At 71.3% G+C, this 54,052-nt stretch carries 44 protein-coding genes and 6 pseudogenes; 21 read left to right on the plus strand and 29 right to left on the minus strand.

All coding sequences use genetic code 11. The features are described 5' to 3' along the window. Nucleotides 1-47: 47 nt before the first annotated feature. The gene (locus tag ACFWBD_RS33485) at nucleotides 48-239 is read right to left on the minus strand and encodes a hypothetical protein (RefSeq protein ID WP_385675226.1); all 192 of its coding nucleotides are present in this window, start codon (nucleotides 237-239) and stop codon (nucleotides 48-50) included. Nucleotides 240-1,437: 1,198 nt separating this feature from the next. Between ACFWBD_RS33485 and ACFWBD_RS33490 the strand changes: the two genes are divergently transcribed. Beyond that, nucleotides 1,438-1,596, plus strand: coding sequence for a hypothetical protein (locus ACFWBD_RS33490; RefSeq protein ID WP_385675228.1), 159 nt, complete (start codon nucleotides 1,438-1,440; stop codon nucleotides 1,594-1,596). 62 nt (nucleotides 1,597-1,658) lie between these two features. On the opposite strand, the gene ACFWBD_RS33495 is transcribed toward ACFWBD_RS33490, so the two are convergent. Further along, nucleotides 1,659-2,396: a spermidine synthase gene (locus ACFWBD_RS33495; protein ID WP_385675231.1), complete on the minus strand. Its 738-nt coding sequence runs from the start codon at nucleotides 2,394-2,396 to the stop codon at nucleotides 1,659-1,661. Nucleotides 2,397-2,474: 78 nt separating this feature from the next. Beyond that, entirely contained in the window at nucleotides 2,475-4,160 is a 1,686-nt protein-coding gene (locus ACFWBD_RS33500; RefSeq protein ID WP_385675233.1) for a ribonuclease J, read from the minus strand. Nucleotides 4,161-4,678: 518 nt separating this feature from the next. Between ACFWBD_RS33500 and ACFWBD_RS33505 the strand changes: the two genes are divergently transcribed. The 3 genes from ACFWBD_RS33505 (at nucleotide 4,679) to ACFWBD_RS33515 (ending at nucleotide 9,941) form a co-directional block, all read left to right on the plus strand. Next, entirely contained in the window at nucleotides 4,679-5,047 is a 369-nt protein-coding gene (locus ACFWBD_RS33505) for a hypothetical protein (RefSeq protein WP_351765466.1), read from the plus strand. Between the two features lie 124 nt (nucleotides 5,048-5,171). Continuing rightward, the gene (locus ACFWBD_RS33510) at nucleotides 5,172-9,167 is read left to right on the plus strand and encodes a helix-turn-helix domain-containing protein (protein WP_385675236.1); all 3,996 of its coding nucleotides are present in this window, start codon (nucleotides 5,172-5,174) and stop codon (nucleotides 9,165-9,167) included. Between the two features lie 129 nt (nucleotides 9,168-9,296). Continuing rightward, the gene (locus ACFWBD_RS33515; protein ID WP_385675239.1) at nucleotides 9,297-9,941 is read left to right on the plus strand and encodes a dihydrofolate reductase family protein; all 645 of its coding nucleotides are present in this window, start codon (nucleotides 9,297-9,299) and stop codon (nucleotides 9,939-9,941) included. Nucleotides 9,942-10,377: 436 nt separating this feature from the next. Here ACFWBD_RS33515 and ACFWBD_RS33520 read toward each other — a convergent pair. Continuing rightward, a pseudogene (locus tag ACFWBD_RS33520) lies at nucleotides 10,378-10,569 on the minus strand (LacI family DNA-binding transcriptional regulator); the annotation flags it as partial. A gap of 503 nt (nucleotides 10,570-11,072) precedes the next feature. Here ACFWBD_RS33520 and ACFWBD_RS33525 point away from each other — a divergent pair. From ACFWBD_RS33525 to ACFWBD_RS33535, 3 genes are all read left to right on the plus strand, one after another. Beyond that, nucleotides 11,073-11,294, plus strand: coding sequence for a glycosyl hydrolase-related protein (locus ACFWBD_RS33525; protein ID WP_385675242.1), 222 nt, complete (start codon nucleotides 11,073-11,075; stop codon nucleotides 11,292-11,294). A gap of 100 nt (nucleotides 11,295-11,394) precedes the next feature. Beyond that, a complete protein-coding gene (locus ACFWBD_RS33530; protein ID WP_385675245.1) occupies nucleotides 11,395-14,364 on the plus strand; it encodes a glycoside hydrolase family 2 TIM barrel-domain containing protein in 2,970 nt (989 codons plus the stop codon). Nucleotides 14,365-14,574: 210 nt separating this feature from the next. After that, nucleotides 14,575-14,910 carry a hypothetical protein gene (locus ACFWBD_RS33535; protein WP_385675247.1) on the plus strand — a complete coding sequence of 112 codons (336 nt, stop codon included), beginning with the start codon at nucleotides 14,575-14,577 and terminating at the stop codon, nucleotides 14,908-14,910. 27 nt (nucleotides 14,911-14,937) lie between these two features. Here the strand turns inward: ACFWBD_RS33535 and ACFWBD_RS33540 are convergent, their stop codons facing one another. After that, nucleotides 14,938-15,675 (minus strand): SDR family oxidoreductase, encoded by a 738-nt coding sequence (locus ACFWBD_RS33540; RefSeq protein WP_385675250.1) that lies wholly within the window; start codon nucleotides 15,673-15,675, stop codon nucleotides 14,938-14,940. A 93-nt stretch (nucleotides 15,676-15,768) separates the two neighbouring features. Between ACFWBD_RS33540 and ACFWBD_RS33545 the strand changes: the two genes are divergently transcribed. After that, complete coding sequence (locus ACFWBD_RS33545) at nucleotides 15,769-16,638, plus strand: LysR family transcriptional regulator (protein ID WP_385675253.1); 870 nt, start codon at nucleotides 15,769-15,771, stop codon at nucleotides 16,636-16,638. 116 nt (nucleotides 16,639-16,754) lie between these two features. Here the strand turns inward: ACFWBD_RS33545 and ACFWBD_RS33550 are convergent, their stop codons facing one another. Then, complete coding sequence (locus tag ACFWBD_RS33550; RefSeq protein WP_385675256.1) at nucleotides 16,755-18,011, minus strand: family 1 glycosylhydrolase; 1,257 nt, start codon at nucleotides 18,009-18,011, stop codon at nucleotides 16,755-16,757. A gap of 399 nt (nucleotides 18,012-18,410) precedes the next feature. On the opposite strand from ACFWBD_RS33550, the gene ACFWBD_RS33555 reads away from it, so the two are divergent. From ACFWBD_RS33555 to ACFWBD_RS33565, 3 genes and pseudogenes are all read left to right on the plus strand, one after another. Then, on the plus strand, nucleotides 18,411-19,121 hold the full coding sequence (locus tag ACFWBD_RS33555; RefSeq protein WP_385675259.1) for a hypothetical protein: 711 nt from the start codon (nucleotides 18,411-18,413) through the stop codon (nucleotides 19,119-19,121). Nucleotides 19,122-19,147: 26 nt separating this feature from the next. After that, nucleotides 19,148-20,017, plus strand: a complete 870-nt coding sequence (locus tag ACFWBD_RS33560) for an endonuclease/exonuclease/phosphatase family protein (protein WP_385675262.1) — start codon at nucleotides 19,148-19,150, stop codon at nucleotides 20,015-20,017. Nucleotides 20,018-20,049: 32 nt separating this feature from the next. After that, nucleotides 20,050-20,331, plus strand: a pseudogene (locus ACFWBD_RS33565) (hypothetical protein); the annotation flags it as partial. Nucleotides 20,332-20,593: 262 nt separating this feature from the next. Here ACFWBD_RS33565 and ACFWBD_RS33570 read toward each other — a convergent pair. The 4 genes from ACFWBD_RS33570 to ACFWBD_RS33585 all read right to left on the minus strand — a co-directional run bounded on the left by ACFWBD_RS33570 (nucleotide 20,594) and on the right by ACFWBD_RS33585 (nucleotide 24,430). Continuing rightward, nucleotides 20,594-20,794, minus strand: coding sequence for a hypothetical protein (locus ACFWBD_RS33570; RefSeq protein WP_385675265.1), 201 nt, complete (start codon nucleotides 20,792-20,794; stop codon nucleotides 20,594-20,596). A 143-nt stretch (nucleotides 20,795-20,937) separates the two neighbouring features. Further along, nucleotides 20,938-21,708, minus strand: coding sequence for a phosphatase PAP2 family protein (locus ACFWBD_RS33575; protein ID WP_385675268.1), 771 nt, complete (start codon nucleotides 21,706-21,708; stop codon nucleotides 20,938-20,940). Continuing rightward, nucleotides 21,709-22,662, minus strand: a complete 954-nt coding sequence (locus tag ACFWBD_RS33580; protein WP_385675271.1) for a YihY/virulence factor BrkB family protein — start codon at nucleotides 22,660-22,662, stop codon at nucleotides 21,709-21,711. It abuts the gene before it with no gap. 1 nt (nucleotide 22,663) lies between these two features. Continuing rightward, nucleotides 22,664-24,430: a diacylglycerol kinase family protein gene (locus ACFWBD_RS33585; RefSeq protein WP_385675274.1), complete on the minus strand. Its 1,767-nt coding sequence runs from the start codon at nucleotides 24,428-24,430 to the stop codon at nucleotides 22,664-22,666. A 535-nt stretch (nucleotides 24,431-24,965) separates the two neighbouring features. Here ACFWBD_RS33585 and ACFWBD_RS33590 point away from each other — a divergent pair. Continuing rightward, on the plus strand, nucleotides 24,966-27,518 hold the full coding sequence (locus tag ACFWBD_RS33590) for a discoidin domain-containing protein (protein ID WP_385675277.1): 2,553 nt from the start codon (nucleotides 24,966-24,968) through the stop codon (nucleotides 27,516-27,518). A gap of 351 nt (nucleotides 27,519-27,869) precedes the next feature. On the opposite strand, the gene ACFWBD_RS33595 is transcribed toward ACFWBD_RS33590, so the two are convergent. Next, complete coding sequence (locus tag ACFWBD_RS33595; RefSeq protein WP_046260526.1) at nucleotides 27,870-28,040, minus strand: hypothetical protein; 171 nt, start codon at nucleotides 28,038-28,040, stop codon at nucleotides 27,870-27,872. 277 nt (nucleotides 28,041-28,317) lie between these two features. Between ACFWBD_RS33595 and ACFWBD_RS33600 the strand changes: the two genes are divergently transcribed. Next, nucleotides 28,318-28,650 (plus strand): putative quinol monooxygenase, encoded by a 333-nt coding sequence (locus ACFWBD_RS33600; protein WP_385675279.1) that lies wholly within the window; start codon nucleotides 28,318-28,320, stop codon nucleotides 28,648-28,650. A 192-nt stretch (nucleotides 28,651-28,842) separates the two neighbouring features. On the opposite strand, the gene ACFWBD_RS33605 is transcribed toward ACFWBD_RS33600, so the two are convergent. The 3 genes from ACFWBD_RS33605 to ACFWBD_RS33615 all read right to left on the minus strand — a co-directional run bounded on the left by ACFWBD_RS33605 (nucleotide 28,843) and on the right by ACFWBD_RS33615 (nucleotide 31,795). Continuing rightward, nucleotides 28,843-29,769: an endonuclease/exonuclease/phosphatase family protein gene (locus tag ACFWBD_RS33605; protein WP_385675345.1), complete on the minus strand. Its 927-nt coding sequence runs from the start codon at nucleotides 29,767-29,769 to the stop codon at nucleotides 28,843-28,845. Between the two features lie 222 nt (nucleotides 29,770-29,991). Next, nucleotides 29,992-31,107, minus strand: a complete 1,116-nt coding sequence (locus ACFWBD_RS33610) for a sensor histidine kinase (protein WP_385675282.1) — start codon at nucleotides 31,105-31,107, stop codon at nucleotides 29,992-29,994. Next, the gene (locus ACFWBD_RS33615; protein ID WP_385675285.1) at nucleotides 31,100-31,795 is read right to left on the minus strand and encodes a response regulator transcription factor; all 696 of its coding nucleotides are present in this window, start codon (nucleotides 31,793-31,795) and stop codon (nucleotides 31,100-31,102) included. Before ACFWBD_RS33615 ends, ACFWBD_RS33610 begins: the two co-directional genes overlap by 8 nt. 55 nt (nucleotides 31,796-31,850) lie before the next feature. Between ACFWBD_RS33615 and ACFWBD_RS33620 the strand changes: the two genes are divergently transcribed. Next, nucleotides 31,851-32,654, plus strand: a complete 804-nt coding sequence (locus tag ACFWBD_RS33620; protein ID WP_385675288.1) for a DUF4097 family beta strand repeat-containing protein — start codon at nucleotides 31,851-31,853, stop codon at nucleotides 32,652-32,654. 150 nt (nucleotides 32,655-32,804) lie between these two features. Here ACFWBD_RS33620 and ACFWBD_RS33625 read toward each other — a convergent pair. Then, a pseudogene (locus ACFWBD_RS33625) lies at nucleotides 32,805-33,671 on the minus strand (MFS transporter); the annotation flags it as partial. Further along, nucleotides 33,631-33,825 (minus strand): annotated as a pseudogene (locus ACFWBD_RS33630) (amidohydrolase family protein); the annotation flags it as partial. The pseudogenes ACFWBD_RS33625 and ACFWBD_RS33630, both read right to left, overlap by 41 nt. Here ACFWBD_RS33630 and ACFWBD_RS33635 point away from each other — a divergent pair. Continuing rightward, complete coding sequence (locus ACFWBD_RS33635; protein WP_385675291.1) at nucleotides 33,825-34,793, plus strand: Clp protease N-terminal domain-containing protein; 969 nt, start codon at nucleotides 33,825-33,827, stop codon at nucleotides 34,791-34,793. The pseudogene ACFWBD_RS33630 and the gene ACFWBD_RS33635 overlap by 1 nt on opposite strands. 287 nt (nucleotides 34,794-35,080) lie before the next feature. On the opposite strand, the gene ACFWBD_RS33640 is transcribed toward ACFWBD_RS33635, so the two are convergent. After that, on the minus strand, nucleotides 35,081-35,944 hold the full coding sequence (locus tag ACFWBD_RS33640) for a helix-turn-helix domain-containing protein (protein ID WP_385675294.1): 864 nt from the start codon (nucleotides 35,942-35,944) through the stop codon (nucleotides 35,081-35,083). Nucleotides 35,945-36,075: 131 nt separating this feature from the next. Here ACFWBD_RS33640 and ACFWBD_RS33645 point away from each other — a divergent pair, with 131 nt between their 5' ends. Further along, a complete protein-coding gene (locus ACFWBD_RS33645; protein WP_385675297.1) occupies nucleotides 36,076-37,026 on the plus strand; it encodes an NADP-dependent oxidoreductase in 951 nt (316 codons plus the stop codon). Between the two features lie 316 nt (nucleotides 37,027-37,342). Beyond that, the gene (locus ACFWBD_RS33650) at nucleotides 37,343-38,269 is read left to right on the plus strand and encodes a hypothetical protein (protein ID WP_385675300.1); all 927 of its coding nucleotides are present in this window, start codon (nucleotides 37,343-37,345) and stop codon (nucleotides 38,267-38,269) included. Nucleotides 38,270-38,490: 221 nt separating this feature from the next. On the opposite strand, the gene ACFWBD_RS33655 is transcribed toward ACFWBD_RS33650, so the two are convergent. From ACFWBD_RS33655 to ACFWBD_RS33670, 4 genes are read right to left on the minus strand one after another with little or no spacing between them, the layout of a single operon-like run. After that, complete coding sequence (locus ACFWBD_RS33655) at nucleotides 38,491-39,612, minus strand: XdhC family protein (protein ID WP_385675303.1); 1,122 nt, start codon at nucleotides 39,610-39,612, stop codon at nucleotides 38,491-38,493. Next, nucleotides 39,605-41,731: a xanthine dehydrogenase family protein molybdopterin-binding subunit gene (locus ACFWBD_RS33660; RefSeq protein ID WP_385675306.1), complete on the minus strand. Its 2,127-nt coding sequence runs from the start codon at nucleotides 41,729-41,731 to the stop codon at nucleotides 39,605-39,607. Before ACFWBD_RS33660 ends, ACFWBD_RS33655 begins: the two co-directional genes overlap by 8 nt. Beyond that, entirely contained in the window at nucleotides 41,728-42,720 is a 993-nt protein-coding gene (locus ACFWBD_RS33665) for an FAD binding domain-containing protein (RefSeq protein ID WP_385675309.1), read from the minus strand. Before ACFWBD_RS33665 ends, ACFWBD_RS33660 begins: the two co-directional genes overlap by 4 nt. Further along, a complete protein-coding gene (locus ACFWBD_RS33670) occupies nucleotides 42,717-43,310 on the minus strand; it encodes a 2Fe-2S iron-sulfur cluster-binding protein (RefSeq protein ID WP_385675312.1) in 594 nt (197 codons plus the stop codon). Before ACFWBD_RS33670 ends, ACFWBD_RS33665 begins: the two co-directional genes overlap by 4 nt. A gap of 249 nt (nucleotides 43,311-43,559) precedes the next feature. Between ACFWBD_RS33670 and ACFWBD_RS33675 the strand changes: the two genes are divergently transcribed. After that, nucleotides 43,560-44,159 carry a TetR/AcrR family transcriptional regulator gene (locus ACFWBD_RS33675; protein ID WP_385675315.1) on the plus strand — a complete coding sequence of 200 codons (600 nt, stop codon included), beginning with the start codon at nucleotides 43,560-43,562 and terminating at the stop codon, nucleotides 44,157-44,159. Nucleotides 44,160-44,250: 91 nt separating this feature from the next. On the opposite strand, the pseudogene ACFWBD_RS33680 reads toward ACFWBD_RS33675, so the two are convergent. Next, nucleotides 44,251-44,718, minus strand: a pseudogene (locus ACFWBD_RS33680) (LacI family DNA-binding transcriptional regulator); the annotation flags it as partial. A gap of 402 nt (nucleotides 44,719-45,120) precedes the next feature. Further along, on the minus strand, nucleotides 45,121-45,264 hold the full coding sequence (locus ACFWBD_RS33685) for a hypothetical protein (protein WP_385675318.1): 144 nt from the start codon (nucleotides 45,262-45,264) through the stop codon (nucleotides 45,121-45,123). Between the two features lie 371 nt (nucleotides 45,265-45,635). Here ACFWBD_RS33685 and ACFWBD_RS33690 point away from each other — a divergent pair, with 371 nt between their 5' ends. Beyond that, nucleotides 45,636-46,757, plus strand: coding sequence for a PP2C family protein-serine/threonine phosphatase (locus ACFWBD_RS33690; protein WP_385675321.1), 1,122 nt, complete (start codon nucleotides 45,636-45,638; stop codon nucleotides 46,755-46,757). Nucleotides 46,758-47,061: 304 nt separating this feature from the next. Here ACFWBD_RS33690 and ACFWBD_RS33695 read toward each other — a convergent pair whose 3' ends face one another. Beyond that, nucleotides 47,062-47,799 carry a PH domain-containing protein gene (locus ACFWBD_RS33695; RefSeq protein ID WP_385675324.1) on the minus strand — a complete coding sequence of 246 codons (738 nt, stop codon included), beginning with the start codon at nucleotides 47,797-47,799 and terminating at the stop codon, nucleotides 47,062-47,064. A gap of 358 nt (nucleotides 47,800-48,157) precedes the next feature. Between ACFWBD_RS33695 and ACFWBD_RS33700 the strand changes: the two genes are divergently transcribed. Next, entirely contained in the window at nucleotides 48,158-48,685 is a 528-nt protein-coding gene (locus ACFWBD_RS33700; protein WP_385675327.1) for a DUF6584 family protein, read from the plus strand. A gap of 32 nt (nucleotides 48,686-48,717) precedes the next feature. On the opposite strand, the gene ACFWBD_RS33705 is transcribed toward ACFWBD_RS33700, so the two are convergent. After that, the gene (locus ACFWBD_RS33705; RefSeq protein ID WP_385675331.1) at nucleotides 48,718-49,722 is read right to left on the minus strand and encodes a MerR family transcriptional regulator; all 1,005 of its coding nucleotides are present in this window, start codon (nucleotides 49,720-49,722) and stop codon (nucleotides 48,718-48,720) included. Between the two features lie 47 nt (nucleotides 49,723-49,769). Next, complete coding sequence (locus ACFWBD_RS33710) at nucleotides 49,770-51,077, minus strand: helix-turn-helix domain-containing protein (RefSeq protein ID WP_385675334.1); 1,308 nt, start codon at nucleotides 51,075-51,077, stop codon at nucleotides 49,770-49,772. A 236-nt stretch (nucleotides 51,078-51,313) separates the two neighbouring features. On the opposite strand from ACFWBD_RS33710, the gene ACFWBD_RS33715 reads away from it, so the two are divergent. Continuing rightward, nucleotides 51,314-51,691, plus strand: coding sequence for a hypothetical protein (locus tag ACFWBD_RS33715; protein WP_385675337.1), 378 nt, complete (start codon nucleotides 51,314-51,316; stop codon nucleotides 51,689-51,691). A 153-nt stretch (nucleotides 51,692-51,844) separates the two neighbouring features. Here the strand turns inward: ACFWBD_RS33715 and ACFWBD_RS33720 are convergent, their stop codons facing one another. From ACFWBD_RS33720 to ACFWBD_RS33730, 3 genes and pseudogenes are all read right to left on the minus strand, one after another. After that, nucleotides 51,845-52,519: a class F sortase gene (locus ACFWBD_RS33720; protein ID WP_385675339.1), complete on the minus strand. Its 675-nt coding sequence runs from the start codon at nucleotides 52,517-52,519 to the stop codon at nucleotides 51,845-51,847. A 119-nt stretch (nucleotides 52,520-52,638) separates the two neighbouring features. Beyond that, nucleotides 52,639-53,187: a sortase gene (locus ACFWBD_RS33725; protein ID WP_385675342.1), complete on the minus strand. Its 549-nt coding sequence runs from the start codon at nucleotides 53,185-53,187 to the stop codon at nucleotides 52,639-52,641. A gap of 685 nt (nucleotides 53,188-53,872) precedes the next feature. Continuing rightward, nucleotides 53,873-54,052, minus strand: a pseudogene (locus ACFWBD_RS33730) (deaminase); the annotation flags it as partial.

Genomic DNA, 54,052 nt, shown 5'->3' on the forward strand with positions numbered 1-54,052 from the left:
GTGGCGGACCACCACCGGGCCGGCCGGACGCGGCGTACGTCAGGGGGTCACATGCACGTCGAGCCGAGGCAGGAGCTGCAACTGCCCGCAGCCGGGGCGTCGATGCCGGTCTCGTCGTCGATGCTGATGCCCTGGAGCCCCAGCACCTGCTCGGCGGAGTGCGCCTCGACCTCCGGCGCCTCCTCGGTCTCCGCACCCTCCACGATGTCTTCGGCGGTGGGCTCGAGTTCGTCGGCCATGGTGAACCTCCGATGGGCTTCGTCGGGCCGGCCGGCGATCGCCGACCGGTGCACCCGAAGCTAGGGCGGCGGGACCGGCGAACGGTGAAGTGCTGGTATGCGAGCGGTATATGCGCCGCTCGGTGACACCTCACGCCGAGCGCGACGCGGCAGCGGCTCCTGGGACACATCGGGAAACGACGGCTCCGGACGGCCCAAGGGCGTCCCGTCCCCCGGCCCGCACAGCTCGACCGGCCGACCGCGCCGGCTGTTCGGCGCTCCGTGCCGCCGGGTGGAGATCACCGTGGCGGTGAGCCCGGCAGGCGCGGCCTCAGACTCTGCGCGGCCCGCGAGAGGGCTGCCCCCTGGCTGCCCGGCGCGGCTCGTCCTCCAGCAGGATCGGAGTGACCGGCCGCTCCCGGACCGGATGTCCGCCGCTCGGCGAGGGGCCGGGGGAGTGGCCAGGCCCCTGGATCACGCCTGCGCACGGCCGCCGAGGAAGGCACGCCGGGCCACCGGCACAGCGCCCCACCGCTTGAGAACGCCTGCGGACAGGAAGACAGTGGGATGCATGAGCCGTCACCGAAGTCCACCACGCAGGGCGCCGTGGATCGTGGGTGGGGCAGCCGTCCTCGTGGCGGGTGGCCTGGGGACGTGGGCCCTGACGGCGTCGGACGGCGGCACCCCCAGACCGGCGCCGTCGGCGTCGAGTGACCTGTCCCTGCCCACGCTCGACCCACTGCCCTCCGCGACGTCCGCGCCGAAGACCTCAGGTACGGCGCCTCCCGCCCCCACGGAGACCCGCGCCGCCCCCTCCACGGCGACGGCCGGGCACCCCACGCGCCCCAGCCACCGTGGGACACCTGACCGCGTCCCTTCCACCGCGCGGTCTTCAGCCGCGCCCAAGACGACCTCGGCGCCGGGACGGACCGAAACGCCGGGACGGACCGAAACGCCGGGAAGGTCGCAGACGCCGGTACGGTCCGAGCCGCCGGTACGGTCCGAGGCGCCCGCACGGTCACCACAGCCATCGCTCACCGCGACGGCACCGCCGCGACCCACGCCGACGTCGACGCCGACTGTGTCCGCCCTGTCTTCGACTCCGGTACCCGCCCTGCCTACGGCCCCGGCGCCCGCCCGGTCTTCGACCCCGGTACCCGCGCAGTCGCCGACCACCGGAGACAGCCCGGCGGCAGCGACGATCTGGTACACGTCCTCCGTGGCTCAGGCCGCTGCTCAGCGCATGGCCGCCTCAGGGACGGTGGGTGACCCGGCGTGCTCCCTGTCGGCTCTGGGCGACCCCGACCCCGAGCTGGTGCCGCAGGTCGGCCGAGTCGGTATCGGCACATCTCAGCACTACTGGTGCCTGATCTGGTAGCGGTCGTCTCCTCCCGCTCCCCGTGCACTCCGCTCCCAGGGTCGTCTCGGGCTGCGTGCTGTCTACGGTGTGCCCGGTGCTTTGCGGGCCACGTAGACGGTGTTGGTCGAGGTACCGCCCTGCAGGGGGTTGTCGAAGTCGACGACTTGGGCGGCCGCTTGTGCGAAGACCTTCGTGAGCGCGGAGGTGAACTGCTCGTCGGGAGGGTCGTTCGACCACAGGGCGAACACCCCGCCGGGGTGGAGGTGTTCGGCGAGGGCACGGAGCCCGGCGGGTTCGTAGAGGGCCGCGTGGCTCGGGTGGAGCACATGGCGTGGTGAGTGGTCGACGTCCAGCAGGACGGCGTGGAAGCGACGGCCCGGGGTCTCGGGGTCCAGGCCGCCGGGGTCGGCGGCCAGCGCGAAGAAGTCGCCGTGCACCAGGCGGCAGCGGGGGTCCGAGGCCAGCTGGGCTCCGAGGGGCACCAGGTGCCGCTGGTGCCAGTCGATGACTTGGGCGAGCGCATCGATCACGGTCAGCGAGCGCACCCGGGGGTCGTCCAGGGCCGCCTGGGCGGTGTAGCCGAGCCCGAGTCCGCCGACGACCACGTCCAGCTCGGGCCGGCCGGTGTCCGGCAGCTCGGCCAGTCCGAGTTCCGTGAGCGCGATCTCGCCGGCGGTGAAGAGGCTGGACATCAGGAACTCGTCGCCGAGCTTCACCTCGTACACGTCGTCTCCCGAGACCGGGTGGCGGCGCCGCCGCAGACTGATCTCGCCGATCGGTGTCGGTTGCCAGTCGATCTCCTCGAAGCGCAGGCCCATCCGTTCACCTTTCTGTCGTTCGTGGATGTGTGGGCGCCGTTGCCGGCGCGGGGGCGGGGGCCGGGGCGGCGGGCCCGGTCAGGCGTCGATGATGACGGGGATGATCAGTGGCCTGCGGCGGTGCGTGCGGAAGGCCCAGTTGGCCACGGCGCGGGCGACGAGCTGTTCGAGCTGGTGGGCGTCGCCCACGCCCTCCTGCGCGGCGTTGGCCAGCGTTTTCTCGATGACGGGGATGACCGGCTCGAAGGTGGTGTCGTCGTGGACGAAGCCGCGGGCCAGGAAGTCGGGAGCCTCGGCGAGGGCGCCGGTGTCGGCGTCGACGATGGCCACGACCGTGATGACGCCCTCCTGGGCGAGGGTGACCCGGTCCTTCAGGGACGCCTCGGTCGCGCCGCCGACCTCCATGCCGTCCACGTAGACGTTCCCGGCGGGCACCTTGCCGGTGATGGAGGCGCGGCCGTCGACGAGGTCGACGACGACACCGTCCTCCGCGATGACGACCCGGTCGGGGTCGACGCCGGTGCGGATGGCGAGGTCGGCGTTGGCCCGCAGGTGACGGAACTCGCCGTGGACGGGCATGACGTTGCGGGGGCGGACGATGTTGTAGCAGTAGACGAGCTCGCCGGCGCTGGCGTGGCCGGAGACGTGCACCTTGGCGTTGCCCTTGTGGACGACGTTGGCACCCCACCGGGTCAGGCCGTTGATCACCCGATAGATGGCGTTCTCGTTGCCGGGGATGAGGGAGCTGGCGAGCAGGACGGTGTCGCCCTTGCCGATGCGGATCGCGTGGTCGCGGTTGGCCATCCGCGACAGGGCGGCCATCGGTTCACCCTGGGAGCCCGTGCACACCAGGGTGATCCGGTGGTCCGGCAGCTTCTCCAGTTCCTTGGCGTTCACGACCAGGCCGGACGGGACCTTGAGGTAGCCGAGGTCGCGGGCGATGCCCATGTTGCGGACCATGGAGCGGCCCACGAAGGCCACCTTGCGGCCGTGCTGGTGGGCGGCGTCCAGGACCTGCTGGATGCGGTGCACATGGCTGGCGAAACTGGAGACGATGACCCGGCGTGGCGCGGTGCGGATGACCTGTTCGATCGCGGGGTTCAGTTCGCGTTCGGAGGTGGTGAAACCGGGGACCTCGGCGTTGGTGGAGTCGGTGAGGAACAGGTCCACGCCCTCCTCACCGAGGCGGGCGAAGGCGCGCAGATCGGTGATCCGGTCGTCTAGGGGGAACTGGTCCATCTTGAAGTCGCCGGTGTGCAGCACCAGCCCGGCTCCGGTTCGCAAAGCCACCGCGAGCCCGTCCGGGATGGAGTGGTTGACGGCCACGAACTCACAGTCGAACGGGCCGAAGCCGCGCCGGTCGCCCTCGCGCACACGCACCGTGCGGGGCCTGATTCCGTGCTCCTTGAGCTTGGCCTCCAGGAACGCGAGGGTGAGCTTCGAGCCGACGACCGGGATGTCCGACCGCTCCCGCAGCAAGTAGGGCACGCCGCCGATGTGGTCCTCGTGGCCGTGGGTGAGCACGATGGCCACGATGTCGTCCAGGCGGTCCCGGATCGAGGTGAAGTCGGGCAGAATCACGTCCACCCCGGGCTGGTTCTCCTCGGGGAACAGCACACCGCAGTCCACGATCAACAGCTTGCCTGCATGCTCGAAGACGGTCATGTTGCGACCGATTTCGCCGAGGCCGCCCAAGGCGGTCACCCTCAGCCCGCCCTCGGGCAGCGGCGGGGCGGTTTTGAGTTCTGGATGCGGATGGCTCATAACCTCACGTTACCGAAGAGTCTGCCGGTGGGACGCACCGGCTGCACCGTCCCGGGACCAGGCGCCGCGCGGTGGCAGGCGGGACCGGTGAGACGGAGGCGGAATCCCGGCCCGGAAAGAGGAACACGGTGCTTCCCCGCCAAAGGTCCGCGCATCCGTCGAGTAGCGGGACATCCTTATTACTGCGGGCCGCTGTCGACCGTAATTCAATTTTCGCCTGCGACGGCCGTCTCCAGCGACTGCTGTGTCGGAAACGTCGGTCACCGGTTCGGACGAAGTCGTGCGGTTCATGTCGTAGCCCAGGGCGACCGTATGGCCGGCCGGTCGGATTCCGTCAGGCGTTGCGCTTTCACGGGTTGCCTCCTTTCCGCGGACCGTGCTGATCGCGGCCGGTTTCCCGGTTTGCCGTGGTGACGGGAAACAGGAAACCCGTCGACCTCTCGGGGCCCGGCGGCCAGTCTGATGCCGAGAGACCGAGCACGACCTGCGACCAGGCAGGACGACCGCAAGGGGGAAACATGCGCAAGTTGTTCAGTGGGGCCGTCGCACTGGCCACCGCCGCCACGGCGATGGTGGCGCTGACCGGCACGGCCGAAGCCAAGCCGGCCGCCGACTGGGCCGGGTGCCCGTCCGGCGCTGTCTGTATCTACCCGCAGAACCAGAACCCCGCCCAGAGCCCGAGCAACATCTACTGGAGCTACGGACCCCACAACCTGAGCAACCAGGTGGGCTGGCACTGGGTCCTCAACAACCAGACCGGTGGTGCCTCGGCGGAACTGTGCCTGAACTACGGCGGCACGAACTGCAACTACACCATCGGGAATCCTCCGAGGGGTGTGTGGGCCGACCTCACGCCGGTCAACTCGATCAAGCTGAACCGGCCGTAGGGCCATTCTCACGGGGGTACGTCCGGAATCGCGGCCGCGGTTCCGGACGTCCGTGTTTCCGCCATACCCTCGCGCCACGCCGGTGAAAGAATTGATCGGCCGTCACATTCGCGCAGTACTGTGGATGTCGGCCGTTTCACGGCTCATGCGCGCGACACCGGGGGATGTGGTGGGGGAGCAGCAGCACACCGGCGACCGATGTGAACCGCAGCCGATCGACGGACCCGTTCTGGACTTCCCCGCCCAGCTGAGACGACTCCGCCGGCAGCGCGGGCTCTCGCTGGCCGACATGGCCCGGGAGACGCACTACAGCAAGGGCTACCTCAGCAAGATCGAGACGGGTGCGAAGCGAGCCACCGTCGACGTCGCACGGCGTTGCGACCAGATCCTGCGGGCCGAGGGCGGGCTGCTGCGGCTGCTGACGAAGGACCCCGAAGGCGCCGGCGAAGCCGATGGCGCGGAGAAGCCCGAGCGGACGGCGAACCCGGCGAACCCGGCGAACCCGGAGGACCCGGACGACACGCGGGGTGGGCGGGGCGAGGGTGCCGTGCCCGGGCGGACGGAGTTCGACGGGATCTGTCCCTACCGGGGGCTGTCGGCGTTCACCGCGCAGGACGCGGGATGGTTCTTCGGACGTGAGCGCGTCACCGCCGCCCTGGTCGAAAGGGTCTTCGAGCGGATCGGAAGCGGGCCCCTGATGGTCGTCGCCCCTTCGGGCGCCGGCAAGTCGTCCCTGCTCAACGCCGGCCTCGTACCGGCCTTCCGGAACGCCGGCGGCTTCCCCATGCCGGGCGCCGAGCGGTGGCCGGTGGTGGCGTTCACGCCCACCGCGCATCCGCTGGAGGAACTGCTGACCGGCTTGGCGAAGGCGCTGCACGGCGATCTCGGCGTCACCGTGCGGCAGTTACGGGAGCGGCCCGAGGTCCTGTTGGAAGCGGTGCGGCGCGCGGTGGACGACAGCGCGTGCGCCGACGGGGACAGACGGCCACCGCCGGTGCGTCCGGTGCTCCTCGTCGACCAGTTCGAGGAGCTGTTCACGCTCTGCTCCGACGAGGCGGAGCGACGTGCTTTCGTCCAGGTGCTGTGCGCCGTGTCGACGTCCCGCCGCCCGTCGGATCCGGCCGACGGATCCGGCCGTGATCCGGCCGTCGTGGTCCTGGGCGTACGGGCCGACCTGTCCGGCAGGTGCATCGAACTCCCCGAGCTGGCACCGGTGTTCACCGACGGGCTGTTCGTCCTGCCACCCATGTCCGTCGCCGGGCTGCGGGAGGCGATCACCCGCCCCGCCGACCTCGCCGGACTCACCCTGCAGCCGGGTCTCGTCCCCCTGCTCCTGCGCGACGCCGGTCTGCGCGACGAACCGGGAGGACCGCCTGGCGACGGACCGGACGACGGGCGCGCCCTGCCGGACGTCACCCCGTCCGGTGCGCTGCCGCTCATCTCCCACGCGCTGCTGACCACCTGGCAGCGGCGCGAGGGCGCCACCCTGACCGTGGCGGGGTACGAGCGCACCGGCGGGATCCGGGGGGCGGTCGCACGGACCGCCGAGGACGTGTTCGCGGGCCTGTACCCGGCCGAGCAGCAGACGATCCGCAGGATTCTGGTGCGCCTGGTCCACGTCGCCGACGGCACCGGACCGGCCCGCTGCCGGATGAGCCGGGCCGCGCTGACGGAGCGGCCGGCCGACACGGACGGCGCCACGGCCGCCCTGGACGCCTTTGTCCGGGCCCGGCTGATCACCGCCGACCGCGACACGGTCGAGATCGCCCACGAGGCCCTGCTGCACGCCTGGCCCCGGCTGCGCGGCTGGATCGACGCCGACCGGAACGGACTGCTGATCCACCAGCAACTCGCGCACGCCGCCGGCGAGTGGGAGCGCGAGGGCGGCGATCCGTCCGCCCTCTACCGTGGCACCCGGCTGGACACCGTCCGGGTGTGGGCCGGGGAACTGGACGGCCGGAGCCGGCTCAGCGCGCAGGAGGAGGCGTTCCTGCGCGCGAGCCGGGCCGAGGAGGACGACCGGCGGCGGCAGGCCCGGCGGCAGGTCCGGCGCCGGCAGGGCACGCTGGCCACGCTGATCGTGCTGCTGACCCTCGCCGTCGTCGCCGGAGCCCTGGCGTACCAGCAGCGCTCGGACGCGCTGCACCAGGAGCGGGTCGCCCGTTCCCGGGCGCTCGCCGCGCAGTCCGCCTCCCTGGCCGCCGGCCAGCCCGAGGCCTCGATGCGGCTCGCCGGGGAGGCCTACCGTTCACAGGCGACGCCCGAGGCGCGCGGCGCCCTCCTGAGCACGCAGGCGCAGCCCTTCTCGGCCCGGCTCGGTGGGCATCACGGGCCGGTCAACTCGGTGGCGTTCGCGCCCGACGGGCGCACGCTGGCGACGGCCAGTTCGGACGGCACGGTGACGCTGCGACGGCTCGCGGACCGCCGTACGACAGCCACCTTCAAGATGTCCGGGCGGGTACGGTCGGTCGCCTTCAGCCCCGACGGCCGTACGCTCGCGGCGGGTGCCACGGACGTGCCGGTGCAGCTGTGGGGCGCGGCCGACCACCGTACGAAGGTGGTGCTGCCGGCGAGCACCAAGGGTGCCCGGGCCGTGGCCTTCGACCCCCGGGGCCGCACGCTGGCCGTCGCGGCGGGTGACGGCACGGTCGAGCTGTGGGACGTGGACCGGCGGCGCCGCGTCGTGTCCTTCACCGGTCATGTCGGTCAGGTCGACGCGCTGGCGTACGCCCCGGACGGCCGGACACTCGCGTCGGCCGGCGCCGACCGGACCGTCCGGCTGTGGGACACGGTGCGCGACCGGCCGGCGGGAGTGCTGGAAGGGCACACCGACGAGGTGTACGGCGTGGCGTTCGCGCCGGACGGACGGAGCCTGGCCAGCGGGGGAGCCGACCGGACCGTACGGCTGTGGGACCTGGCACGGCACCGGACGACCTCGGTCCTGACCGGCCACAGCGACGACGTCAACGCGGTCGCCTACACCCCGGACGGCGCCACGGCCGTCAGCGCGGGAGGGGACGGCACGACCCGTTTGTGGGACGTGCGCAGCGGGACGCAGACGCTGACGCTCACCGGTCACACCGACTACACGATGGGCGTGGCCGTGAACGCCGGCGGGAGCGTGCTCGCCACCGCCGGGTTCGACCAGTCGGTGGTGCTGTGGGACCTGGGCGGGCCGGTGCTCACGGCCCGCCCGTACACCGAGATCTGGCAGTCCGCCTACAGCCCCGACGGGAGTCTGCTGGCGACCGCCGACACCGATCACACGGTGCGGTTGTGGGACGTGGCGCGGCACCGGTCCGTCGCGACCCTGCGGGGGCATCGCTCGGCCGTGTTCTCGGTGGCGTTCGCGCCCGACGGGCGGACGCTGGCCTCGGCCGGTTCCGACGGCACGGTCCGGCTGTGGGACGTCGCCACCCACCGTCTCCTCGACACGCTCGCCGGGCATCACGGGGACGTGTTCTCGGTGGCGTTCTCCCCGGACGGCGCACTGCTGGCGTCGGCGGGCGCCGACCGTACCGTGCGGCTGTGGGACGTGGGCGGCCGCCGCCCCCTGGCCACGCTCACCGGCCATTCGGACTTCGTCAACGATGTCGCCTTCAGCCCCGACGGGCGCACCCTCGCGAGCGCGGGTGACGATCTGACCGTACGGCTGTGGGACGTGGTGGGCCGCAGGCCGCAGGCCACGCTCACCGGGCACACGGGCGCGGTGCGCGCAGTGGCGTTCGGCCCGGACGGCCGGGCGCTGGCGAGCAGCGGCAACGACGGGACCGTACGCCTGTGGGATGTCCGTCGGCAACGTCCCACGGCGGTGTTGCGGGGCCACACCGGCTCGGTGCGCGGCATCGCGTTCTCCCCGGACGGCCGCTTGCTGGCCAGCAGCGGCAGTGACCGTACGGTGCGGCTGTGGGACGTGGCCGAGCGGCGGCCGTGGGCCACGCTGACCGGGCACACGAACGCGGTGTGGGGCACCGTGTTCGCCCCGGACGGGCGGACGGTGGCCAGCAGCAGCAACGACGGGACCGTACGGCTGTGGAACCTGGACGTGCCGGCCCGGTTCGCCGCGATCTGCCGGCTGCCGCTGTCCGCGGCGGGCGCCTCGGCGTGCTCGCCCGTCTGACCGCGACCACAGTGGCCGGCGTTCCCGGCCACATCTGGCGCGATCACGAAAACCCTGCTGGGCGGCGATGAGTCTGCCGGCGCCCACAGGTCTACCTAGCGACCGGGACAACGAATTCGGGAGTAAGACATGGGCCTCATCCACATCGAGCTGTTCGCAACCCTCGACCTGGTCGGGCAGGCGCCCGGCGGCCCCGAGGAGGACCCGGAGGGGTTCCCGTTCGGCGGCTGGCAGGCGCCCCTGATGGACGAGTCCGCCGGGGCGCAGGTCGTTGCCGCGTACGAGGGCACGGACGCCCTCCTGCTCGGCCGGCGGACGTATGACATCTTCGCCGCCTACTGGCCGTACCAGGAGGGCGGCGAGGACAACGAGATCGCCGCGCTCTTCAACCGCGTCCCGAAGTACGTGGCCTCCCGCGGCAGGCCCGACCTCTCGTGGGCCGGGTCCACGCAGCTCGGCCCGGATCTGGCCGGCGCGGTGCGCGAGATCCGTGACCGGCACGAGCACGTGAAGGTCGTCGGGAGCCTGAACCTGGTGCAGACCCTTCTGCGCGAGAAACTCTTCGACCGCCTCGACCTCTGGGTGCACCCGATCGTGCTCGGCGTCGGGAAGAAGGTGTTCGACGGTGGCGCGGTGCCCACGAACGTCACACTCCTCGAACCGCCGGCCGCCGGTCCGAAGGGCACCGTGTACCTGCGCTACGGGCTCGCCGACGGCACGCCCGGGACGGGGGACATGAGCGCCCCCGATCGCGGTGCAGGGCGCGACGACTGAAGCCGCTCCGCGCCTGCGCCGTCCCGCGCCGGACGGGTCCGTGCCGTCGGCGTCGCCGCCCGTGCGGCTCAGGAGACGGCGCCCACCACGTTGAAGCGGCTCGTACGACCGAGCGCGACGAGCGGATCCGGCGCCGAATCCAGAGCCGCGGTCAGCCGTCCGGCGGGTGGCGACCGGTGCACGGACGGAAAAGATCACCGATGACGGTGCGTGGGAGGAACGGCGCACCGGGAGACGCGGGATGATCGCGTGGCCTTGCTCCCGGAGTTCGGCACGGGCGGCATCCGGGGCGCGAGAAGACCCGGCTTCGTTCGACCCTTCGGCCCAGGCATACTCAGGCTCTGCGCGCGCACCGGCGTTCGCGAGAAGAGAAGAAGGAGGTGGGCGTTGGTGTCGACACCGGGGGCCGAGCCCCGGAAGATCACGATCAACGACGTCCTCGGGCGAACCGGCTCGGACGGTAGCCGGGCGCGCGCGCCGCGTCGAGCACGCGCTGCCTGGTGTCGCCGTCGATCTCGCCCTTGTCGTTGAGCGCCCGCGACACGGTCTGTCGGGACACCCCGGCGGACCTGGCGACCGCCGACCACCGGCTGCGCTTCCACGTGCCGCTGCCCGAACCCCTGAGCACGGCCGCCGCCGGACGGTTCGCCGTCACCGAGCACGGGCTCACCGCCGAGGGAGGCTGGGGCGAGTACCCGCTGCCGACCTTCCCGGCCGGCACGTTCGTGACGGCCGGCGCCGCCACCGTCCTGCTCGACCACTCCACCGAGTACGAACGCGTCGGAGACGGCCGCGGACTCGCCGTCACCCTGCGGCGCGTGATCGGCTCGATCAGCGTCAACCTCCACCCCTGCGGGACGAACCCGCGGCGAGCGAGATCCCCGTTCCGGGTGCCGCAGGACCTCGGCATGCGCATCGAGAACCGGTTCGCCGTCGTCCCCTCGGCGGCCGGATGGCAGGGCACGCACGCGGTCGCCCTCGCCGAGGAGTTCCGCGACGACGTGCTCGTCACCCGCGGCACCGGGCACAGCAACGGGCACCACACCGTCGGCGAACTCGTCAACCGCGCCCGGCGGAACCGCCCTGCCCCCGGACAGGGCCGGGCTGCGGGTCGACGGCGAGGACGTCCTCGTGGCCGGCGTCCGCCGTGTCGACGACGACGAGCGCGGGTCCGGCACCGGGGTCCGGCTGGCCGCGATGAGCGACACCGCGTCGACCGTGCGGGTGACGGGGACGTTCACCGAGGCCACCACCGTCGACCTGCTCGGCCGTCCGCTCTCCCGCACCCGGGTCGCGGACGACCTCCACCTCGCCCTCGGCCCCTGGGAGGTCCGCACCCTCGTACTCCGGTAGCCCGCCCGCACAGCCTGACCGCCCGTACCGCTCGTATCAGGGCCGGCGACCGCCGCCGGCCCCCGGTTTCCGTTCGTCACCAGGAAAGAGTCGTGACCTCTTGCTCTCCGAGTTCTCCCTCCATGTTTCGGACACCGCACCGGGGCGTGGCGCGCTGCGCCCGGCGCGCTCGTGGCTGCACTCCGACGCGCCCTCCCTCTCGCTGAACGGGCCCTGGCGGTTCCGGCTGTCGCCCACGGCGTCCGTGGCGGAGGACTTCGCGGCGGAGGACTTCGACGACCAGGGCTGGGACGACCTGCCCGTGCCCTCCCACTGGGTGCTCGAAGGCGACGGGGCCCACGGCCGTCCGATCTACACGAACGTCCAGTTCCCGTTCCCCATCGACCCGCCGCACGTCCCGGACGAGAACCCCACCGGCGATCACCGCCGCCGCTTCGACATGCCCGCCGACTGGTCGGACGCCGAGCGGGTCGTGCTGCGGTTCGACGGTGTCGAGTCGCTCTTCCGGGTATGGGTGAACGGGGTGGAGATCGGCGGGGCCGCCGGCAGCCGGCTCGCCCACGAATTCGACGTGACGTCCGCGGTCCGCCCGGGCGACAACGTCGTCGCCGTACGGGTGCACCAGTGGTCGGCGGCCAGCTACGTGGAGGACCAGGACCAGTGGTGGCTGCCGGGAATCTTCCGCGACGTCACCCTGACCGCCCGGCCGGCCGGCGGCCTGGAGGACGTCTGGCTGCGGGCCGGGTTCGCCGACGGGCACGGCCGGGTCGACGCGGAGATCACCGCCGGGCCGACGGCCTACCCGGTCACCCTGCGCATCCCCGAACTCGGGATCGAGCGCACCTGGTCCGCCCCGGCCGAGGTGGCCCCCTTCGACATCGCCGACGTGGAACCCTGGTCGGCCGAGCGGCCGCGCCTGTACGACGTGACCGTGTCGACGGCCGCGGAGACCGTCACCCTGAGGGCGGGCTTCCGCACGGTCGAGATCCGCGGCGACCGGTTCCTCGTCAACGGCCGTCGCGTCGTGTTCCACGGCGTGAACCGCCACGAGACCCATCCCCTGCGCGGCCGGGTCTTCGACGAGGAGCACGCCCGCGAGGACCTGGCCCGCATGAAGCGGTTCAACGTGAACGCGATCCGCACCAGCCACTACCCGCCGCACCCGCGCCTGCTCGACCTCGCCGACGAACTCGGATTCTGGGTCGTCCTCGAATGCGACCTCGAGACGCACGGCTTCGAGAAGGTGGACTGGGTCGGCAACCCCAGCGACGACCCGGCCTGGCGTGAGGCGTACCTCGACCGCATCGAGCGCACCGTCGAACGCGACAAGAACCACCCCAGCATCGTGATCTGGTCGCTCGGCAACGAGGCGGGCACCGGCAGCAACCTCGCCGCCATGTCGGCGTGGGTCCACGCCCGCGACGCCGAACGGCCCGTGCACTACGAGGGCGACTACACCGGCGAGTACACCGACGTCTACTCGCGCATGTACGCCTCGGTGCCGGAGACCGAGCAGATCGGCACCGACGGATCCCGTTCTCCGCTGCTCCACTGCACTCCCGCCCAGGGCGCCCGGCAGCGCACCAAGCCGTTCCTGCTGTGCGAGTACGCCCACGCGATGGGCAACGGGCCGGGGGCGTTCGACCAGTACGAGGCGCTGGTCCACGCGTACCCGCGGCTGCACGGCGGCTTCGTCTGGGAGTGGCGCGACCACGGCATCCTGACCACCACTTCGGACGGGACGCCGTACTACGCGTACGGCGGCGACTTCGGGGAGGTCGTGCACGACGGGAACTTCGTCATGGACGGCATGCTGCTGAGCGACGACGTGCCGACGCCGAGCCTCCACGAGTTCAAGGCCGTCGTCCAGCCGATCCGCTTCACCTTCGACGGCGACCAGGTGGCGATCACGAACCTGCGGCACACCTCCGACACGTCCGACCTGCGCTTCTGCTGGCGCGTCGAGCACGACGGGACGCCGGTCGACGCCGGCGCCCTGGACGCTCCCGTCATCGTGGCGGGCGACTCGGGACGGGTACCGCTGCCGAGGATCCCGGTGGCGCAGGACGCCGAGACCTGGCTCACCGTCGAGGCGGTGCCGGCGGCCGGAACCGCGTGGGCGGACCAAGGGCATGTGATCGCGACCGCCCAGCTGGACCGCTCGCTTCACCGTCCCGTACGCGCTGTGCGCCGCCGGACCGGCTGGCGGCCCGGCGACGGAACGCTGACGCTGGGCCACGCCGAGTTCGTCGAAGGATCCCTCGCGCGTCTCGGCGGCCGCGAGGTGACGGGTCCGCGGCTGGAACTGTTCCGTGCGCCGACCGACAACGACGAAGGCGCGTGGGGCGACGTCGGGGAGAGCGACGCGAACATCGCCGGCGTGTCCAACGCCGAGCTGTGGCGGCGCGACGGCCTCGACCGGCTGACCACGCGCCGGGTGTCGGTGGAGTGCGCCACCGGGGCCCTGCGCACGGTCGACAAGGTCTCCGCGGCGAACTCCGGGTCGTGGGTGACGGTCGAGTCGATCTGGTCGCTGGAGGGCGACGAGGTGGAACTGCGGGTGGAGATCGAGCCGTCACGCGGGTGGAACACGGTGTGGCCGAGGATCGGGATCGGTTTCGACCTGCCCGACGGTGACACCCCCGTCGACGGCGCCGAGTGGTTCGGTCTCGGCCCGTTCGAGTCCTACCCCGACAGCCTGCGTGCGGCACGCACGGGCCGCTTCTCCGCCACGGTCCGCGACCTGGCGGTCGACTACGCGCGTCCCCAGGAGAGCGGACACCGCTCCGCACTGCGCCGGTTGACGCTGACGAGCGCCGACACCGAAGTGCTGCGCATCGAGGCGCTCCCCGACACACAGGGACGCCGCCCCGGCTTCACCCTCAGCCGGCACACCCCTCAGGAGATCGCCCGAGCGGCACATCCGTTCGAACTGCCGAGTTCGTCGACGAGTCACCTGATCGTCGACGCCGCCCAACACGGGCTCGGCTCGCGCGCGTGTGGCCCGGACGTGTGGCCCGAGTTCGCCCTCCGCCCGGAATCCCGCACGATCAGGCTGCGCATCACCTGATCCGCCACCAGGGCCGCGCCGCACGAAGACCTCCGTGCGGCGCAGCCGGACAGGGCGCCCCGCCCGTCGCCCGCTCCGCGCGGTGCGGGCCGCCGGGGCGGGGAGTGCCCCGGTACCCCGGTACACCCGAGCCGTCCCGACCGGTCCCGATCCTCTGATGCTCCTCAAGTTCCTTGGCAGACGGGGAAGCTGACGGCCAGGATGACTCGCATGACGGGAATCGCGGGGCTGAACAAGAAGCACAACTTCGTGCTGACGATCCGGGACGCGGACGTGGTCGCCGCGGCACTGCGCCAGGCGCTTGCCGAGGCGCCGCCCGAGGAGCGCCCGGGACTGGAACGCGCCGCCGCGCTCGTGGCGTCCAGCGCCGCCGCCGAAGAGACACGGCTGCGCGCCCGCTGGGTCCGTTCGCGTCTCGACGCCGTCGGCTTCCAGGGGGACATCACCTCGGTCGCGGCGGTGAAGGCACTGCGCAAGGCGGAGCCGAAGCTGAGCCTGCTGGCCGCGGTGCAGCTCCAGCGGGAGGCGGCGGCCCACCCGGAGTGAACCGGCCCGCCGCCCCTGATGCCGGGGTCACCAGGGGATGACTCCGTCGTCCTCGAAGAACGAACCGGTCGGGCCGCCGTCGGGCAACGTGGCGAGCCGGATCGCCGTGGCCGCGCCCTGCTCGGGAGTGCGGGGCCCGTGGAAGCCGGTGAAGTCGGTCGCGACCAGGCCCGGGCAGGCGGCGTTGATCAGGATGTTCGTACCGGCGAACTGCCGGGCGTACTGCACGGTGACGGCGTTGAGGAACGACTTCGACGGCGAGTAGGCCGCCATGACGGGGCCGATCTCGATGTCCGGGTCCGCCTGCCGGGTCAGGGAGGCGACGGAACTGGACACGTTGACGATGCGGGGCGACGCCGAGCGCCGCAGCAACGGCAGCATCGCGTTGGTCACCCGGATGACACCGATGACATTGGTCTCCACGACCGTGCGGACCACGTCGAGGTCGAGCGTGGTCGGGTCCTGTACCCACCCCGGGCCCATCTCTCCCGAGATGCCGGCGTTGTTGACCAGGACGTCCAGCCGCCCGGCCTGCCGTTCGAGCAGTTCCGCGGCATCGGTGACACTCCGGCCGCTCGTCACGTCCAGCGGCACCCCGAACGCGTCCACTCCGGCGGCGCGCAGCTTTTCCACGGCGGTCTCGCGCCGGTCCCCGTCGCGGGCGCCCACACCCACGCGGTACCCGAGGGCGCCCAGCCCGGTGGCGATTTCGTACCCGATTCCCTTGTTCGCGCCGGTCACCAGCGCGGTCTTCGTTTCGCTCATGCCGCTGATGTTCGCTCGCGGACCAGCGGTGCATCCAACACCGATACGGTTCCCTGTCATACCCGGTAGGTATCACCGGGATACTCTGTGGCCGTGGACAACCTGGAGACCCGCGAGCTGAGGTACTTCGTCGCCGTCGCCGAGGAACTGCACTTCGGCCGCGCCGCCGAGCGCCTTGGCATGGCCCAACCACCGCTGTCCCGGGCGATCCAGCGGCTCGAGCGGCGCCTCGGCGTCTCCCTGCTGGAACGCAATCGCCGCGGCGTCGCCCTGACCGGCGCCGGAGAGGTGCTGCTGCACGAGGGCCGCGCGGCCCTCGACGCCACCACCGCTGCCGCTCGCCGCGCCCGCCGCGCCGGTGGCGCCGACAGGCCTGGCGGCCCCCACGACCGCCACCGCCTCGTGCTGGCGGTGAAGGCCGCCGCGTCTCACGAGCTGCTGCAGAAGCTCCTCGACGCCTACGCGGCCGAGCCCGATGCCGCCGAGATCGAGGTGCTGCCGTGCGGCATCTGCGAGCAGGAGGAGCTGCTGCGCGACGGCCGCGCCGATGTGGCGCTCATGCACGCGCCGTTCAACTCCCTCGCCGGGTTCGACAGCGAGGAACTGATGACCGAGGGGCAGATCGCCATCCTGCCCACCGGGCACCCTCTTGCCGCGCGCCAGACTCTCTGCCTGGCCGACGTCAGCGACGTCCCCGATCTTCCACTCGCCCGATGGCCCCGCCACGGCACGTACGCGCCCGGCCCGGGCCCCGAGATCCGCGATCAGACGCAGCTGGCCCAGCTGATCGCTCTCGGACGCACCGTGGCCGTCTTCCCCGACTCCGCCCGCGCCTGGCTGTGGGCCGAGCACTGCGCCGTCCCCTTGACCGACGCACCCCCCGTCGTCACCCACATCGCCTGGCCCGCGCACAGCCGCTCCCTCGCCCTCGCGGGACTGATCCGCACGGCCGCACAGCTATGACCCTCGCTTGCCTTCCCTGCTGGACCGCGTGGCTCGGCGGCAACAGTCCGTAACGCCCGGCACGTGGTCCAAGGGCCCTCGCGGCGCACCCTCTTCCCCGCTCGCTTTCCAGCGCCTCAGCCGCGGGTTTCGGCGAGTGCTCCCCGGTAATGCCGGATCACGTCCGCGTACGCCTTCGCGCTCGGCTTGGGGCGGCGCTCGAACGTCGTGCGGTCGACCTCGTGGAGGCCGAGCCGAGCGCCGTATCCGAAGATCCACTCGAAGTTGTCCATGAGCGTCCAGTGGCAGTAGCCGAGGACGGGCGTGCCCGCGCGCGCCTCGGCCACGAGCTCTTCGACGGCGGCGGGGATGAAGGCGGCCCGTTGTGCGTCGTCGGGGGTCTGGATGCCGTGCTCGGTCACGAGGACGGGGACCCCTGACACCCGGTGGGCGTAGTGCGCCGCGCCGGCGAGGGACCCGGGCGCGATGACCGTGCCCATGCCGTTCAGCTCGCCGTCGACTGTGACCTCGCCGTCGGGGCCGTGGACGATGCGTTCGTAGTTCTGCACGCCGACGAAGTCGTCGTGACGCGCCTCGTTCAGCCAGTGGTCGTACACGGCGGCACGTTTGGCGTCCCTGCGCGCCTCGCCGCCGGGGACCGCCACTTCGTCGGCGATGGCGATGGAGACGCCGACGGGCAGGTCGCCGCGGCGGGCCTTGATCGCGTCGCGGGCGGCGCGGTGGGCGCGGGTGAACGCCGCCTGGAACTCGTCCTGCAGGTGGGCGGGGATGACGTTCGCGCTGCCATAGGTGTCGCTTCCGGCGGCGCGTGCGGCGGCCGCGAGCATCCGCGTCTTGAGCGTCTCCGCCTCGGGCGGCAGTTTCGCGCCCGCCTGCAGCAGTTGCTCGAGGTTGGGTTCGTTGAGGGTGACGCCGTACGCGATGCGGTCGCCGAAGCGCGCCATGACGCGGTCGCACTGCTCGGCGAACCGCGCGGGGGCGTCGGTGGCGGTCCAGGAGCCGGCTGCCGCGAACCAGTGCGGGGCGGTGAAGTGGTTGAACGTCACGACGGGTGCGAGGCCACGCTCCAGGCAGCCGTCGACCACGCGCTCGTAGTGGTCGAGCGCCTCCGCGCGGACGACGCCGGGCCCGGGTTCGACGCGGGCCCATTCGACGGAGAAGCGAAAGGCGTTGAGTCCGAGTCCGGCGGCCAGATCGAGGTCCGTCTCCCACTGCTCGTAGCCCCGGCACCCCGGTCCGCTCGGCTCGCGGAACAGTGAGGGCGTCGTGTGCTCCAGAAACCAGGTGTCGCTGGCGCTGTTGTCGCCTTCGTTCTGGTGCCCCGCGCTGGCGACGCCCCACAGGAACGTGTCGGGCAGGCTGCCGTGTGTCATGTGGGTGTGCTCCTTGCAGTGTGCGGTGAATCCGTTGGACGGGTCGCTCGGGGTCGGATGCGGGGGGCGTCACCGTCTGGTCGCCGACCGCAGGCTCGGCCGAGCACTCCCGATCATGCGGCCAATACCTAGTGGAAACTAGGTATTGGTGGCGTGACCTGCGACATACGGCTGACCGGCCTCCGGGCTGCGCGACCGGTCGCCGCCGGCCCGCACCCTGCTGGTCTCCATCGCCGACGACCGCATCGGGTACCTCGCCGACGACGCCCGCTTCGACCGGCCCGTCCACTCCGTCAACGGCTGCCCCGTCCGGCCCGGCTACGCGGAGGACGCCATCGTCGACGGCCTGCTGGACATGATCACCGCACCGTCCGGCCCCCGCCTCGCCGAAGGCACCCGATGACCCCGCCCGACGACGCCTTCAGGGCGGGCGCCGGCCGTGCGGCCGTCGACCTCACGGCCGGAGTCCTTCCCGTCGACGGCTTCGCCGGCGTGCACGATCCTCCGCACGCGCGCGTGGCGGTTCGGGACGACGGACAGACCCGTCTCGCACTGGTGCGCACCGCCGCGCACATCCGCACCGCACCGTTCGCCACGCCCCTGCGGGTGATCCACACCCACGTCGAGGTCCCGGCCCAGAAGCCGCCCGCAGGCCTGCACACCCTCCGCCCGGCCACCAGCTACCCGTACGAGCCCGACGGGACCGCGCAGGTGCCGATCGTGGCGGTACATCTGGGTGTCACCGCACTCGCCGGGCTTCAGGCCGAGCTGAACGCGGCCACCGGTCTGGCCGTCAAAGCCGCCTCGCCCTTCCCGCACACCTGCCTCGTCACCATGGTCAACGGCGCGGCCAAGTACATGGCGGACGCGGGTGGTTACGACCGCGTCACCTACGAGGCCATGAACTCCCGCTGCGCACGCGGCGCGGCGGAGACCGTCGCCGGCCGCATCGACGGCCTCCTGCGCGACCCGCACACCACGGACCCGCCCACCACGGACCCGCCCACCATGGACCCGCACACCCCGGGCCCGGTATCCGCCCCGGGCCGTCATCGCCAGCGCAGCGAGATCCGGCACACTGCATGTGGTGCTGACGCCCCCGTCCCATAACCTCGTGCAGGGAGACGTCAGATGTCATGGACTTCCACGTCGAGGAGGCAAGGGTGCTCGGTAAGGGCATGCGTTTACTCACGGGCGCCTTGATCGTGGCCTGCGTGGTGCTCGTGGGCCGCGGCGCACCGAGCGGTGACCCCTCCGCCAGATCACTGCCCGACAAAGCCGCCGTGAGCAAGGATGTCGTACCGAACCGGGTCATGACGTGGAACATCTGCAACCCCTGCGAGGAAAGCGACGTCGACCGGGCAGCGGAGATCGCCACGTATGCACCCCAGGTCATCGGGCTGCAAGAAGCGTGCGTGCGTGACGTCGAGAAGATCCGGGACTATCTGGAGAGCCGCCACGGGCTGGTCTACCACGTCGAGTACGGGACGGTTCTGCGGAATTGGGGCCGGTGCGGGGGAGCGCCGTGGAGTCCGGGGGCCTACGGCCAGGCGGTTCTCTCGGCGGCACCGATGACGGACCTCGTCAACGTGGAATACCCCGACGGCGGTTCCGAGGACCGTGGGTACATGGCGGTCACCACCACTGTGGGCGGCCGGAGTTTGCGGGTCTTCAACACACACCTCGCCGAACGACGTCAAGAGACGGTCCGGGCAGACCAGACCGGCGTACTCGCCGCAGAAGTCGCCCGGCACGAGCGCGCGATCGTTCTCGGCGACTTCAACGCCGTGCCGGACGCCCCCGAACTCACCGGGATATGGGCACTGGCCGCGGACGCAGACCCCCAGTGCCGTCCTCCGCACACCGGCGACTGCAAGCCGACCACCGACTGGCAGAGCAAGTTCGACTACGTCTTCCTGCGAGGCATCGTCCCTCTCGGACAGGGTGTGCATCCGACCCCGCACTCGGACCACGACCTCGTGCACGCCGACCTGGACACAACTTGAGCGGGCATCCTGGCCGGCACCCTCGTGGAGCCCAGCAGTCCTCGACCACGTCGCTGTGCACGGCGACCATGACGGTGGACCCGTCCTGGATCGCGGCCAGTGACGACATCGACTCCAACCGGATCGCCGGGATCTGGACGGTGAACGCCACGGTCAAGGCGAACGACGGCGACTACTGGATCTCCGACTCCATCGCCCACAAGGTGAAGCGAGCCTCGAGCCTGACGACGGACGCGGCCCCCGAGCCCGTCGCCAAGGGCGGGAAGCTCACCGTCACCGGCAAGCTGTCGCGGGCGAACTGGGAGACCCTCAAGTAGTAGCCGTCCCATGCGGAATCCCCGTCCTCACCGCGGGCGTGGACGTCGCATGCGGTGTACCCGGGCCTCGACACTCCGGTCGAGGCCCGGCTGCCCGGGCGGACCACGGCCCGGTCGCACGGGGCGACCCACTTGACGGTCTCTGGTCGGTTCCGGCGGTGAGTTCGCCGAAGAGCTTGTTCGCCGCGTCCGAGGCGAACTGACGCCGCAGTTCGGCCCGGGCGACCTGCTTGCGGAACCCTCCCGCCGCCCCTCCAGGTCAGACGCGGTTCTGGAAGACGCAGTTCCACACGTGCGTGCCCGCGACGCCGCCGTCGGCGCGTACCGCCTCCAGCGTGTAGAGGTGCGTCCTCCCCCGCGCGGCCGTGGTGTCATCACGGAGGGTGGGGCCCTTTCCGGACCAGGAGAAAACAGGTGGCGCGTGTGACCCATGAGGCGGGGGCAGGGTTGCGCCGCTCACCTCACCTTCTTTCGCTGCCGGGGGCGCCCCGGCAGGCTTCGCGGTCTGCCGGGGCGTGCTCGTCAGGGCTCCAAGGCTTCGGTACTACAGGGCAGTCGAACCGTTCCGTTTCCGGAGGGACCGAGCACGGGTCCTCCTTCCCCTCACGGCTCGGGTCGGGCGTCGACGAGTTCGGGCTCCAGGCCGTCGCTCACCTCGGCGTGGCCCCGGCCGACTTCGGCACGCCAGGCCTCGAAGGCCCAGGCGGTGAGGGCGACGACGGCCAGGCCGAGCAGCCAGCCGCCCACCACGTCGCTGAACCAGTGCACGCCGAGTGCGACCCGGGTGAAGCCGACCCCGAGCACCGACACCACCGTGACGCACCAGCACAGGGGCCGCCAGGCGCGCGGCACCAAGGGCAGCAGGACCAGCAACAGGACGGCGAACGACGTGGTGGCCGTCATCGCGTGACCCGACGGGAAGGAGAAGCCCGGAGCGTGCGCCACCGGATCCTCCAGGGACGGCCTGGCCCGCTCGACCACCGTCTTGACCAGTAGCCCGATCAGCCCGCCGGCCACGGCCGTCACGGCGGACCAGGCGGCCAGCCGCCAGGCCCTGCGGTACACCAGCCAGACGGTCAGCAGCGCGACAGCCGTTCGCAGGACGGCCGGGTCCCAGACCCAGTCGGACAGGAAGCGCAGGATGCTGGTCCACGCCGGATGTGTCACGGCCGTGTGGTGCAGTCGCTGAGCGGCGCCCGCGTCCAGGCGGCGCAGGGGCCGCCACTGGCCCTCGACGAGGACGAGCACCAGCGCGAAGGGCACGGCGGCGACGGCGGCGACGGCAGCCGCTCCGAGCAGCCGGGCGCCGAATCTGCGGTCGGCCGCCCGGCGACGACTGTCTCGGAGGTGCTGGACCGTGGCTCGCACAACCATTCAGACTCCAGGATCGGGTTCGATCGGACCGGACCGCAGGGCTCGCGCGGCCTCCAGTTGCGCGGCGAACGCCAGTCCGAGGAAGAGGGCGATGGAGGTCAGATAGGCCCAGAGCAGCAGCGACATGAAGGCGCTGAGCGGGCCGTAGACCGTGTCGAAGGAGCCGCTGATCCCGAGGTACAGGCTCAGCAGCCAGGTCAGCGCCGTCCACAGCACCAGGTACACGGCGGCGCCGAAGGCCAGCCAGGTGTAGCCGGGTTGTCTGCGGCGGGGCGACCGGCGGAAGATCACGCTGGCGGAGATGAGCGCGAGCAGCAGCCCGAAGGGCCAGCGCAGTATCTCCCAGGCGGTCTGGGCGCCGCCGTCGAGCCGGTAGACGGTCACCGCCGCGGCGGCCAGGTCTCCGCCGGCCACCATGACGATGAACCCGAGTCCGAGCGGCAGCCCGGCGCAGACGGACATCACCAGACCGCGCAGGTACTTCTGCTGGAAGGGACGGTCGCGCTCGTTCCCGTAGATCCGGTTGGCGCCGCGCTCCACCTGGCACATCGCGGTGGTGGTGTTGACCAGGGAGAAGAGGAGACCGAACCAGAGCGCGACCTGCGCGCCGTCGCCGGCCGTGCGGCGGCTGCGGTTCAGCGCGTCGTCGACCACGTCGGCGCTGGGACCCTCGGCGATCCGGTGGATCGTCAGTTCGGCGATCCGGCCGATGCTCTCGGTGTGCAGCGTGGTGGAGAGTCCGACGAACGCGATGGCCAGCGGGATCACCGACAGGACCGTCTGCAGGGCGAGCGCGCGGGAGTGGGTGAAGCCGTCGGCGTACCGGAAACGGACGAAGGAGTCGCGCAGCAGGGCCCAGCGGCCGTAGCGGCGCAGCGACGCCAGCGCCTCGTCGGCGGACAGTTCGTCGCCGGTCATGTCGCGGGTCTCGGGGACCTTGGTCGCGGTACCCATGTCACGCACCTCCAGCGGGCAGCAGCACCGTCAGCGCGCCAGGCCTGACCTCGGCGGTGAGCCGGCGGCCGGGTGTCACCGGATCGCCGTCGAGCTCTCGGGACTGCGTGGAGTCGAAGGTCAGTTCGGCCCGGCGGAACGTGAAGAACTCCACCGGTACGCCGCTCCGGCCGTCGTCCTCAGCCGGCACGGTGGCCACGGCCGACGGCCGGGGCGCCTTCGCGCCACCGCGCAGCAGCGTCGCCAGCGCACGCATCCAGCCGCCGGCGCCGCGCGGGTCGAGGATCAGCAGATCGAGCAGGCCGTCGTCGGGGCGGGCGGCCGGCAGGAGCGTCGTCCCGCCCTGCACGGTCCCGACATTGCCGATGAGCACCATGCGGGCCGTGCGGCGCAGGGCGGGCGCATCGTCGAGCCGGACGGTCAGGCGCATCCGCGGTGTGCGCAGTGCGCCGACGCCTGCCAGCACATAGGCGGGCCAGCCCAGGACGGACTTGGCACGGTCGTCGGTGTGCTCCATGATCTCGGCGTCGAGACCGGCCCCGGACATGGCGGCGAAGTGGGCGGCGGCGAGGCCGTCACCCTCGACGCGGCCGAGGTCGAGGCGGTGTGGGGTGCCTCGCAGGGCGGCGTCGAGCGCTTCGGTGGGGGACAGCGGCAGGCCGAGGTTGCGGGCCAGCAGATTGCCCGTGCCGCAGGGCACGACGGCCAGCGGTACGCCGCTGCCGGCCAGGGCGTCCGCGGCCGCCCGCAGGGTGCCGTCACCGCCGCAGACCACCACCAGCCGTGCGCCCTCCCGGATCGCGCCGGCCGTCTGACCGGTGCCCGGGTCCTCCGCCGTGGTCTCGATGAACACCGGTGCGCGGTGTCCGTGCCGTTCCAGGATCCCCCGCAGCGCCTCGCGGTCGGCTTCGTGGGTCACCGTGGGGTTGAAGATCACCGCGGTCCGGCCCGGGTCCGGTGCGCCTGCGCCTGCGCCCGCCCCCGCGCTCTCGCTCGCGAAGGACGGCGTGGGGATCGCCCCGGCCGGAGCGGTCACGGTCCCGTCGGTGAACAGGGCACGGCCGACGATCAGCAGGGACAGGCTGCCGTTGACCAGCCCGCCCACGACGTCCGTGGGGTGGTGCATGCCCCGGTAGAGGCGGGCGACGGCCACCAGTACCGGCACGAGAAGCAGCAGACCGCCCACGATCCGCCGCCACGGCCCGCGGAGCCGGGACAGCGCGAGCACCGCCAGTCCGCCGTAGAGCGCGGTGGCCGCCCCGGTGTGGCCGGACGTGTAGCTGGAGGTGGGCGGTGAGGCGTCGAGGCGGTGCACCTCCGGGCGGTGGCGGTCCACCGACTCGGTGATGACCAGGAACACCAGCGACTGAAGCGACACGGCGACGGCGAGGAACGACGCCTGACGCCACATCGGCAGACGGGGGATCAGGATCAGGCCCGCGCACGCCAGCAGGGTGACGGCTATCACCGTGAGGGTGTTGCCGGCCTCCGACCCGAGGAGCGACAGGGTGGTGAGGGTGCCGGTCCGGGCGCGTTCGAGGCCCTCGTTGACGTCGTCCTCGGCGGTCAGCGGCCACAGCCCACGGGCGGGCCCGGTGATCAGCAGCCCGAATCCCACCATCAGCGCGCCCTGGCAGACCGTCAGGGCCGCGATACGCGCGGCGGTTCGGCCGGTGCCCCGCGGCAGCGCGAACGAGCGGCCGGTCCGGGCGGCTTCTGGTCTCTCGCCGGGCAGATCGGACGATCTTTCCGGTGCGGCGGTCGGCATCAGGTCTCCCACGGGTCGGCGCTATACGGCGGTGTCGGCCAAGGACATCGGGGCCGATCCACCGCCGTCTGCCCCCGATGTCACCGCGCAGACCCTCCGCTGGGGGGCTCAACTTCTGCGCACTCTCCACTCGCTGTACCTGTTCACCTCGTTTTGCCCTACCTTGCACACAGGGTCTCCTCGAGCCGCTTCGGCGTACGCGGGGGCGCGGCGGCGGCAGGCGCGAGAGCGCTCTCGCGTCGGGGTCATGCCGGTGGACGACGTCGACACTCGAACGGCGAGAGCGTCATGGGGCGCGGGGCGGGGGAGGGGAGTGGGCTGTCGCCGAGGAGCGTCGAGAGCGTGCCGTCAATGTGTCAAGGGACGCGGCGGAAGTAGGTCCGGAAAGATTTCAACTTTCGAAGGCTTGCCGAGACTTGCGACTCATCAGTTAAATCAAGACGTGAACTAAGCGTCGCAGCGGTGACCTCGGCGTACCGCCGCGTCTGCCGCAGACGCCCTCGTGTCCTTTCCCGACGCACCCGCAGGGACCTTCATGAGACTCAGATCCCTGGGTGTCGCGCTCGCCGCCACGGCAGCGCTGATCACCCTCCCCACCATCCGGCCACCGGCCGCCGCGGCCGCCGACGCCAACCTGTCCCAGGGCAGGACGGCGACGGCATCCTCGAACGAGAACGCGGGCACACCCGCGGCGCTCGCGGTCGACGGCGACACCGGCACCCGGTGGTCCTCGGCCGCCACCGACGACCAGTGGCTGCAGGTCGACCTCGGCACCGGCGCCACTGTCAGCCAGATCGTCGTCAACTGGGAGGCGGCCTACGGCAAGGACTACAAGATCCAGTCCTCGTCCGACGGCAGCACCTGGACCGACCTGCGCACGGTCACCGGCGGAGACGGTGGCACCGACACGCTCGACGTCTCCGGCCAAGGCCGTTACGTACGTCTGCAGGGCGTCCACCGGGCGACGCAATGGGGCTACTCCGTCTGGGAGTTCCAGGTGTTCGGCACCACCGGCGGAGCGTCTCAGCCCGGTACCTGCTCGACCGCCGACTCGGCGCGGGGCAAGACCGCTTCGGCGTCCTCGACGGAGAACGCCGGCACCCCCGCGTCCGCCGCGTTCGACGGCAACGACTCCACCCGCTGGTCCAGCCAGGCCGCGGACCCGCAGTGGCTCAGCGTCGACCTGGGCTCGTCCCAGGACGTCTGCGGGATCGACCTGAACTGGGAAGCCGCGTACGGCAAGGACTTCCAGATCCAGGCCTCCGCCGACGGCCAGAACTGGAACACCCTCAAGACCGTCACCGGGGCGACCGGGGGCCGCGCCTCCTACGACGTCAGCGGCACGGGCCGCCACGTCCGCGTCCTCGGGACGGCTCGCGGGACGGGTTACGGATACTCGCTCTGGGAGGTCGCCGTCCACACCACGTCCGGCGGCACCGGAGGCCCGGTCCAGGGTGGCGGCGACCTCGGCCCGAACGTGATCGTCGTCGACCCCGCCACCCCCGACCTCCAGCAGAAGTTCGACCAGGTCTTCGCCCGGCAGGAGTCCGCGCAGTTCGGCTCCGGTCGCTACCAGTTCCTGCTCAAGCCGGGCACCTACAACGGCATCAACGCCCAACTCGGCTTCTACACCTCCATCTCAGGTCTCGGCCTGAACCCCGACGACACCCAGATCAACGGCGACATCACCGTGGACGCGGGCTGGTTCAACGGCAACGCCACACAGAACTTCTGGCGTTCGGCGGAGAACCTGGCGATCACACCGTCCAACGGCACCGACCGCTGGGCTGTCGCCCAGGCCGCTCCGTTCCGCCGCATTCACGTCAAGGGCGGCCTCAACCTGGCCCCCAACGGCTACGGATGGGCCTCCGGCGGCTATATCGCCGACTCCAGGATCGACGGCACGGTCGGGCCGTACTCCCAGCAGCAGTGGTACACCCGCGACAGCTCCGTGGGCGGCTGGACCAACGGTGTGTGGAACATGACGTTCACCGGCGTCCAGGGCGCCCCGGCGACCAACTTCGACACCGGCCCCTACACCACGCTGGACACCACCCCGATCTCCCGCGAGAAGCCGTTCCTCTACCTCGACGGCGCCGACTACAAGGTCTTCGTCCCCGCCGAGCGCACCGGCGCACGGGGCATGTCCTGGCCGGCCAACGCCGGGACCTCGCTCCCGCTCAGCCAGTTCTACGTCGTCAAACCCGGTGCGACGGCCGCCACCATCAACACCGCACTGGCTCAGGGCCTGAACCTGCTGTTCACGCCCGGCGTCTACCACCTCGACCGGACGATCGACGTCACCCGCGCCGGCACGGTGGTGCTCGGGCTGGGCCTGGCGACCATCGTGCCCGACGGGGGCGTCGACGCCCTGCACGTCGCGGACGTCGACGGCGTCCGGCTGGCCGGATTCCTCATCGACGCCGGCGCCACCCGGTCCGACACCCTGCTGCAGATCGGTCCCGCCGGAGCGGCCGCGGACCACTCCGCCGACCCGACCACCATGCAGGACGTGTTCATCCGCGTCGGCGGCGCGGGCCCCGGCCTGGCGACGGACTCCGTCGTGGTCAACAGCGACGACGTCGTCATCGACCACACCTGGCTCTGGCGTGCCGACCATGGCGAAGGCGTCGGCTGGGAGACCAACCGGGCCGACTACGGACTGCGGGTCAACGGCGACGACGTCCTGGCCACCGGCCTGTTCGTGGAGCACTTCAACAAGTACGACGTCGTATGGAGCGGTGAGAGGGGACGCACGATCTTCTTCCAGAACGAGAAGGCGTACGACGCCCCCAATGCCGCCGCCATCACGCACGACGGCATCGTCGGGTGGGCGGCCTACAAGGTCGCCGACACGGTGGCCGTGCACGAGGCGTGGGGTCTGGGCAGCTACTGCAACTACACCTCCGATCCCTCGATCGTGCAGCGCCACGGCTTCCAGGTACCGGTCAAGGCGGGCGTCAAGATGCACAACCTCCAGGTGATCTCGCTGGGAGGCAAGGGCCAGTACGCCCACGTCATCAACGACACGGGCGCCCCGACCTCGGGGACGGACACCGTGCCCTCGAAGGTGACCTCGTTCCCGTGATCCAGGGGAGGGACGGCAGATCACACCGATGAACCCGCTGCCGGGACCGCGAACCAGCGGCCCGGCAGCGGGTGGACGGCGGGCGGAGGAGCGACGTCCGTAGCTCCGGCCAGGCTTCCGCCACGACGGGCGGAGCCTTGCGGGTCGACGGCGGATACATCGACTCGGTCCTGCCCTGACGACGCCGGGCGCGGTGCGGCGCACACGGCTGCGAACAGAGTCCTCGGATCGTCCTTCACGAGGTTCACCTCGGCGATTTTCCGGCTCCGTTCGGCTGAGACGACTCCGCCGGGACATGCCTGTGGGCCCCGGGTGTTCCCGGAGCCCACAGGTCAGCCGCTGTTCGGCGGGTTACCAGCGGTACCAGCGGCCCTTGCGGCCGCCGGTGTCCGCGCTGCGCATGACGAAGCCCAGCAGCCAGACGGCCAGCACGATGACGGCGATCCACCACAGTGCCTTGAGCGCGAAGCCCGCGCCGAAGAGGATCAGGGCCAGCAGAAGAACGAGAAGCAGGGGAACCATAGTTATCAACCTCCGACGCTCCTTGTGCCCGGCAATTCGAAGAACACGCGGCTGATTCACCTGGTTTCTTCACGGTTGTTGCGGGAACTGGACTCTGGTTCTCCATCTGCGTTCACCTCGCCGCTGAGCGGCACGACGGTTTCGTGCCGGGAAGGGCCAGGCGTCCGCCGAGGCCAAGTCCGCCGGCGTGTCATTGTCAGTTCTGACCAGGCCGCCGAACGTCCGGCGAGGGGTGTCGCCACCCCCGATGGCCGCCCACGACACGCAAGGAAAGATCATGATCTTCATCACCGCCCGGTTCCGTGTCCTTCCCCAGCACGCGGACGACTGGCCCGACATCACCCGCGGCTTCACCCTGGCCACGCGCGGCGAGCCCGGATGTCTGTGGTTCGACTGGTCGCGCGGCGTCGACGACCCCGCCGAGTACGTGCTGACCGAGGCGTTCCGCGACGACGAGGCCGGGTCGGCCCACGTCTCCTCCGAGCACTTCGCCGCGGCCTGCGCCGAGCTGCCGCCGTACCTCGCCGAGACCCCCAGGATCGTGAACGTGACCGTCCCGCAGGACGACTGGTCCCTGCTCGGGGAAATGGCGGTGAAGGAGAACGGCTGACGCAGGTGGCCGCGGGGCGCCCGGCCGGCGAGCCGGGCGACCCGCGGAACGGCGGCACATGAGCTGCCCCCGCGCCTGCGGGGACGACTACGCCGCCGTCTTCCGGTCCCGCAACGGGGCTTGCCCTGAGTGCTGGGCAGATTTCGGGGACTGCGTCCCCGCCCCTCTCGCGGGACCGGCCGGCGGCAGCGGTCACCAGCTGATGCCGGCCGCCACCGGCAGATGGTCGCTGCCGGTGGCCGGGAGTACCCACGAGCTCTTCGGCTCCACGCCCCTGACCAGGATCTGATCGATCCGCGCCATCGGGAAGGACGCCGGCCAGCTGAAGCCGAAGCCGTCCCCGGCCGCTTCCTGGGCCGAGTGCAGCTGCGAGGTGAGGCCGTCGAACGCGCGGTCGTCGGTGGTGCCGTTCATGTCGCCGAGCACCACCACCCGCTCGTTCTGCTCGGCGGCGACGGCCTTGGCGAGCGCGGCCGCGCCGACGTCGCGTGAGTCCGTCCAGAAGCCGTTCCTGGGCATCAGCCGCACCGACCCCAGGTGCGCCACGTACACCACCAGCGGCCCCTGGTCCGTGGCCACCGTGGTGCGCAGCGCCCGGGGCGGGTCCACGGGGAGGTCCTCGGCCCGCCGGGTGTGCGCCAGCGGCCCGGCATTGCCCCGCAGGACGTCGACCGAACGGGAGTCCGACAGCGGCAGCTTGCTCCACAGCCCGACCGTGCCCTGCACCGTGTGGTACCGGTATGCCTTCGCCAACTCCTTCCCGTACGCGACCGTGGTCTGCGGGGCCATCTCCTCGAGCGCCAGCAGGTCCGCCCCGGAGGCGGCCAGGTCACGGGCGGTGCCGCCCGGGTCGGGGTTCTCGGCGTTGACGTTGTGGCTGACCACGGTGAGGTCGCCGCCCGGCTGGGACTTGTCGAGGAGCAGTCCGCCGAAGAGGCTCAGCCATGCCACGACCGGCAGCAGCAGCGCGGCCACCGCCGCGGCGGAGCGGCGCCACAGGGCCCCGGCGAGGAGCACCGGGACGAACAGGCCGAACCACGGCAGGAACGTCTCCACCAGGCTGCCGAGACCGCCCCCGTCCGTGATCTCCGCGTGCAGCGGCATGAGCAGGCCGAGCATCAGCGCCAGCGCCGTGAGCAAGGGGCCGCGCTTCCACGGGTCCGGCCCGGAGAGGCTGCGGATCGCCCGGCGGATACGCGCCCGCCGGCCACCCGAGCCGGTGTCCGCGCGGCGACCGGCGTCGCGCTGCCCGGCCCGAGCCGTGTCCAGGACCTCGGCGCGCTCCTCGGCGTCGCCCTGCTGCCGCGCATCCGGAACTTCTCGTAGTGCTTCGCTCACTGGTCAGACCTCCTTCGGAGAAAGCGCTGGTGGTGCGGGCAGTCGAACGGCGATACGGAGTCCGCCCGCAGCGCGTGGGGTGATGGTGAGCGACCCGTCGTGCACCTCGGTGATCCGCCGGACGATGGCCAGGCCGAGTCCGACGCCTGCGTGGTCGTTGCGCACACGTGCGGTGGCGCGCTGAAACGGCTCGGTGAGAGTCGAGACCAACCGCGGGGAGAGCTTCTCGCCGGTGTTCTCGACCGTGAGCACCACCGTCTCGGGGCCGGCGCCGGTCTCGACCCGCACCGTGCCGTCGTCGGACAGGTTGTGCACGATCGCGTTGTGCACAAGATTCGTCGTCAACTGCAGCAGGAGCGCCTGTGAGCCGAAAGCCGGGGCGATGTCACCGCAGGTCTCGACCGTGACACCGCGTTTCTCGGCGAGCGGGAGCAGTGTCTCGGTGGCCTCTTCCACGAGCAGGGAGAGGTCGACAGGTTCTCGGGTGAAGGACCTCTGGTCGGCGCGGCTGAGCACGAGCAGCGCCTCGGTGAGGTCGATGGCCCGGGCGTTGACGGCGTGCAGGCGGTTGACGATCTCGCCGAGGTCCTGCGTCGGATCGTTGCGGGCCACGTCGAGAAGCGCCTGCGAGATCGCCAGCGGGGTGCGCAGTTCGTGCGAGGCGTTGGCCGCGAATCTCCGCTGCTCGGCCACGTGCGCTTCGAGGCGGGCGAGCATCGCGTCGAAGGCGTCGGCGAGTTCACGGAACTCGTCCTTGCGGCCCGGCAGCCGGATCCGGTGGGAGAGCGATCCTTTCGTGGCCATGCTGGTGGCGTCCGCGATGCGGGTCAGCGGGGCGAGCATGCGGCCGGCGAGAATCCACCCGCCCACGAGACCGAACACCAGCAGGAACGCCAGTACCGCGGCTGCCCTCGGAGCGAAAACCTTCAGGAGGACGGACCGGACGGGAAAGACACCCTCGAGCTCCTCATCGGGGTTGATGAGCATCGCGCGATCGGGGACGTAGCGCAGGAGGAACACCCATACCGCCGCGAGCAGCAGCAGCCCGGCGAACATGAGGAATCCGGCGTAGCTGAGGGTGAGTTTGAAGCGAACGCTGAACCCGGGCCGCCTATCCACGGTCTCCTCCCTCGTGGCCGGCCGCGGGTCGCGTGTCGATGCGGTACCCGGCGCCGGGCACCGTGGCAATGACCCAGGGCTCACCGAGCCGTTTGCGCAGTGCCGAGACCGTGATGCGTACGGCATTGGTGAACGGGTCCGCGTTCTCGTCCCATGCCCGCTCCAGGAGCTCCTCGGCGCTGACGACACCGCCTTCGGCAGCGACCAGGACTTCGAGCACGGCGAACTGCTTCCTGGTCAGCGCGACGAAGTGGCCGTCGCGGTGAACTTCGCGGCGGAACGGATCGAGCCGCAGGCCCGCGATCTCCCGCACGGGCGGCCTGTTGTGTGCACGTCTGCGGTCGAGTGCTCTGAGTCTGAGCACGAGTTCCTGGAGCTCGAACGGCTTGGTGAGGTAGTCGTCGGCGCCGAGTCCGAACCCGGAGGCCTTGTCGTCGAGCCGGTCGGCGGCCGTGAGCATGAGGATCGGCATGCCGCTGCCGGAGGCGACGATGCGTTCGGCGATCTCGTCGCCGGAAGGGCCGGGAATGTCGCGGTCGAGGACGGCGATGTCGTAGGCGTTGATGCCCAGCAGTGCCCAGGCGGTGTCACCGTCACCGGCGATGTCGGACGCGATGGCTTCCCGTCGTAGGCCATCGCGGATGGCTTCCGCCATATAGGGCTCGTCCTCGACGATCAGCACTCGCATGCTCCGAGGGTACGAGTCGCCACATATCGTCGGCATATCGAAAACCGCATGGGTCATGACGGTACCGACTCGGGGCACCCGGAAGGGCATGAAGGCGAAGCCGGCAAGGCGCGTGCTGCTTGCGACCGTTGTGCTGACGGTCCTCCCCTTCGCCGTGTCCTGCGGTGACCAGGAGCACGGGGGAGCGGGTGGATCGGCCGCAGCGGGACCGCCCGCCCTCGCGCGATCCGGGAGCCACCTCGTCATCACGACCGAGAACGGTCTGCTGCTGCGCCCCACCGACGGCCGTCGGGTCACCGTCGACGATCGCGCCGACGGCGACTGGTCGCACGACGGCGACACCTGGACCCTGGACCTGTCCTGCACGGACCGGGAGCGGGCGCGGGGCGAGGAAGCGTGCCCCCGGATGCCCTATGTGAAGGTCCCGGGCGGCGTGAGTGTCACGGTGAGCGCCCGCGACGCGGGCGTGGACGTGGCGGGACTCGCCGCGGCGCTGGACGTCACGACCGTCAACGGCGATGTGACGGTGACACGTTCCGGGAAGGGCGACGCAGCGGTACGGCTGGCCACCCGCAACGGCTCGGTGCGCGCGACGGCTCTCGACGCGGGCCGGCTGCACGCGGCGACCACCAACGGCGACGTGATCCTCGCGTGCGCCACCGCGCCGACGGGCGTCACCGCCGCCACCACCAACGGCTCGGTCGGCGTCACCGTTCCGCACGACGCCCCCGCGTATCTGGTCACGGCCGGTACGGACAACGGCCGGGCCACGGTGGGCGTGACCACGAGCGACGACCGCCAGGGCCCGGCGATGACGCTGACGACGGTCAACGGCGACGTCGACGTGCGCCGCGCCTGACCCCGCCGGCCTCCGCCGACACCACTGTCGTCGCCCCGCGAGGGCGGGTGACCCGGACACGGGCGAGTCTCCGTATGTCGCTGCCCAACCCCCGCGCCGGCCAGTAGACCGAAGGTCACGAGCAGCACCAGGGCGGCGATGCCGATCGCCTCACTCGAACCGCCGGCCGCGGGCTGACCGGCGAGCACCGGGCCGCCGACGTCCACGGTCGGACCGGCCTCGCGGGCCTTCCTCTGCGGGCCTCGGTCTGCCTCGGGCGGGGACGCTCACGCGTTGCCGATCCGCCTCGGCAAGACGTGCCGAACGCGTGCGGGTGCCGAAGGCGGCCAGAGCGACCGCGCCGAGCAGCCAGGTGCCGGCGATGAAGCAGAAGACGCTCTGGTAGCCGTGGCCGTTGTAGAGCGCGGCGACGATCAGCGGGCCGGCGGCGTTCGAGAGCCGGCCGAGGCCGTAGGAGACGCTCGTACCCAGGGAGCGGCTGCGGGTGTCGAAGAGCTCGGGGGAGTAGGCGTAGGCGAGGGCGGTGTAGCCGCGCTCGAAGAGGTTCACCAGGACGCCGAACACGATGATGAGGACCGGGTTGAAGGTGAGCCCGTACAGCAGACCGCAGGCGGCGATGACCGTGCCGAAGGCGACCAGGCACCATTTGCGCTCGAAGCGGTCGGTGACCAGGGACGCCAGGTAGCAGCCGAGCGGTGCGCCGACGGTGGTCAGGGCCACGTAGAAGACGGACTTCTCGACGCTGAAGCCCTCCTTGGCCAGCAGGGTGGGCGCCCAGCTGGAGTAGCCGAAGAAGCCGATGGTCTGCGTCATCCAGAGCACGGTGAGGAGCAGCGTCGGGAACAGGTACTTCCTCTGAAGGAGCAGCCGCAGCGGCGCCTTCGTCGACGGCGGTTCGTCGACCGGCGGCGCGGGCTCGGCCAGGGGGCCCTTCTCAGCGGCGACGCTGGCCTCGATCTCCCTCAGGACCGTGTCCGCCTCGGCGTGCTCGCCCCTGCTCTCCAGCCAGCGGGGCGATGGCGCTGTTGTCCGCGCCGTGGCAGGTGGCCTGCACGATGACGTTGCGGTCGACGCCCAGGTGGTCGCGGAGCGCGAACAACTCCTCCTTGCCGCCGTCGCAGGGCGTGTACTTCCGTTCCGGCGCGAAGGGAACTCGGCCAGAATCTCCCCATGACTACAGAGTTCCACGCGGACCACAGCCTGCTCACCGCATTGCGCCCGGTCTACGCCGGACGTCACGTCAACACCCATGACCTGCTGGCCTGCATCAGCAAGGACCGACGGGTCCAGGAGTTCCTCGCACCGTACGACCTCACGACACAGGTGGTCCGCAGGGGCGTCACGGCGATGGACGACGAACCGGGTGAGGTCGAGGTCTCCCTGGGCGGGCAGGCGGACCGCTCGCTCACGCTCAGCACGGCCGGCGCGACCGCGCTTGCCCGGTGCCAGGAGCAGCCGTCCGTGACCGGTCAGGGCGCAGAGCGCACCCCGGCCGATCTGCTGGCGGCCCTCCTGGACGACCCGTCCGACGGGGCGGTCGGCTACCTGAATGAGTCCGGGGTGGACGTCACCGCACTGCGGCAAGCCGTACGGTCGGGGCAGCCCCCTGCCCAGGAGGACATCGTCCCGCCGGACCTGCACTCCACCCGCGACGCCCTGGTGGGCCGCCGCCGCTACAAGCCGCGTGAGCTCGGGCAGTTCTGGACGACGCTCCTCGTCCGGACGACGCCGTTCAACGCCGCGATACACCCGGTGCTGTGGGCGCGCCTGGAGGCCGGGGAACTCGCCGGGCAGCACGGTGGGAAGGTCCGCACCGACGACGTCCTCCTGGGCATGATGAGGACGTACGCGGTCGCGCGGGCCTATCCGCACCTGACGAAGGACGCGAAGGGCGACTACGACGGGGGCAAGGCCCTGGTCGAGGTCGGGGTGGCGCACGAACAGGTGCGCGCGGTGATGGCGAGTACCGACCTCGGCCGTGACTCGGTGCCGCCCCGAGAGCTGCTCAGGGACACGATGGCCGGCGGTACCTCCGACCTCCTCGCCCGGCTGCTCAGCGAGCCGGGCAACCGGAGTGTGCGGCTGTTGGCAGCGCTCGGCGTGACTCCAGCCGATCTCCCGGGCCGTACCGGTCTCTGACCGGCCTGGCGTAGGCCGGTTCGGGACGGCGGCCGGGCGCGGGCCGCCCGCGGGCGCCGTCCCGGTCTGAGTGGGAGTCGGCTCCGTCCGCCCGGAGACCGGCCCGGCACCCCCATAGGTCCAGGGGCGCGAGCCGTCCCGGCAGGACTGCCAGCGCTGTACGACGCACTGTACGACGGCGCTGTACGACGGCGACGTACGGTCCGCCCTGGCCCCGAACCATGGAGCCCGGATCGGATGCCGGCGTCTGCGGAGCGTGGGGCGTGGGGCGTGGAATGTGCCCTGGATCAGCGGGCGTTGAGCAGAGCGCCGAGCAGTTGGAGCCGCTCGGCGTCGGGGCCGCCCTCGACGGCGGTGTAGACGATCAGCACCGGGCCGGGAGTGCCCGGCAGCGGGTAGGCGTCCCAGTCCAGGTTCAGCTCCCCGACCAGGGGGTGGTCGACGCGCATCCGGCCGCGCGTCGTCTCACCCACGTCGTGGCGGGCCCACAGCATCGCGAACTCGTCGCTACGGACCGCGAGTTCGCCGACCAGCTCCGCGGCGCGCGGGTGCCCCGGATCGGCGGCGACCTGTGCACGCAGCATCGCGGTCAGCTCGGCGACGGTCGCGGCCCGCTCCGGGCAGGTCTGGTCGGCCTCCGGGTGCAGCAGGAGCGACAGCAGGTTCCGCTCCGTCACCGGGAGCCGGGTGAACTCGCCCAGCAGCGCGCCGGCCAGCGGGCTCCAGGCCAGTACGTCCAGGTAGCGGCCCACGACCAGCGCGGGCGAGGGCATCGTGCGCAGCAGCCGCTGTGTGGTGTCCGGAACTTCCTCGGGTTCGTACCGGCGCGGGGTGCGGGCCGGCGTGCGTGCGGCGGCGGCGAGGCTGTGCAGGTGCCTGCACTCCTCGGTGGAGAAGTTCAGGGCGCGGGCGAGGGCGTCCAGGACCTGTTCGGAGGGCCGCACGTCGCGTCCCTGTTCCATCCGCTGGTAGTAGTCCGAGCTCACCCCCGCCAGCAGGGCCAGTTCCTCACGCCGCAGCCCGGCCACACGCCGCCTCGGGCCGGGTTCGAGGCCGACGTCCTCCGGCCGCAGCCGGGTCCGGCGGGTCCGTAGGAATGCGGCGAGTTCGCGTCGGGGGTCGTCTGTCGGCGCGAGGGGGTCGTCGGTCACGGCGCCAGTATGCCCCGGGCACCTCTGGGGAGGGTGGGTCTGCCAGTCCCAGGAAAAGGCGAACGACCGTGATGTCGAGAGCGGGGACCAGTATCGGTTCCACACCGGACGACCACGGAAGGAACAGCGACATGAAGGCCGCTCAGATCACGAGTTACGGTGCACCGGACGTCCTGCGGATCAACGAAGTCGACCGCCCCGCTCCCGGAGCCGGTGAGGTGCTGGTGTCGGTCGAGGCGTCCAGCGTGAACGGACACGACGTGATCGTCCGTGCCGGGGAGTTGAAGATGGTGTCGGGCCGCCGCTTCCCGATCGGTGCGGGACTGGACTTCGCGGGCGTCGTCGTCGGGACAGGCGCCGATGTCGAGAACTACCGGTCCGGGGACCGGGTGTGGGGCATGGTGCATCCCCGGCAGCGGCACACCACCGCGGGGGCGGCCGAGTACGTCGTGGTCCCCGCCGACCGGATCGCGCCCGCCCCGGCGGGCCTCTCGCCGGTCGACGCGGCCTCCCTCGTCGTGGCGGGCGCCACGGCGCTGATCGCGCTGCGCGACAGCGTGCGCCTCGCGGGCGGGGAACGGGTCCTGGTGCGGGGCGCGGCCGGCGGGGTCGGCACGGCCGCCGTGCAACTGGCGCACGCGCTGGGCGGCCACGTCACCGCGCTGGCTCGCGACCGCCACGCCCAACTGCTCACCGGCCTCGGTGCCGACGAGGTTCTCGACTACGGCTCCACCACGTCGGACCAGATCGGACCGTTCGACGTCATCGTCGACACCGTCGGCTCGGAACTGCACTGCTACCGAGGCCGGTTGGCCAAGGGCGGCCGGATGGTCACCGTCGGCCTGTCGGCCGGCGCCCTGGCCGCGATCGCCGCGTCGAGCGTGCACGGCTCACGCCGAATCCGTACCTTCAGCGCCAATCCGGACAGTGCCGTGCTGCGCGATCTGACCGACCAGGTCGTTTCGGGTGCGCTGCGTCCGGTGGTCGCCAGCGTGTACCCGCTCGCGGACGTCGCCGCGGCACACAAGGCGTTCGAGCGCGGCGGAGTCGTGGGCAAGCACGTGATCGCGGTGTCCGCGTAGCCCTGTTCTCGCGCGAGCAGGCGTGAGCACTCGGTTCGACGGAGGATCGGGCACTGTGCGGCCATCAGTTCCGGTGCTGTACGGAATCGAGAACGTCGAGCACGGCCATGGCTTCCGGCTTCGTGTCACCGGCCCCCGCCGGTGTGCGTCGGGTGCGCCCTTTCTGCTTCCGCGCGCCCCGGCCGCCCGGTTGGCACGCCGGATTTGCCACGAAAGAGTGAGGGAAGCGCCGATCGGCCGCCGTTCGTCGCCGTCCGGCAGGGGAGAGCCCCGGCGGCAGCAGAGGCGGGCGGATGTCACCGAGGGGGATACGCACATGCCATGGGACGACCTCAAGCAGGCACTCACCGCTCAGCAAGCCGTGTACACGCCGGCCGATCCTGTGTGGACGGTGAAGGGGGCGAACGGCGAGTCCTTCCGCGCACACCCGGCGTTCCTGGACGGGGTCCGGGTCGCCGGGGCTCTGCCCGCCCTGGTGACCGCGACCGATGGGACGTTCGCCGCCGCGCTCGGGAGGTGGCGGGTGACCCTGGACCGTCACCTGTCGGACGTACCGGGCGCGCGCAACGCCCTCGGGCTCGCCGCCGACCGCTTCACCACCCTGGACGAGGAGATCGTGCTGCTGCGGTACCACGAGTCTGCGAGGTCCCAGCCCGGCGGTGCGAACCCGGTGGTCGCCGCGGCCGGGACGGCGTTCGCCGACCGCCGGCAGGCGGCCACGGTCCTGGACTTCACCCAGCTGCACGCGTTCTTCCTGGCCGCCGTGAGCAACTTCGGCGGGGCCTACGACGCGAGCACGTATCCGGGGCGCGTGGACGCGATGTACGCCCTGGCGGTCGGCTCGCCCGCTGCCACGGCCGCGGGACCGGTACGGCTGGGCGTGGAAGCGGACTGGCAGACTCACCGGCCGGGTTTCGCCCCGACGATCCAGGCCGGGAGGGCACGGCTCAACTTCCGTACGCCCAACGCCCTGGCCGGGCACGCCCTCAAGCACATCCTGCGCACCACGCCACAGATTCCCGGCGATCAGGCCGGCGTCCACGGCCTGATCGCCACGTACCTCCAGGAGGCCCGCGACAAGATCAACGACACCTCCGCGGCAACGGTCAACAGCGCCCTGACGCAGACCGGCACCACCCGCACCTACTACTTCGGCATCGTCAACCAGCACGCGACCATGGTCGCGGTCAACTCCTCCGGTGACGCCTGGATCAGCACCTTCTACGCGCCGACTCGCCTCTGATCGTCCCGCCCCCGGCAGGCACGCGCGACCGCCTCGTCGGGCGTGGCGGCCGACCGCACCGGTCCGGTGACGGCCGACCGGTTCCGGACCGCCGACTCGGCCCGGGTTCGGGCCGTGCCCAGGTCGAGCAGCGGGTCCGGGTTCGCCCGACGGCCCGGTCCGCGCGAGGGAAGGGACCACCGGACGGGCTGCACGCCTCCGCGAAGGAAGCGTGTCGCCCTTCAGGCGGGGTGGCGGTGATGGATCGGCCTGTCCGAACCGGTCAACGGCAGGCCCGACCCGCCCCGGCGGGCGGCGACGATCTCCGCCGTGATCGACAGAGCGGTCTCCTCCGGCGTACGCCCCCCGAGGTCCAGGCCGATGGGCGACCTCAGCCGCGCCAACTCGTGCTCCTGGAGACCGATGTCGCGCAGCCGCCGGTCCCGGTCGGCGTGGGTGCGGTGCGAACCCATCGCGCCGACGAACGACACCGGCAACCGCAGCGCGACCTCCAGCAGCGGGACGTCGAACTTGGCGTCGTGGGTGAGCACGCACACCACGGTGCGTCCGTCCGTCCGGGTGCCCCGCAGATAGCGATGCGGCCAGTCCACGACGACCTCGTCGGCCTCGGGGAAACGTTCCGGGGTGGTGAAGACGGGCCGGGCGTCGCACACGGTGACGTGATAGCCGAGGAACTTGCCGGCCCGGACCAGGGCCGCCGCGAAGTCGACGGCACCGAACACGATCATCCGGGGCGGCGGCACGCTCGTCTCGACGAGCAGGGTGAGGCCGCCGGGGCAGTGTGATCCGTCCTGCGACAGCTCGACCGTGACGGTACGGCCGGTGTCGAGCGCGGCCAGGGCCTGTGCCGTGGCCGCGCGGTCGAGGTTCTCGTGCCCGCCTAGCCCGCCCTCCCGGGAGCCGTCGGCGTGCACGAGCAACGCGGCGCCGAGAAGCCCCTCCGGACCGCGGACGACCCTGACGAGGGCTACGGGCCCGCCCTGTGCCGACGCGTCCAGGGCGGAACGCAGCAGCGCACCGACCGGACCGTCCGCCGTGACCGGGGTGACCAGGACGTCGAGGACCCCGCCGCACGTGAGGCCCACCGCGAACGCGTCCTCGTCGCTGTAGCCGAAGCGCTCGAGCACGCTGTCGCCGGTCTGCAGCGCCTGGGCGCACAGGTCGTAGACCGACGCCTCCACGCAGCCGCCGGACACCGACCCGATGACGGTTCCCTCCCCGTCGACCGCGAGGGCGGCGCCCGGACCGCGTGGCGCGCTGCCGCCGACGGACACCACGGTCGCGACGGCGGCCTTGCGGCCCTCGGCCAGCCACTCGCCCAGCTGCGGCGCGAGGTCAAGCATCGCGGCCGCCCGTCAGGACACGGTCGGGGCGGATGGGCAGGCTGCGGTGGCGTACGCCGGTCGCGTGCCACACGGCGTTGGCGACGGCGGCGGCCGCGCCGACGATGCCGATCTCGCCGATGCCCTTGATGCCGACCGGGTCGTCGGGGTCGTCGTCCGCCACCCAGTGCGCCTCGACGCGCGAGACATCGGCGTGCGTCGCCACGTGGTAGCCCGCGAGATCCGCTCCGACGGGCCCGCCGGAGGCCGCGTCGCGCGCGGCTTCCTCGTGCAGGGCCATGGAGATGCCCCAGATCATGCCGCCGGTGAACTGGCCACGCGCCGTGAGGGGGTTGACGATGCGCCCCGCCGCGAACACGCCGAGCATGTGCCGTACCCGAACCTCGCCCGTGGCGGTGTCGACGGCGACCTCGGCGAACTGCGCGCCGAAGGAGTGCCGTTCCTTCTGCGCGAGGGCGGCGACCGCCTCGGTGGTGTCGGAGCGCACGGTGACGCCCTCGGCCGGGATCGCCGCGCCCGGCACGAGCCGGTCGCGCAGTTCGCCCGCGGCGGCCATGACGGCCCATGACCAGGAACGCGTGCCCATGGAACCGCCCGCGATCATCGCGGGCCCGAACGCGCTGTCGCCGAGGCGCACCCGTACGCGTTCCGGCGGGACGTCCAGGGCGTCCGCGGCGACCAGCGTGAGGGCGGTCCGCGCGCCGGTGCCGATGTCCGCCGCCGCGATCCGTACGGTGAAGCGGCCGTCCGCCTCGGCGGTGATCGAGGCCGTGGACGGGGCGGCCCCGGCGCCGAAGGAAGCCGCCGCGGTGCCGGTGCCGAGCAGCCAGCGCCCCTCGCGCCGCACTCCGGGCCGCGGATCGCGCCGGTCCCAGCCGAAGCGGCGGGCGCCTTCCTCGAAGCAGGCGCGCAGATTGCGGCCGGCGAACGGGAGACCGGAGACCGGGCCCCGGTCCGGTTCGTTGCGCAGCCGGAGCTCGATCGGGTCGATGCCGCACTTGTGGGCGAGTTCGTCGAGCGCGGCCTCCAGTGCGAAGGACCCCGGCGCCTCGCCCGGAGCGCGCATCCAGGTGGGGCTCGGGACGTCGAGCGGTACGACCTGGTTCTCCGTGCGGTGTGCGTCGGCGTCGTACATCACCCGGGCCACGCCGGCACTCGGCTCGACGAACTCGTGCACGGTGGAGGTGCGGCTGAGCGAGTGGTGGTCCAGGGCACGCAGGCGCCCGTCGGTGTCCGCCCCGAGCCTGACCCGCTGGATCGTGGGGCTGCGGTGGCCGGCCAGTGTGAACATCTGACGACGGGTCAGGACGACCCGTACCGGACGCCCGACCATCCTGGACGCCATCACGGCGGCGACCTGGTGGGCGCGCACGCCCTTGCTGCCGAAGCCACCGCCGACGTGCTCCGAACGCACCCGCACCGACGCGGGATCGAGGGAGAAGAGGTTCGCGAGCTCCGCGACGACCCAGGTGGCACCTTGGTTGGAGTCCACCACCTCGAGCCGGCCGGCCGCCCAGCGGGCGGTGGCCGCATGGGGCTCCATCGGGTGATGGTGCTCTTCCGGAGTGGTGTACGTGGCGTCCACGACGACGGCGGACGCGGCGAGTTCGGCCTCCAGGTCACCCTTCTCCGTCACGGCGGGCATATGGCCGTCGGACGGGTGGGCGTCGGGGTGGCCGCCGGTGAACCCGACGTCGTGCGGGACCTGTTCGTAGTGGACGACGAGGGCCTCGGCGGCCTCGCGCGCCTGCTCGGACGTCTCGGCGACCACCAGCGCCACCGGCCAGCCCAGGTGGGGCACCCGGTCGCTCTGGAAGACGGCACACGTCGGGTCCGGGACGGTGCCCAGCAGGCCGACGTAGTCGGTCTTCAGCGGCAGGGCGTTGCGATGGTCCAGCACGGCGAGGACGCCTGGCATCGTGAGGACGGCGTCCACCTCGACGTCCCGGATCCGGCCACGCGCCACCGTGGACGACACCAGCCAGCCGTAGGCGAGTTCGGCGAAGGGAATCTCGCCCGCGTACCGGGCCGCACCGGTGACCTTGTCCCGCCCCTCCACGCGGACGTGACCGGTGCCGACGGCGCGGACGGCGGCGAGGGGCGCCTCGGTCGTCGTCATCGGGCGGCCTCCTCGGCGAGTTCGCTCAGCACGGCCACGGTCAGGTTGCGCATCAGGGTCACCTTGAATCCGTTGTGCGACAGGGGCCGGGCCGCCGCCAGTTCGGCGTCCGCGGCGGCCGCGAACGACTCCGCGTCGGCAGGTGCCCCGGTGAGGATCCGCTCGGCGGCACGGCCCCTCCAGGGCCGGGAGGCCACCGCGCCGAACGCCAGGCGCACCTCGCGCACGACACCGTCGCGGACGTCGAGCGCGGCGGCGACCGAGCCGACGGCGAACGCGTAGGACGCGCGCTCGCGCACCTTGCGGTAGCGGGAACGGGCGGCGACCGGTGCCGGCGGCAGGGTGACGCCGGTGATCAGCGCGCCCGGCGGCAGGGCCGTCTCGCGGTGCGGGGTGTCGGCGACCGGGAGATAGAACCAGCCGAGGGGCAGTTCGCCCGGTCCCGTGGCGGTCTCGTAGTGCACCACGCCGTCGAGGGCCGCCAGCGCGACGGCCATGTCCGACGGATGCACGGCCACGCAGTGCGCGGAAGCGCCGAGGATCGCGTGGTTGCGGTTCTCCCCCCTGACGGCGGGACAACCGCTGCCGGGAGTCCGCTTGTTGCAGGGTCCGGTGGTGTCGGCGAAATAGGCGCAGCGGGTGCGCTGGAGCAGATTGCCGCCGACGGTGGCCATGTTGCGCAGCTGGCCGGAGGCCCCGGCGAGTACCGCCTGCGCCACAGCGGGGTAGCGGGTGCGGACCAGGGGATGGGCGGCGAGGTCGCTGTTGGTGACGGTCGCGCCGATCCGGACGCCGCCGGCCGGGGTCGGCTCGACGCGGTCCAGCGGCAGGCCGCGTACGTCGACCAGCCGTCCCGGACGTTCGACGCCGGTCTTCATCAGGTCGACCAGATTGGTGCCGCCGGCGAGGTAGCGCGCGTCCGGGTCGGAGCCGAGCAGCGCGACGGCGCCCGGCACGTCGGATGCCTTCCGGTAGTCGAACTCCCTCATGCCGCAGGCTCCTTCGGTTCCGGTCCGGCACCCGTGCGCGCCACGGCTCCGGATTCCGGGGCCCCAAGATCCGCGGCCCTGGTGACGGCCTCGACGATCGAGGGGTAGGCGGCGCAGCGGCACAGGTTGCCGCTCATGCGTTCACGGATCTCGTCGGCCGTCAGGGGTGGTGGTCCGGCCGCGGGCCGTACGTCGGCCGAGACGGCGCTCGGCCATCCGGCGGCGTGCTCCGCGAGCACCCCGATCGCCGAACAGATCTGTCCCGGCGTGCAGTAGCCGCACTGGTAGCCGTCGAGATCGAGGAAGGCCTGCTGCACCGGGTGCAGCCGGTCGCCGTCCGCCACACCCTCGATGGTGGTGATCTCACGCCTTTCGCCCGCGACCGCGAGCTGGAGGCAGGCCAGGGTCCTGCGGCCGTCGACCAGAACGGTGCAGGCCCCGCACTGTCCCTGGTCGCAGCCCTTCTTTGTGCCGGTGAGGTCGAGTCGCTCGCGGAGAGCGTCGAGCAGGGTGGTGCGGTGGTCGACGGGCAGCGTGTGCCGCTCGCCGTTGATGTGCAGGGTGATGACGCTGGACGTCGGTAAGGCCATGAGAGCTTCTTTCGCGCTTTCGGAACCTGGGGCGGCGGCCGCCGGTGCCTGACGGCTGCCGAGGTGCGTCGTTCGTGGGGCGGGGGTGGGCGCACGGGACGGCGCTGACGGTGTTCGCGGACTCCCGCGCGGACCCGGCCGGGGCTATGGTGAACCCAACCGGACAGTCGTCCGCTATCGGCAAACGTAACGGACAGTTGTCCGCTTAGCAAGGGTGGGGTTCGGCCCCGCACTCCCGAGGAGAATCGAGTGCAGCACAAGAAGGACGCGCCCCTGCGCTCGGACGCACAGCGCAACCGTGAGCGCATTCTCGAGGTGGCACTGGCCGAGCTGACGCTGTGCCCCGACGCCCCTCTCAGTGCGATCGCCAGGAAGGCGGGCGTCGGACAGGGCACCTTCTACCGCAACTTCCCCAACCGCGAGGCCCTCGTCCTGGAGATCTACCGCCACGAGATGCGCCAGGTCGCCGACAGCGCGGCCCAGCTGCTCGAGCGGCTGCCGCCGGAGCAGGCCCTGCGCGCCTGGATGGACCGGCTGGCCGAGTTCGCCATGACCAAGGCCGGCCTCGCCGACGCGATCCGCCTCGCCACCAGCACGCCGGGCGGCCCCGAGAGGCCGGCGCACACCCCCGTCACCGACGCGGCCGAACTCCTCCTGCGCGCCAACGACGCGGTGGGCGCCATCCGGCCGGGCATGACCCCCGACGACCTGGTCCTCGCCATCGGCGGCCTGTGGCAGATGGCGCCCACGGACGACTGGCGCCCGCGCGCCGCCCGGCTCTTCGACCTCGTCATGGACGGACTGCGCGCCGGCGCGCCCGGCGCCGGCGGCCAGGTTCCACCGTCCTGACCCGGGCGCCGGCCGGCGGGCAGTGACGGGGCAGTCCGTCCGACTTCGCTACGACGCGTCGAATGGGCGTGAGCAGGAGGAAAGTCGGGTCCTCCAACTCCTCACGGCGGCCCAGGTGCACGACCGGGAAGCCGTCCTCGACCAGCCGCCTGAGCTCCGTACGGGGTGTGTGCCGGCCGATGAAGAGACAGCCGTCGGCGAGCCGGACCCGGCCCAGGGCGTCGGGACCCGCGGCTCCCGCGCCGCCGGTGCTCGACCCGGTGAACAGCACCAGGTCGTAGCCGAGCGCCGCCGCCTCGCGCTCCACGCCGACCAGGAAGGGGTAGTACGAGTGCTGCACATCGGTGGGGAACGTGGCGGTGAAGCTGAAGACGCCGAGGAGGTTGTTGCGGGCCGCGGCCAGCCGGCGGGCGGCCGGGTCGGGCACGTAACCCAGGCTGCGGGCTGCTTCCAGGATCCGTCGGCGGGTCTCCTCGGAGATGATGCGTCCATTGCCGTCGGGCTTCGGTGAGAGCACCAGGGACACGGTCGCCTGGGACACTCCCGCGAGCCGGGCCACCTCGGCCTGCCGTGGCCGTGCCGTACGTCCGGCGCGGGCGCCCGTCCGGGCCGCTTCCTGGGTTCCACGGTGCACCTCTCCTGTTAATGCGTATTACCTAATGCGCATTACGGAGACTGCACCTACCGCCCAGCGGGGTCAGGGCTTGGGACGGAAGTCGCCGCGGAACCGAACGGCACGGTCAGGTCCGCTCCCGGCGGCAGTGCGACGGGGTGTGCCGGAGGAGCCGGCGGCTGCTGTTGTCGCCGGGTCGACCGTGGAAGACAGGAGTAGATCCCAGCTGATCCGCGACGGGACGGCAGCCCGTCCATGGTCGTCACCGCCGCGGCCAATGCCAGCAGCAAGGACTTGGTCGGGCGGATCGGACGACAAGTCGGTCCGCCCGACAAGGGGACCGCAGGGTCAGCGCTTCTTGGTCTTCTTCCGTTGCGGCGGAGTCCACTCGCCTCGGTGCAACTGGCAGCGGGAGTAGCCGATCATCGCCGGATTCTGGCACCGCTTTCCGGTCGTGGTCTTGGTCGACCCGCACTTGACCTGCTTGCCCATCCGTCCTCCTCCGCCCGGTCGAGGTGTTCCGTGTCGACCCCATCGTCACCGGGCTGGGGCGTCCATCGCTCTCTTCGCTTCCTCATTCGGCCGAATCAATATCCTTGATGCCCGAATCGCTGGCCGTGGTGCGCATGCGGGTCCGGCAGGTTCAGGGATCCGGATCCTGCGGTCCCCTCGCAGGGTGTCCGTGAACGGAAACCCTGCGCAGCCGAGAGTCGTCGTCCACGCCGCACGCTGATATGTGGTGGGAGAGGCCGATGAGGGCTCCCGTTTCGCACAGCCACGGCCACGGCCACGGCCACTGCCACGGCCCCCGGTTCTCGGAGCGGCGTATCTCCGTACGCGCAGGTAGGTGGAAGGCTTGAGGCATGGGCCTTCGACCGTGGCTGGACTTCCGGCATACCTGGCGGCCGGGTCATGCCCCCGCGTTGGTCGTGATCCCAGTGGGGCTGATTGTCGCGGTCTGTGTGGTGGATGTGCTGGCTCCGCCGCACATCCACCTCGGTCCGTTGCTGGTCGCGGCGCCCGCGATCACGGTGGCGTTCGCCGGCGCCCGCGTCACGGCGCTGATGGGAGCTCTCGCGGTGGTGGCCCAGGTGTTGATCGGCGTGTTCAGAGGGGTCCTTCCCACCGCCAACATCCAGGCCCAGATCACCGCGCTGATCGTCGTCTCCGTCGCCTGTGTCACCGTCTGCGTGGTGCGGGACCGACGTGAGCGGCAGTTGCAGCGGGTGCGGTCGGTGGCCGAGGCGGCGCAGAGCGTCCTGTTGCAGCCACTGCCCGCACGCACTGGCCCGCTGCGGATCGCCAGCCTCTACATTCCGGCCGAGGAAGAGGCCGAGCTGGGCGGAGACCTGTACGCCGCCGCACGGACCGTCCACCACAGCACCCGGCTCCTCATGGGCGATGTGCGCGGCAATGGCCTGGCCGCGATCAACAACGCCGCCCTGCTGCTCGGCGCCTTCCGTGCGGCCGCACATCGACAGGCCACCCTTCCGCGCCTCGCCGTCCACCTGGACGCCGCGTTCCGCTGGGACACCAGCCAGTGGCGATCACAGGCAGAGCAGGACACCGACGAGGACTTCGCAACTGCCCTGCTGCTCGACATCCCCGACCACGATCCGGTCGTCCACCTCATCACCTGCGGCCACCCACCACCGCTCCTCCTGCGTGGGAACCGCATCACCCCACTCATGCCCGAGGCGAGCCACCTCCCGATCGGCTTCGGCGGACTCTTCGGCATCTCCGCCTACGAGGTCCAGACGTTCCCGTTCGAGGTCGGTGACCTGCTGCTCCTCTACACGGACGGCGTCATCGAAGCACGCGATGCCGGCGGAGTCTTCTACCCCTTCGCCGATCGGGCGCCCGAGTGGACCAAGGAGGACCCCGACGAACTGCTGCGCCTTCTCCAGGACGACCTGCTCACCCACGTCCACGGACACCTCGACGACGACGCGGCCGTAGTCGCGATCCGCCGCCTGGCCGTCTGAATCCCGGCCGTCCGGGCCGACCGCGTGGTCACCAGACTCCGCTCGTCCTCGACCCGCCATGGATCTTTCGGGGAGCCGTTCCTCGTGCGCGTCGGCGGCGGTCAGTGCCGCGCGGGCCTGCTCGCTGCTGAGGTTGAGGGCGCAGGCGTGGTGGAAGCGTTTTCGGTCTCATTCGAAGCCCGTTGAACTTGCGCCGTTTCGTTCCTCCAAGGTTCGTTGCACTCTCTGACCGCAATTACTGCTCCGGTGTTCGTGGTGGTGGTGTGTGCGGGGAGCGAACTATCGCGGCCTGAAGGGGAGTTGGTCAGTCAATCGGCGCACCGGCGGAGGTTCCGGTCGCTGGGTCGGTGAGGCGGCGGTTCTGACTTTCGCCGACGCGGTCCAGGACGAGGAAGAAGACGGGGAGACAGAGCAGCGGGACACCCCCGACCAGCAGGAGCATGTGCGTCGGTCGGTCGTCGAAGACCGACCAGATGTCGTAGACGAACATGACGGCCGCGACGACCAGGCCCGCGATGACCGCCCGCTGCCACGCCTTGCGCCGTCGCGCCCCTCGGGCGATGCGCTCCTCCGTCTCCGGTCGCGTCTCCAGGGACGTGAGTCCGAGCCGCAGGGCGGTGGCGCACAGGTCGGCGACCTCGGCGACCGGGTCGGTCAGCTGATGCTCGTCGAGGTGGGGGAGGCGGACCCGGTGCCCGTCGGTGGCATAGAGATACCCCGACCACCGAGGGGCGCTCCCCCTGTTGTTCTCGACCCGGATGCCGTAGATGTCGGACCAGGCCCAGCTGCGCGTGCGTATCGGCCCTCGAACGGTGACGCCGTCGGCGGTGACGAACGTACGCGCCCGCCACTGCTCCAGCGCCACCCGGCCGGCGGCGGTCAGCCAGGCCGCCACGGCCAGCACGTCCCAGCCCGACGGTCCGAGCGTCGCCATCGCGTGCAGTGCGCTGGCGGTGACCAGTGCCGCCGCGATGAGCATGGTGAGGAACGCGGGCGGTACTCCCCGGCGTCTGCGGTACTCCCGCTCGATCCCGTCGCTCATCGCAACTCCCCCCGTTCACGAGGCCCTCACGGCACAGGCATGAGAGCGAAGGGATCTTATAGCCCGTCTCTGTGAACGCGAGGCTGCGGTACCGAAGCGCGCACTGACGGGGGAGTACGCGGTTGTCCGGTGGACCATACGGGGACCGGGCCGTCGCTCTGGGCCGATGGTGCACGGTGTGGAGTGGGCGGCGCAGGGGCCGGGTGGTGAGCCCGAGTCTGGACAAGCCCCTGAAGGCTGTCCCGTGACCGGCGGTGCCGGGTCTCAGTGAAATTCAGCCGATGCCGTCAAGAGCGAGCGAGTGCTGCGCGACAAAATCAGGTCGACGTAGGTCAGCGCGGTACCCGATCATGCGTTCATGCCGCTGAGAGAGACCCTTACCCGAGTCGATGCAGACCTGGCCGCCGGCCGGGTTCCAGTCGCGCGCCAGCGCCTGCGCGGTCTCATCTCGTCCTTCCCGCACGACCTGACGCTCCGCCGTCGTCTGGCCGAGGTGTACCGGCTCTACGGCGACGCCACCGAGGCTGGGCGCTGGATGTACCTCGAAGAGGACCGGAATGCCGAGGAGACCGCCGCCTTCGAGGCGCGGTACGGGTCTCCCGGGTGGCGGATGAAGGCCCTCGCCTGGCACGGCCTTGAGGCGAAGGCCGCCACCGCCTTCGCGGAGGGGCAGTTGGTCGCGGTGCGGACCGCCTGCGCCGAGGAGGTGGGGCACCCCGTCGACTGGGACGACCCCGCCTCCTACCGGGACGACCCGGACGGGGAGTCCGAGGCGCCCTCCGAGCCGTTGACGGCCGGCGGAGTGCTGGCGGGCGTCGGCTGCCTGGTGGCGGTCCTGGTGTTCCTTGCGATCTGGGTGAATGGACTGGTTGCCCTCTTTGACTGACTCACATCCTCGAGGCCTGTGAGGAGCGCCGCTCAGGGTTCGCTGAGACCGTCCGGGACTGCTCCTTCAGGGATCCGGGGCGGTGCACACTGCGATGACTGTGCGGCGCGGTCATTTCGCAGGGCCTGGATGAGCCAGGGGTACACCGGGATCAGGTTCGGTATTACCTGCCAGCCGTTGACGATCCACACCAGCCGCCAGTATCGGTCCACCTGGGGATCGTGCGCCTCATTGAACTGCTGGGTCATCCAGTCCCGGAATTCCTTGTCAGGGGTGCGCGCGAGCACCCCGGCGAAGCGGTGCACGAGGTCGTCGATGACGGGTGCACCCCTGTCGCCGAGCGGGTCGATGCCCGACTCCATGGCTTCGGCCACCTTCTGACGGGTGAACTCCATCAGTTGCTCGCCGACCTCGCTCTCGATGTCGAGCGTGCGCCCGGCGGCCTGGCACCTGGCCGTCCGGCGCATCCGGGCACGGAAGTCCTCGTCGCCGACCAGTTCGGCGAGCTCCACCCACGCGGCGACCTGCTCGCTGGACGGATCATCGGGGAGGTCGGGAGTGGCAGCGCGAACCATGGCCACCGCGGCCGGGTCGGCATCCACTGTGCCGAAGGTGCCATCCACGAAATCGTCGATCAAACGTCGGCGTTCCTCGCCGGACAACTGCGTGAGCCTGTGCATGAGCTTGGTCTCCTCGGGACTGGACCCGCGTCTGGCCACGGCTCGCAGGACGCTTCGACGCAGTTGCAGCACCCGGATCTGGACGTCCATGGCGTCGGCGTGCGCCGCGGCGACTTCCGCCACCGAGAGCTCGCGGTCCAGTACCCGTTGAATCGTGGCCAGGTCCAGGCCCAGCTCGCGCAGTGTGCGGAGGAGTTCCAGACGAAGCAGTGCGTCGAGGTCGTAGAGCCGATAGCCGGCGGGACTACGGGTGGTCGGCGCTACCACCCCCGAATCGGAGTAGAACCGGATGGTCCTCACAGACAAGCCGGTCCGCCGGGAAAGCTCCCCGATCGAGTAGAGGGTCGTAACGTCCATGCCCCCCACTCTGCTGTCTCCAGTCACTGGAGACTCAAGCCATGCCCTCAGCTGTCGTACGGGACCCAGGCACGCTCGCCTGCGACGTTCGTGCCGTACCAGTAGCGTGGCATTCCCTTGATGCTGGTGGTGTGGAACGGGTGGCCGTGGTCGTCGATGCGGATCGTGCCGGTGCGGCCCTGGGAGGACCAGTCGAGTTCGAGGTACCAGCGGGCGTCGTAGGTCTGTGTCGTCGCGTCGACCAGCAGCACCTCCGGGTCCTCGGCGGAGACGCGGTACGGGAAGTGCACGGCCGGGAGGGTGTGTTCGCTGTCGGCGCCGTCCTTCGGGCGGGCGATGGGGCGGTCGGCATCGAGGTCCATGGTGAAGCGGCGGGGTGTGAGGTCGCCGCCACAGCCCTGCCCCATGGCGTAGGCGCTCCCGGCGGCCGGATTGCCGCGGCTGACGATGCGGACGTGGAGCGCCTGGAGGACCACCGCCGTGGACGACCTCCCCTGCACCGAGATCCGCACCCTCGTCTGCCGTCCGTGCACCGCGCCCTGCGTCGCCGCCCACGCGCCGGCGTCCTGCTCCACCGGCGGCGGGGGCACCTGTGCGGGCGGCTTGTCGATGACGTAGTCGTGGTCGCAGCCCTTGTCCCAGACCAGGGAGTCGGTGCTCCAGGTGAGGGGCAGGCCGGTGGTCGGCTTCGCGGCCGAGGTGGGACCGCTGCCGGTGGAGGATGAGGCGGGGGTTCTCTGCCGGGGGCCGGGCGACGCGGAGCTCCGCGAAGGGGAGGGGGACGCGGTGGCCGACGACGGTTTCGCCGAACGGTGGGGTGCGCCGGGGGCGGTCGTCCGCGGGCCCGCGGGGCGGGAGGCGTCCGCCTCGGAGGAGCGGTCGTCCGACAGGGCGGACGTGCTGCGCAGGGTGGCGAGCAGCACGCAGGTGACGGCGGTGGACGCAAGGACCCGTCGGCTGCGGTACCAGGGGCGGGGAGCAGGGGAGGGGGTGGACTCGTCTGGGTGGGGATCCCCGGGCTGCTCAGCGGAGCTGCTTTCCTCGACGAGCGCCCCGTTCGTGTCCGGTGCCGGAACCGCCGCCTCCGCCGAACCGGCCGTACGAACCCGTTGCCGATCCGCCATCGCCGACAACCACAGCCGGTGCAGCTCGAGCCGCTCCTTCGGTGTCGCCTCACAGAAGGCCGCGAGCCGCTCCACAGGCGCGAAGTCCTGCGGCACCGTCTCGCCCGCGCAGTACCGGTGCAGCGTGGAGGTGTTCATGTTGAGGCGGCGGGCCAGGGAGCCGTAGCTCCGGTCCGTGCGGTCCTTGAGCCGGCGCAGCAGCGCCGCGAACTCCTCGACATTGTCCCGCATCGACACCGTTCCTCCGTCGCCCGCCCGCGATCCCTGTCCCAGGGACTCATATCCCTGCACGTCAGATGAGTTGGGATGGTTCCACCGTCGCCAAAGGGACGGCAGTCGTTGCGCCGGACTCCGGTGACGGCCGATGCTCTTGGTGTCGCACGGACCACGGCTGACCAGCGGCATCCGCAGCGGATCACGATCTACAGCTGCCGTATCAGACGATCTACCTAATTCTTGGAGATGTGATGAAGTCCGTCATCCGAAAGGCGGCCGGCCTCGCGGGCGCGAGTGTGGCCGTCGCGGCCATGTCCGTGACCGGCGCATCGGCAGCCCCGGCGGAGTCCCCCACCCATGGCTGCCCGTACCCCTATGTCTGCTTCTACGTGGACGAGCACGCCTATAGCGCGGGCACGCCGATCACGAAGTACCGCGATGTCACCAGTTCCTACCAGACGGTCAGGTCCCGGCCGCACTACCACGTCGTGAACACCCGGAACGACGACGTGGCGTACCTCCGGCTCCAGGACGGGAACTCGATATGCCTGGTTCCGAATTCTGAAACCGTGTTCGCGAACACTTACAGCGTCACCGGAATCAGGATCTCCAGCAGTTCCACCTGCTGAATCTGCTCGAACGGTCGGCGGGCGCTTCCGCGGTTCAGCATGGACGGGACGGGACCTGCCTCTGTCCATACGAGGCCATCGGGGTGAGCCTGCGCCAGATGCCCGCGACCGGGCCGGCAGGGACCGTGCCGGAACCGACGCCGTGCGATGACGTCATCTCACTGCGGTGAGTGTCGCGTAGACCACGATGTTGCCCTGGTATCCGGTGTCCTTGGCGTAACCACCGCCGCAGGTGATCACCCGTAGTTCGGCCCGCTCGGAGCTGCCGTACACCTTCTCGCTCGGGAAGCGGTCCTTTTCGTAGATCTCGAGGGCGTCGACGGTGAATACGGCGGTGCGCTGATCTGCCCGGTTGATCTCGATCGTGTCGCCCTTGGTCAGGACACCGAGCTCGTAGAAGACGCCCGCGTTGCCGCCGGGCAGGTCCACGTGGCCCGCGGTGACGGCTGTCCCGGCGGATCCCGGCGTCGTGCCCTCGCTGTACCAGCCGGCGAGGTCGGGACGGTCGGCGGGCGGGGGCTCGAGCGCCCCCGATGAGTCGAGGTGCAGCTTGGTGACGGGGGCGTTCACGTTGATGGCGGGAATCCGGAGCCAGAGCGGTTCCGCGGGCGGGAGCGGGGACACGGCGGGGTCCGATGGAGCGGCGGTGCGGCGGGCCGTGGCGCCCGGCGGAGGGGAGAAGGCCTGGCCCGCTGAAGGCTGTGGTGGCCGCTCGTCGTGTACCGCGCCGGTCACCAGCACGGCACCCACCACGAGTGTCCAGGCCAGAAGCCTGGCCGAAGGGATGAACGAGGAAGAGGAGGAGTCGGTGGTGTTCCTGGGAGCCATCGCGGTCGGTTCTCTGCTTACAGCGGGGGAGAGGGAGGCGATCGGTGCCCGGCGGCTCCCGGGACCGGAGAGGCTCCGGGAGCCGGCGGGGGTGAGGAAGCCGGTGGGGAGACGGGCGGTCAGTTTCGGTTCGAGCTCGAGCGGTGACGCATCCTCACCAACCCCCCGGCGGCGGCTGCGGCGACCAGCGCTGCGCCCAGAGCGAGCTGCGTGGACGTCTGCCCCGGGTGTCCGAAACCGGCCTCGACGGCACCGTCAGGCTGGTGTGTCGGGAGCCGGTACGAGTCCGTGATCCTGATCCGCGGCGGGCACTTGACGGTGACGGTGTCCGTGCTGGGCGAAGATCCTTCCGGCACGGTGAACTCGCCGGTGAGCACACCCTTGCTCTCGCCTTCGTAGAGGTGGAACGCCCCTGCCACCTCGGACTCGCCCTTGCCGTAGGTCACGTCAGCACCACATGCGGTGGTGCTGACGGTGACCGTGGAGCCTTGGGCGGTCTGCCGCGAGCTGATGTCGAGACCTGAGTCACCGGCGGCAGCGGCGACTGGAATCTGAAGAGCCAGGAAACCGGCCATCAGGCCGATACCGATGCCAACACGTTTATTGCGCACAAGAACCCCTCCAGCGGAGCAGTGTCCGGTCTGTTGTACAGCGCCTGAATTGTGCACCACTGTCGAGGCAACCGACGGTGTGTCACCTCCGCAACATGACGGATCGGCACACACCTCGCTCGGACAGGCGTATCGATTGCTGCGGCACGGGCATTCACGCAGGTCAGGGGAGTAGGAACCGAAGTGGTGGAGGAATCGCCCACAGGTCGGCGAATAGGCTAACGAGCTCGCACCGGGGTGTGCCCCCTTGCACGCCGAGGCCGGGTGCGGGGTGATCGATTCGGGCTCCATCGGGACCTGGGAGGATCCGGCATGCTCCGGTCGTGCGAAGCCGCATCCGGCCGGCATCTGTGCGGCGGCGGACGCGCGGTCACCGCGTAGACGTCGCGCGCCGCCCCACGCGGTCACCCGTTCTCCCGACGGCCCGCTCACGCACGCCGTCGGCCCCTTACGGGCACTGGTGACCGGCCCTCAGCACCTCGTGCTGTGACCGGAAAGATTCGCCGAGCCGGCGGCGACGTCTGGCTGCAGCGGATCGCGGTTCGTGTGGGGCCGTATGCGGGCCTGTTCAGTTGGGGGCTGTCCCTGAGGCGCACCACACCTGCAGGTCTGCTGCCTGTGTGGTGCGTTGGTGGTTGTGGGCGAGTACTGGGGTCTGCATCGGTAACTCGCCCACACCTACGCGTTCATCTGCCGGAACGTTCGCGCCGGCCGTACCGAGGGTCCCGGGTCGTCTCTTGTGTCATCTGCGCCAGAAGAGGTGGTGCGTCACGCCGCTCGGGCTGGGCACGACCTCCATGTGGAACCGGTCCAGCAGCTGGTCGGGCGAGTCCCACAGGCGTAGCCCGGACCCGAGCTTCACCGGTGAGACGGCCACATGCATGGTGTCGACGAGGTCGGCGTCGAGGAACTCCCGGATGGT

This window comes from Streptomyces sp. NPDC060002 (assembly GCF_042737245.1).
Lineage (GTDB): Bacteria > Actinomycetota > Actinomycetes > Streptomycetales > Streptomycetaceae > Streptomyces.

Bases quoted from the DNA above. Each gene is read 5' to 3' on its own strand.
- ACFWBD_RS33485 (WP_385675226.1), bottom strand. From the start codon at position 239: ATGGCCGACGAACTCGAGCCCACCGCCGAAGACATCGTGGAGGGTGCG.
- ACFWBD_RS33495 (WP_385675231.1), bottom strand. From the start codon at position 2,396: ATGGGCCTGCGCTTCGAGGAGATCGACTGGCAACCGACACCGATCGGC.
- ACFWBD_RS33500 (WP_385675233.1), bottom strand. From the start codon at position 4,160: ATGAGCCATCCGCATCCAGAACTCAAAACCGCCCCGCCGCTGCCCGAG.
- ACFWBD_RS33505 (WP_351765466.1), top strand. From the start codon at position 4,679: ATGCGCAAGTTGTTCAGTGGGGCCGTCGCACTGGCCACCGCCGCCACG.
- ACFWBD_RS33510 (WP_385675236.1), top strand. From the start codon at position 5,172: ATGTCGGCCGTTTCACGGCTCATGCGCGCGACACCGGGGGATGTGGTG.
- ACFWBD_RS33515 (WP_385675239.1), top strand. From the start codon at position 9,297: ATGGGCCTCATCCACATCGAGCTGTTCGCAACCCTCGACCTGGTCGGG.
- ACFWBD_RS33535 (WP_385675247.1), top strand. From the start codon at position 14,575: ATGACGGGAATCGCGGGGCTGAACAAGAAGCACAACTTCGTGCTGACG.
- ACFWBD_RS33540 (WP_385675250.1), bottom strand. From the start codon at position 15,675: ATGAGCGAAACGAAGACCGCGCTGGTGACCGGCGCGAACAAGGGAATC.
- ACFWBD_RS33550 (WP_385675256.1), bottom strand. From the start codon at position 18,011: ATGACACACGGCAGCCTGCCCGACACGTTCCTGTGGGGCGTCGCCAGC.
- ACFWBD_RS33555 (WP_385675259.1), top strand. From the start codon at position 18,411: ATGACCCCGCCCGACGACGCCTTCAGGGCGGGCGCCGGCCGTGCGGCC.
- ACFWBD_RS33560 (WP_385675262.1), top strand. From the start codon at position 19,148: ATGGACTTCCACGTCGAGGAGGCAAGGGTGCTCGGTAAGGGCATGCGT.
- ACFWBD_RS33575 (WP_385675268.1), bottom strand. From the start codon at position 21,708: ATGGTTGTGCGAGCCACGGTCCAGCACCTCCGAGACAGTCGTCGCCGG.
- ACFWBD_RS33580 (WP_385675271.1), bottom strand. From the start codon at position 22,662: ATGGGTACCGCGACCAAGGTCCCCGAGACCCGCGACATGACCGGCGAC.
- ACFWBD_RS33585 (WP_385675274.1), bottom strand. From the start codon at position 24,430: ATGCCGACCGCCGCACCGGAAAGATCGTCCGATCTGCCCGGCGAGAGA.
- ACFWBD_RS33590 (WP_385675277.1), top strand. From the start codon at position 24,966: ATGAGACTCAGATCCCTGGGTGTCGCGCTCGCCGCCACGGCAGCGCTG.
- ACFWBD_RS33595 (WP_046260526.1), bottom strand. From the start codon at position 28,040: ATGGTTCCCCTGCTTCTCGTTCTTCTGCTGGCCCTGATCCTCTTCGGC.
- ACFWBD_RS33600 (WP_385675279.1), top strand. From the start codon at position 28,318: ATGATCTTCATCACCGCCCGGTTCCGTGTCCTTCCCCAGCACGCGGAC.
- ACFWBD_RS33605 (WP_385675345.1), bottom strand. From the start codon at position 29,769: ATGCTCGGCCTGCTCATGCCGCTGCACGCGGAGATCACGGACGGGGGC.
- ACFWBD_RS33615 (WP_385675285.1), bottom strand. From the start codon at position 31,795: ATGCGAGTGCTGATCGTCGAGGACGAGCCCTATATGGCGGAAGCCATC.
- ACFWBD_RS33620 (WP_385675288.1), top strand. From the start codon at position 31,851: ATGACGGTACCGACTCGGGGCACCCGGAAGGGCATGAAGGCGAAGCCG.
- ACFWBD_RS33635 (WP_385675291.1), top strand. From the start codon at position 33,825: ATGACTACAGAGTTCCACGCGGACCACAGCCTGCTCACCGCATTGCGC.
- ACFWBD_RS33645 (WP_385675297.1), top strand. From the start codon at position 36,076: ATGAAGGCCGCTCAGATCACGAGTTACGGTGCACCGGACGTCCTGCGG.
- ACFWBD_RS33650 (WP_385675300.1), top strand. From the start codon at position 37,343: ATGCCATGGGACGACCTCAAGCAGGCACTCACCGCTCAGCAAGCCGTG.
- ACFWBD_RS33655 (WP_385675303.1), bottom strand. From the start codon at position 39,612: ATGCTTGACCTCGCGCCGCAGCTGGGCGAGTGGCTGGCCGAGGGCCGC.
- ACFWBD_RS33660 (WP_385675306.1), bottom strand. From the start codon at position 41,731: ATGACGACGACCGAGGCGCCCCTCGCCGCCGTCCGCGCCGTCGGCACC.
- ACFWBD_RS33665 (WP_385675309.1), bottom strand. From the start codon at position 42,720: ATGAGGGAGTTCGACTACCGGAAGGCATCCGACGTGCCGGGCGCCGTC.
- ACFWBD_RS33670 (WP_385675312.1), bottom strand. From the start codon at position 43,310: ATGGCCTTACCGACGTCCAGCGTCATCACCCTGCACATCAACGGCGAG.
- ACFWBD_RS33685 (WP_385675318.1), bottom strand. From the start codon at position 45,264: ATGGGCAAGCAGGTCAAGTGCGGGTCGACCAAGACCACGACCGGAAAG.
- ACFWBD_RS33690 (WP_385675321.1), top strand. From the start codon at position 45,636: ATGGGCCTTCGACCGTGGCTGGACTTCCGGCATACCTGGCGGCCGGGT.
- ACFWBD_RS33695 (WP_385675324.1), bottom strand. From the start codon at position 47,799: ATGAGCGACGGGATCGAGCGGGAGTACCGCAGACGCCGGGGAGTACCG.
- ACFWBD_RS33700 (WP_385675327.1), top strand. From the start codon at position 48,158: ATGCCGCTGAGAGAGACCCTTACCCGAGTCGATGCAGACCTGGCCGCC.
- ACFWBD_RS33705 (WP_385675331.1), bottom strand. From the start codon at position 49,722: ATGGACGTTACGACCCTCTACTCGATCGGGGAGCTTTCCCGGCGGACC.
- ACFWBD_RS33710 (WP_385675334.1), bottom strand. From the start codon at position 51,077: ATGCGGGACAATGTCGAGGAGTTCGCGGCGCTGCTGCGCCGGCTCAAG.
- ACFWBD_RS33715 (WP_385675337.1), top strand. From the start codon at position 51,314: ATGAAGTCCGTCATCCGAAAGGCGGCCGGCCTCGCGGGCGCGAGTGTG.
- ACFWBD_RS33720 (WP_385675339.1), bottom strand. From the start codon at position 52,519: ATGGCTCCCAGGAACACCACCGACTCCTCCTCTTCCTCGTTCATCCCT.